This is a genomic window from Acidimicrobiia bacterium, from assembly GCA_035471805.1.
Taxonomy (GTDB): domain Bacteria; phylum Actinomycetota; class Acidimicrobiia; order Spongiisociales; family JAHEDJ01; genus JAHEDJ01.
The window spans coordinates 1-44,177 of sequence record DATIPS010000065.1; the positions used below are offsets into that span (position 1 = coordinate 1).

Consider the following 44,177-nt stretch of genomic DNA (forward strand, 5'->3'; position numbering starts at 1 on the left):
GAGCCACCTCACGAACGGCCAACACCAATACTCCCTGTGGTCAGAGTGAGGTCAACCGGCCCAGCAGCCGCTGAACCGGTCTCGGCAGCAGGCCGGCTGCGAAACCCGTTATCTGGCCTACGAGTTCCAGGACATCCTGACTTCCGTCCCAATACTCGAGGACGATTTCCGTTCCGGCCACTTCGATGATGTGGCGGACCGCGTAGGCAAGGAGGAGCACGTCGTCGGCCTGGCCGACCACCGGGATGAAGTCGGGGACGACGTCGATCGGCACTAGCAGGTATCCCAGGATCGCACCCAGGACGGCCTTGCTCTTCAAGGGAATCCGTTTGTCCCGCATCAACCGGTAGACCAGCTTGACCAGGTTCGGCAACGCCAGCGCCGCTTCCTTCATCCACATGCCGCGCAACGCCACCGGATGCCCGGAAGGGTCGAAGACGGCGTCGGGTCGGAGCGGTTCAGTCATCGATGCTCTCCAGAGCTTGAAGTCCTGCGCCTATTACAGCCGCATTCTGCTCGAAACGCGCAGGAACGATTTGTGTCGCCGGTCTGATCCGGCCGGCGTGCCGCTCCCGGGCGAACACTTCCCTCGCCGGATCGAGCAAAAGGTCTCCTGCCCGTGCCGGGCCTCCGCCGACGACGACGACCTCGGGATCGAGTACGGCAACCAGTTGTGCGATACCTCGGCCCAGCCACTCGCCGGCCCGCAGCCATACGGCGAGCGCATCTGCATCGCCCCCAATCGCAGCCCGCATGAGCAACTCACCCGCCGGTGCGGCATCGACCGCATCTCCGGTAGGCCCGACCCCGAAGATCCGGATCGCCTCCTGATCGAGAACCGAACCCGACACGAAGTTCTCCCAGCATCCGCGCCGTCCACAGGCACAGGGCGGACCGTCCGGATCGACGACCAGGTGTCCCAGTTCGCCGGCAAAGCCTCTCCCCCGGTAGACCGAACCGTCGATGATCAGACCACCGCCGATTCCGGTCCCGAGCATGATCACGAGGGCGTCGGCGTAACCGGCCGCAGCACCGATGCGGCTCTCGGCGAAGGCTGCCGCGTTGGCGTCGTTGTCGATAACCGCCGATCTGCCGGTCGTTCCGACGACCGCGGCGACGATCGGCGCGGGCCCGGCAACGTGGGGACCCCACACGTGCACTCCCGACACCCGGTCCACGTATCCGGCAGATCCAATGCCGACTGCTGCCACGTCGTCCGCCATCAGGTCTGCCGCTAGATATCCGCAGAGATCGGCGATCGTCGCAGCACCGTCGGGCGTCGGGATCTGCACCAGGCCCTCGATCCTGCCTTGTCGGTCGACGCGGGCCGCCTTGATAGTCGATCCACCGACGTCGATTCCGACCGCCCGGGAAGCCATCAGCCGGTGAAGGTGACCCGCAATACACCATCGGCCAGCTTGGCTCCGGCGATGCGGCGGCGCAGCAGAGAATCCGGGAGGACGAACGAACGGCGATACGGGCCGACCGTGATGTACAGTTCGCCGCCACGGCGAAGGACGTCGAGTTCCTCCTCGTCGGCGAAGGGCACGGCGAGTTCGATGACTACCTCCTCCCCGTCCTCGGACAGCTTGAACGGCGAGACGCCCTCGTAACCGGTGACAGGATCGGTGTCGCCGTACAACTCGGCGGCCAGTTCGCGAAGCCGGTCGACGCCCACCATCTCCTCGCCGAAGAGCCGCAACGGCAGGATGGAGACCTCGCGAAACGACTCCTCGATTTCTTCGAGGTGCCTCGCCTGGACTTCACGCCAGGCGTCGAAGTAGCTGTCGGTCACGGTCTCCGGGAGCACCCTGTTCACAACGACGGCATCCACTCCGTACCCGAACAGGCCGAGGTATGTATAGGTCCGTCTGGCCTCGCTCACGACCATCTTCTCGGGATTGACGACCAGCCGGGCAGACGTGACCTCGGGATCGGACAGAAGCGACTTGACCCCTTCCACGGCCAGGAACACACCCTCGGCGGCATCAAAGACATCCTCGCCGGGAACCGGCAGATTGGTCATCCTGGTCAAGACCGGACGGGCCGCTTTCATCAGACGTCGCTCGGTGGGCAACACCCGGTCGAAATACCAGGACAGGACCTCCGGCAGGCTCAGCAGACGAAGAGTCTCGGCAGTCGGCGCACAGTCGACGATGATCGTGTCGTAGCTCCCCGAATCGGCGTGGTCCTTCACCTGCAATAGCGAGAACAGCTCGTCCATGCCCGGAAACACGAGGAACTCCTCAGCTTCTATGCCCTTCACGCCTCCCCAGTCGAAGACCCGCTTGAGCTGCTGGTGAAGCTCACCCCAATGTTTCGACAACTGCAGCTGCGCGTCGATCTGCTGCACATCGAGTCCATCGAAGAGCGTGCTCGGCACATCGCCCAGCGGCACGCCGAACGCGTCGGCGAGGCTGTGGGCGGGGTCGGTCGATGTGACCAGCGTGCGATGGCCGAGCTCGGCTGCACGTAAACCAGTTGCGGCGGCGACCGTGGTCTTTCCGACTCCCCCCTTGCCGGTCACCAGGACGACGCGCATCAGCCCGTTTGGACTTCCTCGACGCGTTTCTTGAGTCCGCGCAGGGCGTTGCCGACCAGCTGCTTCTCTGCTTGACGGCGGAGGAAGCCGGGAAGCGGGAAGGAGTAGTCGACTTTGAGCGCATAGACCACTTCGGTGCAGCCGTCCTCGGAATCCTTCAAATCGTAAGAGCCTTCCATCTCCGTGATGTCGTCTCCGGGAACTGCCCTCCACGCCATCCTGTGCGGGGCGTCGCATTCGTAGTTGAGTTCGTACGAAATCACTTTGACCATCGCGTCGACCTCGAACCTGGCGGTGGCCGGAAGTCCATCATCGGTTTCTTCCATCACCACTACAGACCGCATTGCACTGATCCACTCGGGATAGGCAGGAAGATCGGCGAGTACTGCGAACACGGTTTCCGGGGAAGCCGATATCTCAATGCTTTGAACTGTTCCTTCTGCCATGACCGTTCCTTCTCGAATTGCACACAGGGTAGCGGCACAAGCCGGAGCTAATCGATAACAGTACCGGTCACTGCTTCGAACTCGAGTCCCATCTCAACGAGCTCGTCCGAGCGCGGATGTTCCGCCCGGAACCGGGAAAGACCTTGCTCGAGTTCATCGTCGTCGATCAACTGGAGGGTGCTGACGAACCGCGCCCGAAACGCTTCCTCCCATTCGCCGACCGTCCGCTCGACCGTCTCGACCGAGACTCGACTCCAGAGATCCTCGACGCCGAGCGACTCCAGGTGGGCTTTGACCTCGCCTACATCGGGGAATCGTTCGAGATCATGAGAATGCACGGAGGGAAACCAACGGCCGGCAAACGACGTAGCGAGATATTCCCTCGAGAAGGTCCATACCCACACCCGACCACCCGGCCGCACCACCCGGACCGCCTCCGACAATGCCGCCTCCCAGTCACCGTAGTGAAGAGAGAGATGGAAGTAGGCCATGCCGAACGAGGCGTCCGCGAACGGCAGAGCCTGCGAGAGACCGCCGACCACGGTCAAACCGCTCACGCGAGCTTTGGTACGCTGCGCGGGCGATGGGTCGACGAGCACCGGCAGGTGGCCTTCGCGTTGCATGACCGCAGCGTGTGCACCCGTCCCCCCGCCTATGTCGAGCACGCGCGTGCCGGTGTCGAGTCCGGCCAGTGCCAGACGGACGCGCTCTTCTCCCGCCGGGCGCATGGGCCGAAACCTATAGGTATCGGAGAGGTGGTCGAGGTCGATGTCAGCCGTGGCGAACCGCCCTTTTCGTTGCACGGAAGTAACCGACGTTGACACAGACAGTCCGGCCGACCCGCCACCGGGTCGCCTGAGGCTGGTGGATGTCGCCGAAGTAGTGGACGGCCGGTTGATGACGCTGCAAGTAACCGGTCACGGCATCCGAACCACCCTCGAGACGGCCGGTGACGACATCTCTCCGCAGAGCATTGATCGATGGTGGGACGTGCGTGCCTAGCACATCCACCGGACCCATATCTTCGAGGATGGCGGCCATCTCTTCTTCGCCTATCTCTCCGGCCGCATTGAGACCCGTCTTCGCCCCTCCCCCGACCATCCCCAACCGGACTCCGTCGATCTCCACCACCTCCCCGTTGAGATACCGGAAACCGTCGGGGAGATGGGATCGGAGCAAAGCGGGCACATCGACGTTGCCGTGAGTTACAAACCCGGTCCCGCCGCTCAGCGCCTCCTGCATCCGTGCATACTGACTCTGGATCTCCCGGCCGACACGAGCCCGTACCTCGTCCTCCCGCCCCGCCGAATACTCTCGCCACATCTTGCGTGAACCGGCGAAATCACCGAGTCGCCTGAACTGCATGGCGGCTTGGGCGAATTCTGCGCCGAACACCTCGGTGGCGATTCCGGCGCCGGTCCGGTAGTCGACGAAGTTGAGCAGATCTCCAAGGATTACAACCGGTTCCCCCATCCCGACTACCCGGGCAAGATCATCGAACGCCGCATGGACGTCGGCTATCACCAGCATTCAGCTGGTTTCCGGCTCGTCGCCGGGGTTGAATCGATAGGCATAGGTGCCGAATACCGCGGCCGCGATGATCGCAGCCGCAACGGAGGCAGCCATCGGCCATCCGCCGTAGGAAGCAGACAGGCCGCCGATCCCGAAGGCTGTCAGACCGGCGACTATTGCCCGCCCTCTCGCACCGAACCGCTCGTCCGGGTGAACGGGTCGACCGCCGTTCGCGTCGGAGAAGCCGCCCACCAGAATCCAGGCGACCAAACCGACGATACCGATCACGAGACTTATGCCGAAGGCTCCGTTCATGGAATCGGTTCCTCTCCCGTGATAGAAACTGCGGCGACGATGACGACGGCAAACACCATACCCATCACCACGGTGATGACTCGCGGGCGCAGCAGAACCGCATCGTCGTTGTCGGCCGCGAAACGGGTCGCATCGTAGATCGAGATCGCCCAGGCAACCACCCCGACCAACAGCAGGACCAGCCCGAGTGGGCGCCTGTTTCCGCTCATCATGAGCATGCCGAACGCCAGGGCACTCAGTGTCAACCCGGCCACGGCCAGACCGAGTCCCGCCTCCTTCATCTTGAAATGACCGCCGCCGGGCAGTAGACCCCACAAGGCTGCGGTCTTCGGTTCGACGGAAGGGCGCACCTCATCCTCCGCTCCGAACGTGCGGTAGATGGAGGTGTCACATGAGCGGCAAATGTCGGACGTCACTGCATTCTCGGTTCCGCAGGAAGCGCACGTCCAACCTCCGGCGACGGTGGCGGCGACCGGTTCCGAGGTCGGCGACGGGGAGGCCGGTGCCTGCCGCTCCGGTCTGCCGGGCGGAACGGGTGGTCGGGTCGGTCCCTTCGGTGCCGAAGGCGGAGCGACCGGTCCGGCGGCGGCCGGTTGCGGGCCGGCCGGCTGCTCGAACTGGTCCTCGGTAGGCCGGGCCGGGGAAGATGCCGACCCGAACCCATGGAAACACTGGCCGCACCACTCAGCGCCCCCCGGATTGGCAGCCCCGCAGGAGGGACACGTCACCCTGTCTGTCATATCGCCGTCAGGCTAACGCGCCCGGTCCGATCTCCCGACGATCATGCCGTTACTGCACCACCTTCGGCAGAGCCCACCAAACGGGCATATTTCGCGAGAGCACCGGTCGCATATCTCGGCTCCGGCGGTTTCCAACCTGCTCTTCGCGTGGCCAGCGTCGCCTCGTCGACCAGCAGATCGAGTCTCCGGGCGGGAAGGTCCACCCGGATGCGGTCCCCTTCTTCGACGAGAGCCAGCGCGCCGCCGCCGGCGGCTTCGGGGGCCACGTGACCGATGCACAGGCCCGTCGTCCCTCCCGAGAATCGTCCATCGGTGATGAGCAGGACGTCCTTGCCGAGACCGGCACCCTTGATGGCAGCCGTGATCTGCAGCATCTCTCGCATACCGGGCCCACCTTTCGGCCCCTCATAGCGGATGACGACCACGTCTCCGGGGTGCAGACCATGACTGAAGAGCGCTTCGAGTGCGCCCTGTTCATCGTCGAATACCCTTGCCGCACCCTCGAAAGTGTCCAGTTCGACACCGGCGATCTTGACGATCGCGCCCTCCTCGGCGAGCGAGCCCCGCAACACGGCAATCCCTCCTTCGACGGCCAGCGGTCGTCCGGTGGGTCTGATGACGTCCTGGCCCGTCGGGAACGAGACGCCGGCCAGGTTCTCGGCAACCGTCCGGCCCGTCACCGTCGGAAGATCGCCGTGCAGGAGGCCTTCGTCGAGCAGAGCTCGCATCACGACCGGTACCCCGCCGATGTGATCGAGATCCACCATGTGATAGGCACCGAACGGCTTGAGGTCTCCGATGTGCGGAGTGCGGCGACTGATCGTGTCGAAATCCTCCAGGGTCAGGTCGACTCCGGCTTCGAAGGCCATTGCCAGAAGGTGAAGAACCGCGTTGGTGGAGCCGCCGAGAGCCATCACGGTGGTGATCGCGTTCTCGAATGCCGGCCGGGTCATGATCTGCCGCGGACGCAGATTGTCGTTCAGGAGCCGCATGACGGCCTCACCCGATTGCACGGCAAAGGCCTCGAGCCGTGGGTCGGGGGCCGGAACGGTGGCGCTTCCGGGCAGCGACATGCCGATCGCCTCGCCGACGCTCGCCATCGTGTTGGCGGTGAACATCCCTGCGCACGATCCTTCTCCTGGGCAAGCAGATTGCTCGATGCCCAGCAACTCCTCTTTCGTGATGGTTCCTTCGTTGAAAGCACCGATCCCTTCGAAGACGTCGACAATCGAGATGTCTCTCCCGCGCCAGCGCCCGGGCAGGCTCGATCCTCCGTACAAGAAGACGCTCGGGAGATTGGTTCGGGCCGCCGCCATCAGCATCCCGGGAAGTGACTTGTCGCAACCGGCGATCGTCACCATCGCGTCGAATCTCTCGGCATGCATCACGAGCTCCACGGAGTCGGCGATCACCTCCCTGCTGACCAGAGATGCCCGCATCCCCTCGTGACCCATCGAGATGCCGTCTGAGACGGCGATGGTGGCAAACGTCAGCCCGACTCCGCCTGAGGAGCGCACGCCCTCTTTTGCCTTCGCCGCCAGGCGCGGGCCGGAGAGATTGCACGGGGTTACCTCGTTGCCCGCCGAGACGAGGCCGACCTGAGGTTTCCGGAAATCGTCTTCTTCGAGGCCGACGGCTCTGAGCATCGCCCGTGCCCCTGCTTTGGCCGGCCCGTCGGTCACATCCTGGGAGTGGATCTTGCGCGTCATGGGGGCATGGTACGCGTCTTGCCGTGACGAGCAACGCCGTCGGGGTCCGTAACGGCAGGCAGGGCGGATCCAGGTCCTAGGTTCTCTCGCCGCCGGTGACGGCCGCGAGAGCCGCATCGATCTCCTCGATGACCGCCGGATCGTGTTCCACGACCCTGCGCTCCGCCAGGAGAATCCGCCCTGCCTCACCCATCTCACCCAGCGCCCAGGCGGCATGGGACCGCAAGGTGGCCCGTCGATGATGCAGATAGCGCTCCAGCAACGGAAGATGTGCCGCCCTGCGCGAATTGCCGACCGCGATGAGGGCGTTGCGGCGGATGTAGTCGGGGTCGCGTTTGGGGATGAACCAATGCCCGGCCCTTTCCAGGAGTGCTTCATCATCCGCCGTCAAGACCGCGTTGAGATCCAGGCGGCCGTCCGGCTTCGTCTCTCCCAGAACCGCATGACCGGGCGGGCAGGCATCCAGACAATCGTCGCAACCGTAGATGCGGTCTCCCCACGGCCTGCGAAGCGCCCGCGGAACCACACCGGGAGTCTGCGCCCAGTACGCAATGCAGCGTGTGGCGTCCAGAACCCCGGGTTCTATCAATGCTCCCGTCGGACAGGCGGGAATACAGGCGACGCACTTCCCGCAGTCGCGTCGCATCGGGTCGGTCGGAGGAAGGATCGCATCGGTGACCACAGAACCGAGCAACAACCACGGCCCATGTTTGGGCGAAATGACCATCGTGCTCTTGCCCCACCAGCCGACTCCCGCCCGCACCGCAGCAGCACGGTCGATGAGGCGACTGTCGTCACTGAGGACCGCAGCCTGAAACCCTGCATCGAGCAGGACCCCTGCGATCGCCGAGAGCCCGGCCCGCAACGGGACGTAGTGATCATCGTTGGCGAACCGCGCCACCCGGCCGGTCGAACCGTCCGGCGGGCCGGGCGACCCTGCCTCAGGCACGTACGACTTCGCCGCAACGACCAGGGAGTTCGCCCAGGGGAAAGACCGTCGAACGTTCGACGAGATCTGCGGATCCCGGTAGGTGAATCCGAGCCGGCCCGAAAGGCCTGCGGCTTTTCGGTCGGTCAACGTGCGGGCTGCCGCCTCGAACGGGTCGGCGCCGGCCACACCAAATCCATCGAGACCCGCTTCCTCTGCTCGCGCCTTCAGACGCTCAACTAATCGCTCCACCTCCCCAGGCTACGGCCTCGTCCCTACCCGCTCGCCGCGGAAGGCTCCTCTTTTCGTGGAATGAGCCGGAGCCGGGGAACTAACCCCACCTCGGCCAGGTTGCCCAGCGCTTCGGTCTCCGCGTCGTTGAGTTCCACCGGCCCGGCGGCGAGCAGGAAGGTGACGACGCAGTCCGTGCAGGCATCTGTGTTCCGCATCGCACAGACGTCACAATCGATTCGCATGTCCTGGCCTCCTGTTCGGTCATTCCTTCTTCAAGGTACAAGGAGGGTGTGACAGAAAACGTCGCGAGTCGCGAGTCGCGAGTCGCGAGTCGCGAGTCGCGAGTCGCGAGTCGACGGGTTCTACGTTTTGGGTTTTGGCCTTTGGCGCCCGGCTGATTTCACGCCGCGGCCGTGCAGCAGCCCGAGCGTTTCCTCATGCAACAGACCGTTGCTCGTGACGACGTTGCCTCCCTCGAAGGTGGCCTCGCCCGAGAAATCGGTGAAGCGGCCGCCTGCTTCTTCCACGATCACCTGCAGAGCGGCCAGATCCCAGGCAGCCACGATGGGTTCGGCGGCAATGTCGACGGCTCCCTCCGCCACCAGCATGTGGGACCAGAAGTCGCCGAAGCCCCTGGTTCGCCAGCATCTCTCCGACAGGGCGAGGCCTCCTTCCCAGAAGCCGTGATCGGAGAAGTCGAGCAGGCTGTTCACCGACAGCTGCGCGTCCTCCAACCTGGTAACTCCGGACACGGTGATCGGGTCGCCGTTGAGGAAGGCGCCGTGGCCCCTGGCCGCCCACCAACGCCGGCCCAGGGCGGGCGCGGTGACTACCCCGACCTCGGTCCGCCCGAACCTGGTGAGGGCTATCAGGGTGGCGAAGACCGGGATTCCGCGCACGTAGTTCATGGTTGCGTCGATCGGATCGATTACCCAGAGCCACTCCCCCGCTCCGGAGACTCCAAACTCCTCACCCAGAATCTCGTGGTCGGGTCGCTCGGCCGAGATCCGCTTGCGCAACAACTCCTCGACCTGCCGATCCGCCTCCGAGACCGGGGTCAGGTCGGGCTTCGTGTCCACGACCAGATCCCGCGCCTTGAAACCGGCGAGCGTCACCCGATCGGCCGCATCGGCCAGCTTCTGGGCAAACTCGAGTTCCGCGAGGAGGTTCAAGTCAGCGACTCCGCATCCATCCGACCAGCGCGTCGCTCCACAGCGCGATCGCACCGTTCATCTCGGCCCGTTCGCGAACCTGTCTGTCCGTCGAGATGACGATCACGTCACCCGGCAGACCTGCGGACAAGCGAACGATCTCGTCGTCTGCACTGCGTACGAAACGGGTCTCGACCGGCCCCGGGATGTTCGCCTCCTCCTCGACAGAGTCGAAGACGAGGACCGTGGGAAGCGGACCCTTGGCCAGGCGTCGCAACCGGACCAGTCCATCTCTCACCTGCTCACGCAACTCGGGCGTCGAGAACCTGCTCTCGTCCAGCTGAAACGAAACGTTGTATCCGTCGACGACCAGGGTTACCGGTCGTTCCTGTTGCAACATCCAGCGGATCGCATCGGCCTGGTCCGGCCGTATGCCGTCCGGCACCTCGAGAGCGGCCGCCGCCTCCGCGACATATCCGGCCTCGATGGAGCTGGGTCGCATGGCCAGCATGACGTCGTCGAGCAGCTTGGCCATTTCCAACGGGTCGCCGGTACGCCACACGCGGGGGCCGGGATCGTCGGCACCTCCTCGTTCCATTCGCCGCGCCTTCAACAACATGGACTTCAGCGAGTCGATTCTGCCGTCCGCCTCCACGAGGTCGCTCCTGAGCCGGGCGATCTCCGCGGCGGAACTCTGCAGATCACGCTCGAGGTCGGCCGAAGGTCCTACCGCGGCAGCCCGGGCCGCCCCGGCCGCCGATCTAGCCTCCTTCACCCTCTTCTCGGTCTCGGTGCGCATTTCGGAGAGAGCAGCACGCGCCTTGCGCTCCTTCTCCTTGGCAGCGTCGAGGGCCGACTTCATTCGCTCGATGGTCTGTTCGAGGGCGGCGACCTCGGTCCCCATCTCCTTTTCCTCATGTTTGGCCAGCAAGGCGGCAAGCCGTTCCTCCCAGTTCTCCGGCCGGTGCAGAAAGAACCCGGCGGCAGCCAGGCGAACATCCTCGGAGTCCGGATCGGCCGCCACCAGCACATCGGTCACCTTGTCCCGAAACCAGTCGTTTTCGTCGAGTTCGGCGTAGAGGCTCCGGGCGTACGGCGGTGGCAGGCGCCTACCCGAGTCTCTGGCGACCTTGCGCACGGCGGCGGGAACCTCGTCGGGTTCGAGGTCGCGAAGGACGCGTCTGGCCGCCTCGAGGGTGGATTCGAGGAGGTTGAGGAGAGCCTTGGAAGCCTTCACGCCCATCAGAGTACTCAGCGAGTTTCACAGGCAGTGCTCCGGACGGCCCGCAGCACACGGAACCCGGAAAGCTCAGGGCCGGCGGCCCGCGCTGCAGTGAACACAAACCGAGGTCGCCGGGATTGCTTCGAGTCGCTCGACCGGAATCGCCCCACCGCATCCGTCACACTCGCCGTAGGTCCCCTCGGCGAGTTTCTCCAAGGCGCGATCGATGTCTGCGATCGACCGGGCGATGGACCGGGCAGTGGCCGTGGTGCTGATCCGCTCGACGGCCTCAGCGGTTCCGTCCCCTACGCGCTTCCCGAAGGAAACATTCGTCCCGGCTTCGGGAGGAGCCGTCAACGCGGCGAGCTCGCCGGCCAGCTCGGACCGTCGTAAACGCAACCGCTCGGCCGTCGATGATGGTTTCTCAGCAATACTGTGATTCCCCACGCGCACCAGTATTGCTGAGAAACCCCATATCGACGTCAAAGGCCGCCGCGGCAGCGACTGCCGCGCCATGATCCGGTCGATGACGCCCGGCCCAGACCACCACTCAGAATGAGGTTGACATCGGCTTCTCATTGCCGCATACTGCCGCCCCACATGTTCGCCACCGAGATTCTCGTACTTCAATAGGCACATACGTCACAACCACGACGTGTGTGCCCTCCGATGCCCTCCCAGCCGGAGGGTTTTTTATATCCCGATCGAAGGACCACGATGAGCACTATCAGCGGAGCCCAGGCAGTCATCAAGGCACTGGAACGTGAGGGCGTAGACATCGTGTTCGGCGTGCCGGGCGGGGCGATCCTTCCCGCCTACGACCCACTATTCGACAGTCCGATCCGGCACGTGCTCGCCCGTCATGAGCAAGGGGCAGGGCACATGGCCGAGGGTTACGCCTGGGCCACCGGGAAGATCGGCGTCTGCATCGCCACCTCTGGCCCTGCGGCGACCAACCTCGTCACGCCGCTGGCGAATGCGCTGATGGACTCGATCCCGATCGTCGCCATCACCGGCCAGGTGCCCACCTCCTCAGTCGGCAACGACGCCTTCCAGGAGGCCTACACCACCGGCATCACCATGAACGCAACGAAGCACAACTACTTCGTGACCAGCCCGGACGACATCCCGGACGTCATCCACGAGGCCTTCCATATCGCTGCGACCGGGCGGCCCGGACCCGTGTTGGTCGACCTCCCCAAGGACATCCTCACCGCCCACATGCAGTGGCACAAGCCGCCCAAGCTCGACCTACCCGGCTACAAGCCGACCGTTGAAGGGCACCCGCGGCGGATCAAAGAAGCCATAGACCTCATCGCAAAAGCGAAGCGCCCGGTCGTCTACGCGGGCGGAGGGATCATCAAAGCCGGCGCATCGGAAAAACTGCGGAAGTTCGCCGAACTGACGAACTCGCCGGTCGTGACGACTTTGATGGGCCTCGGAGGATTCCCGGGCAACCATGAGCTGTTCCTGGGCATGCCAGGAATGCACGGCACCTATGCCGCCACGACTGCAATCCAGAAGTCGGACCTTCTGATTGCCCTGGGAGTTCGCTTCGACGACCGGGTTACCGGCAATCCCGACTTCTTCGCTCCCCATGCCAGCGTCATTCACGTCGATGTCGACCCGGCCGAGATCGGAAAAGTCCGCGAGGCTGAGATTCCGATCGTGGGCGACGTCGGACGAGTTCTGGAACAGATGCTCGAGGCGTGGGGCGACACGAAGACGGCCGATCATGCGGAGTGGCTCGAGAAGGTCACCCGTTGGCGCAGCGACAACCCGGTTCGTTACGACCAGCAGTCGGACGGTCCGCTGAAACCCCAATACGTCATCGAAGAGCTGTACAAGCGCACGGGCGGCGATGCCATCGTCGTTTCCGGTGTCGGACAGCACCAGATGTGGACGGCACTGCACTGGAAGTTCGCCCGTCCGCGCGAATGGATCAACTCCGGCGGCCTGGGGACCATGGGTTTCGGAGTTCCCGCCGCCATCGGTGCAAAGGCCGGCATGCCGGACCGCACGGTTTACCTGATCGACGGCGACGGATCTTTCCAGATGACCCATCAGGAACTCGCAACGGCGTCCGAAGAGGGTTTCCCGATCAAGATCGCTCTCCTCAACAACGGTGTGCACGGAATGGTCCGCCAATGGCAAACGCTCTTCTACGGGAAGCGCTACTCCGGCAGCGTCCTCGGTCGCGATTCCGTGAACTTCCCGATGCTCGCCGAGGCCATGGGCTGCGTCGGCATCCGTGTTGAAACGCCGGAAGAGGTCGGCCCGGCCATCGAGAAATCGCTCTCGATCAACGATCGGCCGGTCCTGATCGAGTTCGTCGTCGACCCTGAGGAGATGGTGTTTCCGATGGTTCCGGCAGGCGGATCGAACGATCAGGTTCTGCTCAGCCTGGAGGATCTGACGTGACCAAGCACACGCTGTCGGTCCTCGTCGAGAACAAGGCAGGTGTCCTGGCTCGGGTCTCATCGCTGCTGGCCAGGCGAGGATTCAACATCCACTCACTAGCGGTCGGGCCGACTGCCGATGAATCCATCTCGCGGATGACGATCGTGGTCGATGCTCCCGAGCTCGAACAGGTCAAGAAGCAACTCCACAAGCTCATCAACGTGGTGAAGATCACCGAACTGGACCCGAAGACGGCCGTCGAAAGAGAGATCGCTCTGATTCGAGTATCCACCGACGGCCAGAAACGGAGCGACGTACTCGAGGTGGCGACACTGTTCGATGCCATCGCGGTCGACGTCGGCGTTTCCACGATCATGTTTCTGGTCGCCGGGGCGCCGGACAAGGTGAACGATTTCGTCGAGTTGGTGCGTCCCTACGGCATCGCCGATCTCGTCAAGTCGGGTCGTGTCGCTTTGGCGCGCGACCAGAAGAGCCGTAAGTTGCGGGCGAGCTAGGAGCGAGGACCAATGGCCACCATCTACTACAACGAGAATGCCGACCCGTCGATCATCAAAGGCCGCAAGGTCGCGATCATCGGATACGGAAGCCAGGGACACGCACACGCGTTGAACCTGCAGGAGTCCGGTGTCGATGTCGTCGTCGGGCTGCGGGAACGTTCGGCGCGCCGGGCCACGGCGGAAGCCGCAGGGCTGAAGGTGGCGACGCCGGCGGAGGCCACCGCAAGCGCCGACCTGATAATGATGCTGACACCCGATCAGACGATGGCAGATCTCTACGAGAACGAGGTCGCGCCCTACCTCGAGCCCGGCGATGCCCTCTTCTTCGCTCACGGCTTCAACATCCACTTCGGAGCGATCGTTCCACCCGAACACGTGGACGTGGCGATGGTCGCACCCAAGGGTCCCGGTCACCTCGTGCGTCGCACCTACACCGAGGGTTCGGGCGTTCCTTGTCTGCTGGCGGTGCACCAGGATTACACGGGGTCGGTGCACGACCTCGGCCTCTCGTATGCCTGGGGAATCGGCGGCGGGCGGGCCGGCGTGCTCGAGACCACTTTCAAAGAGGAAACGGAGACGGACCTGTTCGGTGAGCAGGTCATACTGTGCGGCGGCGTGTCCTCGCTCATCAAAGCGTCTTTCGAGACTCTGGTCGAGGCGGGTTACCAACCAGAGTCGGCTTACTTCGAGACCTTGCACGAACTGAAACTCATCGTCGACCTCCTCTATGAGGGCGGCCTCTCGTACATGCGTTTCTCGGTTTCCGACACTGCCGAATACGGGGATTACACCCGCGGTTCTCGTATCGTGACCGACGACACCAAAGCGGCCATGAAAGAGATACTCACCGAGATTCAGTCGGGCGCGTTCGCCCACGAGTGGCTGGCCCAGGCAAAAGAGGGCGCACCGTTCCTCCTGGAGCAACGCTCGAAGGGGCGGACCCATCAAATCGAAGAGGTCGGGAAGGATCTGCGCAGCATGATGCCTTTCCTCGACCCGAAGACTGCGGACGACGCATGATCTGCCCGGACTGCTGTGGATGGTGGCTGGCGCTTCAACGGCCGGGCGACCGCTAGGTCGGCCCGGCCCTCGACAGCGCACGTAGTCACGGATTGCGAACCCCGCCATCCGTTGTTCACCTCGAAAGGCCCCACCCGAATGTCCGACCAACTCATAATCTTCGATACGACCCTCCGCGATGGAGAACAAGCACCGGGAATCGCCCTCAACTCCGACGAGAAACTGGCGATAGCCCATCAACTGGCGAAACTGCGGGTCGATGTAATAGAGGCGGGCTTCGCCGCCGCTTCCGATGGAGACTTCGCAGCAGTCGCCAGAATCGCCAAGGAGGTGAAGGGACCCGTCATCGCCAGCCTCGCCCGGTGCGTTCCGAACGACATCGACCGCGCCTGGGACGCGGTACGTCACGCCGACCGCAACCGGATCCACGTCTTTCAGTCCACCTCACCGATCCATATGGAGCGAATGCTCCGCATGACCCCGGAAGAGGTCATGCAATCTGTCAAAGAAGGGGTGGCGAGGGCCCGTTCGTATACAGACAACGTCGAGTTCTCACCGCAGGACGCCACCCGGTCGGATCCGGATTTCATGCTGGCCGTGTGCAAAGCTGCGGTCGAAGCCGGCGCAACGACGCTCAATATCCCGGACACGGTCGGCTACGCAACGCCGAGTGAATACGTCGAGCTGCTCACCCGGGTATACGACGAGGTGCGGGGCGGCAACGAGGACGTGATCATCTCGACGCATTGCCACAACGACCTGGGACTGGCCGTTGCCAACTCGCTCTCTGCCATCTCAGCGGGCGCGAGGCAGATCGAGGGTGCCATCAACGGCATCGGAGAGAGGGCCGGCAACACGTCGACCGAAGAGGTCATCATGGCGATCAAGACCCGTGAAGATCAGTTCGGAGTCGAGATCGGCGCCGACACGAAGGAGATCGTCGAGACCTCCCGACTCGTTGCCCGCCTGACCGGCTACCCGGTTCAGTACAACAAGGCCGTTGTGGGCAGGAACGCCTTCGCACACGAGTCCGGCATTCATCAGCACGGCATGCTGCGCGATCGTGAAACCTACGAGATCATGGATCCCCAGGCGGTCGGTCACGTCAGCCAGATCGTCCTCGGCAAGCATTCCGGGCGGGCCGGATTCGCCGACGCCCTCCGGAAGATGGAGATCGTCCTGGAAGAGGAGGAGTTTGAACGTGCCTTCGAGCGTTTCAAGGAACTCGCCGACAGGAAGGGTGAAATCTCCGAGGAAGGCATCCGGGCCATCGTCGACTTCGCCGCCGCGCGCGACGAGGAGCTCGTCCACCTCGTCAGCATGCACGTCGCGGGTGGCAATGAAGTCACTCCCCAGGCCAGCATCAAGGTGGAGACCCGCGGCCTGACCCTCGAGTACGAAGCCGAGGGGGACGGAATGGTCCACGCCACCTTCGCGGCACTGCAAAAGGCGTTCGGAATCGACGCTCGCCTGGTCGACTACCGGGTCGTACCGGTGACGGGCGGGGCCGACGCCATGGCAGAGATCAACGTCGTGGTGCAAATGGGTGGCCGTGCCTACGCGGGTCGGTCCGTGGATACCGACGTGGTCGGCGGTTCGGCGCGGGCCTTCGTCAATGCGCTGAACAAGGCTGCGCAACAGGTGATAACGGAAACGGTCGGCGAGGCGGACGTATGAACAGCTATCGCCTGGCCGCGATTCCGGGCGATGGTGTTGGGACAGAGGTCACGGCGGAGGCGATAAAGGCGGTCCGGGCTGCCGGTGCCCGATTCGACTTCTCGGTCGATGTCACCTCCTACGACCTGGGCGGTGAACGCTACCTGCGCACCGGCGAAGTGCTGCCGGACGAGGTTGAAGCTGAACTGGCCGGATTCGACGCCATCCTGCTGGGAGCAGTCGGGACACCCGACGTGCCGCCCGGAGTCCTCGAACGAGGGCTGCTGCTCCGGCTTCGATTCGAGTTCGATCAGTACGTGAACATTCGCCCCGTCAAGCTCTACGAAGGTGCTCCGACTCCGATAGCCGGCCTCACACCGGATCGGTGTGACATGGTGATCTTTCGGGAAAACACCGAAGGACCGTACGTGGGTGCGGGCGGGTTCTCCCGCAGGGGGACTCCCCACGAGATCGCCAACCAGGAATCCGTGAACACCCGCTACGGGGTCGAGCGGATCGTGCGCCGTGCTTTCGATCGGGCCAGGCGTTCTCGACGGCACGTCACGCTCGCCCACAAGACCAACGTCCTCAACTATGCGGGCGATCTCTGGCAACGGACGTTCGATGAGGTCGCCGGGGACTACCCGGACGTGGCGACCGATTACGTCCACGTCGACGCCATGTGCCTCTATATGGTCACGCAACCGGAGCGCTTCGACGTGGTGGTAACGGACAACCTGTTCGGAGATATCGTGACCGACCTCGGCGCGGCGATTCAGGGGGGAATGGGCCTGGCCGCCAGCGGAAACGTCAACCCGGAAAAGGACTACCCATCCATGTTCGAGCCCGTTCACGGCTCCGCACCGGACATAGCAGGCCGGGGTTGGGCCAACCCGGTGGCCGCCGTCCTGTCGGCGGCCTTGTGCCTTGACCACCTCGGCGAGAGTGAGGCTGCCACAGCCGTCGAACGTGCCGCCGCCTCAGTGTTGCCGGGATTGAGGACCATGGGTGGCCCCGACATGGGGGCGACGACGGCCGAGATCGGCGATCGGATAAGGGCGACGATCGAGTCCTAGAAGTTTTCTCGGCAATACTGATGCGCGTGCACAACAACAGCATTGCTGAGAAATGGTCCCTCTGTTTTCTCGGCAATACTGTGGCGCCCCACGCGCATCAGTATTGCTGAGAAAGCCCTAGTCGATGGGGAACTCGAGCTGACTGCGGGGCTCTTCCTCGGGGGAGGTCACCCAATCCGGGAGCTCGATGGGCGGGCGCCGTCTCGAGCGTGACGGCTGGGACGATTCGGTCACCGGCCGTCCGCCCGCTCTACGACTTATCCAACGGGCCAGTCGTCCTCCCCCGGCCGCTTCGAGTGGCTGGCGGATCGCCTGCGGAGCCTGGGCCAGGAGTTCCGGCGCTTGCTGCATCAACACGGGAGCCGACTGAACCCAGCGGGAACCGACAAGAGCCACATACATGACGGTGCCGGTCAGCGCCGAAATACCGATCGCAGCGAAGAACACCATCGCACGAGGCATATCGAGACCGTAGAAGTCGCGCAGATCACCCCACACCAACGTAAGGCCGAACAGAGAAGCCATGCTCCAGATCAGCCACTTGCGCCCGGCCGTCAACGGCCGGCACACGACGGCGAGTGCGAACAACCCGACCGCAACTAGAACGAAGGTGGCCATCGTCCGCGACTCATCGAGTTCCACCTCTTCGATCTGGGCGAGGCCGTACGCCCCAAACGTCGACAACGCCGCCACCGCGCCCACCGGGACCGCGAAGCGCATCACCCGGCCCACGAACCCGCGTGTCGCCCGGCGCGCCGTCGGCTCGAGCGCCAGGAAGAAGCCCGGGATCCCGATCGTGATCGATCCCACCAGGGTCAAGTGTCGTGGCAGGAACGGGAACGGCAACACTGCGATCGCCACTGCTATCGCAAGCAAGACGGCGTAGACCGTCTTCGTCACGAAGAGGTTGGCAACCCGTTCGATGTTGGCAATCACCCGCCTACCCTCGGCGACTACATCAGGCAGCGAGGCGAAAGACGAGTCGAGCAGCACCACCTGCGCGACGGCACGGGACGCACCGGAACCATTGCCCATCGCCACGCCTATGTCGGCTTCCTTCAGAGCGAGCACGTCGTTGACGCCGTCGCCGGTCATGGCGACCGTGTGCCCTCGCTTCTGAAGCGCCCTGACCATTGCACGCTTCTGGTGGGGCTGCACCCGACCGAACACCGTACCCCGCTCCATCACCTCGGCGAGCCGATTCGGATCCTTCGGAAGCTCCCGGGCGTCGACCACGTTCCAGGGGTTCGGTACTCCAACCTGAGCAGCAATGGCAGCCACCGTCGCCGGGTGGTCTCCCGAAATCACCTTGATGGCAACGTCCTGACGGGCGAAGTAGTCGAGTGTCTCAGCCGCATCCGGGCGTACGCGATCTCCGAGAACCACCAGCGCGGCAGGCTTCAGATTCACGGGAAGAGAACTCCCGACCAGTGGGTCGGTCGTCCCGGCCAGAGCGAGCACCCTCTTGCCGCCGGCTGCATGACGATCGGCGGAATGAAGCACGTCCGTGTCTGTCCCGGCGACGACCTCGGGTGCACCGAGTACCCAGGTACCGTGACCGGCGAACGACACCGCGCTCCACTTGCGATCGGAAGAGAACGGGGCAGCGTGCAGTACCGACCAGTCGGGTACCGCCGAGTATTGGGTGCCGACGGCTCGCATGGTTGCGTTTGGCGTCGTGTCGGCCGCTCCGACCGCGGCCAGTACCGCGGCGACATCGACCGCCGGGTCCAGCACTTCCACGTCGAGAACCCGCAGATGACCTTCGGTCAGGGTTCCCGTCTTGTCGAGGCACACCGTATCGACCCGGGCGAGACCCTCGACGGCGGGTAGCTCCTGCACCAGGACGTTCCGTCGCCCCAGGCGGACCACTGCCACCGCGAACGCCATCGAGGTGAGCAGGACCAGTCCCTGAGGAACCATCGCGACCAATCCGGCCACCGTGCCCTGTGCAGCCCCGCGGATTCCCTCGTCGACGCTGATCTGGCTCCAGATGAGCAGAACCCCTGTCGGAACCAGCGCCCAGCTCACCGCCAGCAGGATCCAGTCGATCCCGGTTCGCAGTTCCGACCGCGTGATCGAGAACTGTTTCGCCTCGATCGCCAGCTTCGCCGCGTAGGCATCGGCACCCACCCTGGTCGCCTTGAAGAGGCCGGAGCCGGCAACTACGAAACTGCCCGATCGGCAGGCGTCGCCTTCCCCCTTGTGAATCGGATCGGATTCGCCGGTGAGCAGCGATTCGTTGATCTCGAGCCCTTGCGCGTCGACGACCTCTCCGTCGACGACTACCTGATCTCCCGGGCTGAGACTCAGGAGATCGTCGAGCACGATTTCACCTACGGCGACCTCGACCCTCTTCCCGTCGCGGATGGCGACGGTCTTGGGTGCGCTCAGGAGTGCCAGGCGGTCCAGAGTTCTCTTCGCCCGCAGCTCCTGGATGATCCCGATGGCGGCGTTGATGACCATCACTGCCCCGAACAGCGCATCCTGGATCGGTGCGGCGATGAGGATTATCACCAGCAGCACACTGAGAATGAGATTGAAACGGGTGAGTATGTTGTCCCGCAGGATCGCTTTCGTCGTGCGGCTCGGCCCCTCCGGCACGACGTTGCGCTTTCCGGCCGCGACTCGTTCCGCTACCTCGCGGGCAGTCAGACCGGTGAGCGAATCTCGCCGCGGCGCTTCGGGAACCATGCTGTGAGGCTACCCCGCCGGCACCCCCATTCCTGCCACCGGCGGGATGGCCGCCGGCGGCGCGGGGTTACGCCCGAAACGGTCGGGGTCACTTGGGTAGGCGGGGTGGAGCCTTCTTGGGCCGTTCTCCGAAGTCGGGAACGGCCGGCTGCTGATCCTCGATGATCTTCAGGAGTTCGGCGACACCGCGCTCGAGTTGGGGGTCCCGCCCGGTTGCGTAGTCCTTCGGTGTGATCACGACCTCGATGTCGGGATCGGTCCCGTAGTTCTCCATATTCCATCCAACGTCCGCGAACCAGTTCGAGAACTCCGGCTGCGTGGTGATGGTTCCGTCGACAAGGGACTGCTGCGGCCAGATACCGATGACGCCTCCCCAGGTGCGGGTGCCGATCAGTGGCCCCAGGCCGTGCATCTTGAACGCATGCGAGAAGATGTCACCGTCCGAGCCGGCGTACTCGTTGGTGAGAGCCACCATCGGTCCGGCCGGTGCATCGTTGGGAATCGGGTACGGCTCGGTCCACCTGGTCACGCGGTAGCCGATCCGTCGCCGCAGAAGCTTCTCCAGGAGCAAATGCGACACATTGCCGCCTCGGTTGAACCGGACGTCGATCACGAGTCCGTCGTGATCGACTTCGGATGTCCAGGATCGGTGGAACTCGGCGAACCCGTTGGCGCCCATATCGGGCAGATGGATGTAGCCGGCACGGCCGCCGGATGCTTCGAGAACGCTCTGCCGGTTCGCCTCGACCCAATCGCGGTAGCGGAGCGCCGTCTCGGATTCGAGGGCGCGTACCGTCACCTGCCTGGGCTTGCTTCGACCGCGCCGCACGACCAGGCGAACCGGCCGGCCGGCCCGGTCGACGAGTGCCTCCGACGGAGTCAGTTCCTTGCCAAGTTCCTTTCCCTCTATCGAGACGATCCGATCACCCGCCGCTATGCCGATACCCGGCGCGCCGAGGGGCGACGAAGCCCGCTCTTCCCAGGAATCTCCCCGCGGAATGGCCGCGACTCGCCATATACCGGTGGTCGTCCGCTCGAGGTCTGCGCCGAGGTGACCGAGCGAGTATTGCGGTTCCGGTCGGTAGTCGCCGCCGAGCTCGTAGGCGTGCGACGTCCCCAGCTCGCCCTGCATCTCCCACATGAGATCCGAGAACTCGGCCCGGCTCGCCACACGCTCGACCAGAGGCAGGTATCGCTCGTAGATTTCCTCCCAATCGACGGCCGACATGTCCGGCGTCCAGAAGTGCTCGCGCTGGAGGCGCCACGCCTCGCGAAACATCTGGGCCCATTCGCGGCCGGGATCGACTTCCAGACGGACCCTGTCCAGTTCGAGCCATCCGGATTCGCGCCCCGGTTTGTCGTTCTTGGAGCTCTCCTCCTTGAACGCCACCGGCACCACCCGAATCCGTTTGCCGGCTCGAACCCCCAGAACCTTGCCGTCCATCGAAACGCCGACTGCGGTCACACCCTCGGAAACGGCCTCCACCTTGTTCTGTTGGAAGTCGTAGGACTCCAATCGCCCGACCACAACCGCCTCCGCCATCGGCTGCTGGCCGAGACTGCCGGTGATCTGAGTCGACAGGAAGAAGGCGCGGCCCTGCGCGCCGACGATGCGCGAGTATGAGCCTTCGGGAACCGGATAAGCGACGACCCGATCTTCGATACCTTCGAAGTCGATCTCGACGGGATCGGGACCGTCGCTCTCGTCGCCGTTACCCCCGCCGGGCCGTGAGGCGGTTCCACCCGGGGGGCGGGGTGTGCGGGTTGCGGCGCTGAACGGCGAAACCGTTTCACCGGCGAGCGGGATCAAGTAGGGGCGGGTTCCTTTCGGGAACCCGTAGTCGTGGAAGTGCGTGTCCGGGACCGGATCGAACACACGCCGCCCGATGAAGTGCAGGTAGCGGCCTTCGGGGTCGAATGAAGGGCCGACATCCACGAAGTCGGGACGCGTGATCCGGTGCGTCCGGCGCGTCTGCGTGTCGTATAGGTGGAGGGCGATCGTCCGCCGGGAAACGGCAGCCGAGAAGGCGATCCAGCGACCGTCCGGCGACCAGTCGGTCCCCTGGATCCAGAAGTGCGGACTGCGGTGGATGACGGTGGACCGACCCGAGCCCAGGTCAACCAGGATGACCTCGAAACGATGGTTGGTCAGGACGACGCGATCTGCTCCTGCCGGTGCCGGATCGAGGGTCCGGGGTCTTCCGATGTCACCGCCGATCGTCCGCAAGACGTTGCCGCCGGCGGCATCGAAGATCGTTAGTCCTTCCTCGCCGGATGCGTCAGAGACGGCAACGATTCGCTCACCGTCCGGAAGCCACGCCGCCAGGCGGGAACGAGCCGATGACACCTCTCCGTGGCGAAGCGGCGCACCCTCCCACAGATCCATCGAGATCGCTCCCCCGCGTGCGACCAGCGCAACGGCCTGGCCCTTCGGGTGGAGATCGAAGGACTCGATGAACCGCCCGGGAGAAATGAACCGCCGGTTTCGCTGGGGCCGGCTGCTCGGCACTCGTACGTCCAGTTTGGCCGATGCCGAACCGTCGAACAGGTACAAGTCGGCGCCGGCGTGGTAGACGATGTTCTTGCCGTCCGTGGCCGGGAACCTGGCGTAGAAGTCCTCGTGGTGCGTGTGGCGCTCGAGGTTGCGCCCGGTCGGCGTGCACGAGTAGATGTTGCCGGTTCCTTCATGGTCGGACAGGAAGTAGATGCGGCGGCCGATCCACATCGGGTCGGCCGTGTTCCCGTCGAGGTCGATGAGAGGTGCGTAGTCACCGGATCCCTTCCGGTCGATCCAGAGCGTTCCCGTCCGGCCACCCCGGTAACGCTTCCAGCGGGCCGGATCGAACGAGTTCCTGCCGATAACGACTCCCGGACCGCCCGGCTGATGAGATATCGCTCTGGCGGGACCGACCTTGATCGCGACCGGTGGCCCGCCGTCCAGGGGAACCTCGTACAGGGACTGTCTCTGGGCGAACGGTTGGTGCCAGTCGGTGGCCACGATCACGCTGGTTCCGTCGGGTTTCCATCCCACCACGTGGGTGAGGGCCCCGAAGTAGGTCAGACGACGGGCGGGACCACCGGCGGAGGACATGATGTGAGCCTCGAGATGACCCTCGTCCCGGCTGGAGAACGCGATCGTTGATCCATCCGGCGAGAAACGCGGGTAGGCGACCAGGCCGGGGTTGGCGGTCAGACGATGGGCCCGGCCTCCGTCGACTCCGACCGACCAGAGGTCGTCCTCCGCCACGAAGACGATCGTGTCGCCGCTGATCGACGGATGCAGGTAGTAGCCGAGTTCGCCCAACGGGACCCCTTCTTTGGAGAACGACCATCGTAGCGACGCGACGGTGCCCGGACCGAAGCCCGGGCACCATTCCAGGTCTGTTTTCGCGCGACATTCGGTACCTATAGGTTCGGAATGTCGCGCGAAAACGGGTTCTTAGGCGTCTATGAAGCCGTTCTCGACCAGGAAGTCACGTGCGATATCCGCCGCGTCCAGCTGTTCGATGTCGAACTGCCGGTTCATTTCTGTCAGGTCGGCCGTTGAGATCGCTGCGCTGATCCTGTCGACCAGGTCCCTGAGATCCGAGCCGTAGGCGTCGGCAATCTCGTCACTCAGAACCGGAACCACGTTGTCGGCCGCCAGCATGCTCCGGTCGTCTTCGAGCAGCACCCACCCCTTGTCGGCAATGATGCCCGACGTCGAGAAGAGCAGAGCAACGTCGATCTCGTCGGCTTCGAACGCCTGCACGGTGATGGCGCCCGCATCGAGTGGCGTGAAGTTTCCGCTCAGATCCAACCCGTAAGCGCTTTGCAGGCCGGGAATGCAGAACGGATTGGTCTCACAGTCCGGTGGGCCGCCCAGAACGAGATCGGCACCTTTCGAGGCGAGGTCGCTCAGCGTCGTGATCCCGAGGGATTCGCTGGTCTCTGGTTTGATCACGAAAGCGTTCGTGTCGATGGCCGGAGAAGGATCAAACGCCTGAAGGCCTCGCTCGGACAAGTACTCCCGCAGCTTCTCCGTCGTGGCTTCAGCGTCGCCGGTCGCCTCACCGGCGAAACCGTTCAGAAACTCGAGCATTGAAGCCGCGTATTCGGGCGTGAAGTTGATGTCTTCGCTTTCAAATGAGGCCAAGACGATGTCTCGATATCCACCGAGTGGCTGAACCGCAACATCGTATCCCTCTGCCTCGAGGGCCTGTGCATACAGCGAAGCAAGGATGGCGGACTCTCCGAAATCCTGCGCTCCTACCTTGATCTGCGGGCCGTCGATCGGCCCTCCGTCGTTGCCGTCACCCGATCCGCACGCACTCAGAATCAGCGCTAGCGCGATCGCCCCGACGGCAACCCTGCGGACGTTCCGCATGGGTTTCTCCCTTCATCATGGACCCGCCGAACAGCGGTCCTCATACCCTAGGGGGATGCTGCGATTACTCCTATATCACCCGTGCGCACCGAGCTCGACACCGGAGAGGTCCCGTGCGGAAACACCTCGCGGCAGAACCCAGCGCTCCGCCGCGGCGAAGGCCTGATCCGTGAAGAGTGACAAGGCGGCAACGAGCAGCGCCCCGGCAAACACCGACACGTCATCACCCTGCGCGAAGCCGTCGATCACATACCGACCGAGACCGCCCCAGCCGACCACCGCTCCCAGTGTGGCGGTGGCGACCACCTGGACGGCCGAAACCCGGATAGCAGTCCAGATGACCGGCATGCCCAGCGGGAGCTCCGTTTGAGTCAATACCTCGAGATCGGTCATCCCCATGCCGACGGAAGCCTCTACGGCCGCCGGCGACACCTCCCGCACAGCCGTGTAGCCGTTGGTGAAGATAGGAGGAATCGCCAGGGCGACCAATGCGACGAACGTCGGCCATGAGCTGATCCCCAGGCCGAGCCGCAGAGCGATCGGGAATGCGAGCGCGACGATCCCGAAAGAAGGAACCGCCCGCCCGATGTTGGCCAGCGAGATGGCCAGGTACGCTCCGCGCCCGTGATGGCCGAGCCACACGGCGACCGGAAGCGCCAGGATCACCGCCACGGCGACTGCAAAAGCCGAAATCCGTATGTGGTCGAAGGTTCTGACCAGGATGCCGTCCTGCCCCGACCAGGAATCCACGGATGTGAAGAAACCGATCAGGTCATTGAAGAAGCTCACGACGTCGCCTGTTTCCGTGTCCACGGCGCCGACCTGCGCTCCAGGCGAACCAGCAAGTAGTCGAGCAGCATCGCAAGGAGAATCGATAGGACCGTCCCCACCAGGATCTCCGTCGCGAAGTTGCGACCAAGTCCCCGCTTGATGAAGACCCCGTATCCTCCCTGTCCGATCAGGCTGGTGACCGTGACGAGTCCGACCGTCGTCACCGAGGCGATCCGGAGGCCGGCGACGATAACCGGAACGGCCAGCGGCACTTGGATCTCCCAGAGGATCCGCCTGTCCGTGTATCCCATCCCGAGCGCCGCTTCACGAACGGAGGCGGGTGTGCCGTCGATTCCGGCGACGATGTTCCTGATCAGGATGAGCAGCGTGTAGGAGACGAGGCCGATCTCTGCGGTGAGGATCGAAAGTCCGGTGAACGGCACCAGGAAGGCGAAGAGCGCAATGGAGGGAATGGTGTAGAACACTCCGGCTACCCACGTGATCGGAGTGAGTGAAGCCCGGTAGCGGAGCGCCACCACCGAAAGCAACAGCGAAAGGCCGAAGCCCGCCACGAGGGCGACACCGGTGAGCGTCAAATGCTCGAGCGTCCGCTGCCATATCTCGTCCAGATGGCTCCAAACCCAGGACCAGCGAACGAAGGGCTGATCGGTCACCGGCGAATCTCACGGTTGATCTGATCTGCCGTGATCATCCCCATGTACGCATCACCGTCGAACACCGCCGCAACCTGGGTCCTCGTCGTCACGATCGCGTTGAGGGCTTCCTTCAGCGTTCCAGAGAGATCGATCCTGGTTCGGAACGGTCGCAGCGGTCCGTCATCGACCAGAACGCGACCGGCGAGGTCGGCTTCCGAAACCCAGCCATCGATCCGGCTCCCCTCGCCTACGGCCACCCAGTCGATCCCGTATTCGGACAGAACGGTTCGGGCCGCGTCCACCGCAGTTCGCGGCAATACGACCGGTCCTCGATCCAGCTCGACATCGGCGATCTGAATCAGGGAGAGGCGCTTGATGCCGCGGTCGCTGCCGAGGAACTGGGCTACGAACTCGCCGGCCGGGTCCCGCAGAAGCTCGTCCGGCGGCCCGTACTGCTCGAGCACCCCGCCGACGTTGAGGATCGCCACCCGATCACCCAGGCGGATAGCCTCATCTATGTCGTGGGTCACGAAGACGATCGTCTTCTTGACCCGGTCCTGCAGCCGGAGCAACTCTTCTTGCAGTCTCGTGCGGACAATTGGGTCGACCGCGCCGAACGGTTCGTCCATCAACAACACGGGCGGGTCGGCGGCGAGCGCCCGGGCAACTCCGACACGCTGCTGCTGACCACCGGACAACTCGGCGGGGTAACGGTCGGCCATCTCTACCTCCAGGCCGACCAACCCGATGAGCTCTGCAACGCGGTCTTCGATGCGAGCCTTGTCCCATCCGAGGAGTTTGGGAACGGTCGCGATGTTCTGACCGATCGTGCGATGCGGAAAGAGCCCGGTCTGCTGGATGACATAGCCGATCTGGCGCCGGAGGATGTGAGGTTCGGTTCCCGCTGCGTCCATGCCGGCCACCCGGATCGACCCGGAGGTTGGTTCGATTATCCGGTTGATCATCTTGAGCGTCGTGGTCTTGCCGCACCCCGACGGGCCGACGAGAACAACGATCTCACCTTCCGGGATTTCGAGAGATAGGCCGGCAACCGCGGGGACTTCCGAACCGGGGAAGAACTTGGACACGTTCTCGAGGCGGATCATCGGTTCGGACATGATTCACGAGGATAGGGGTTCGTCGGGAGCCGGGGGCTCAACGCCCAGCGCTCACGACCCCCCGCTCCACACTTCCAGAACGTCCGGCACCTCCGCCAGCGACCGCACCTCTGCATCCGGCACGATCCCGGTCGTATTCGGGGCACCGGAACGATTGAGCCATATCGAATGCATTCCCGCTCTCCGGGCGCCGGCGATGTCGTCGCGCAGAGAGTCCCCGACGTATGCGGAATCTTCGGCAGGGACACCGGTGCGGTCCAGGAGAACCCGGAAGATGCCGGGGTCGGGTTTGGCCACGCCCTCGGTTGCGGAATAGAGGATCGAGTCGAAGTAACGATCCAATCCAAGCTGGGCCGGATCCGTGTTGCCGTTCGAGAGCAGGGCGATCCGATACCGGCCGTACACGGCGTCGAGGGCCGGCACCACGTCCTCGAATGCCCGCAATCGCTGCGCCTTGATCGCGAAGAACATCGCGTTGAGGCGGGCCGCCAGCGCGGCATCCGTGATGCCGATCTCTTCCAGCGTGCGCTCGAAGGCGGCATAGCGAACAACCGCCAGGTCGGCGACCCGGCCCTCCAGTTCGGCTGCGACCCGATCGCGGATTGCAATCATCCTCTCCACCGTGAGGGCGGCGGTCGACGGTCCCGGATGGTTGGTCCACAGATCTTCGAGCGTGCTCCGCAGAGCCGAACGCATCGCCGCGTCGAAGTCCCAGAGGGTGTTGTCGCCGTCGAATGCCACGAGTCGGATCATGGCGTCGATTCTGCCCGGCGAAGGGGACCTCAGCGAACCGAGGGAGCGGCCGATAGGTCGCCGAGCCCGACGTCCCATAGCCGATCGGCCAGTCTGAACGCTGCAACCACCAGGGGCGCGGCGGAGGGTCCCGCCGGAGTCTTCTCAGGATCCGGCGTGAACCGCACCAGGCCGCCCTGCTCACCGGGGCCCAGGTGAAGTGAGGCGACCGTTTCGTCCTCCTCACCTGAAACCTCGAACCGGCCGTCCCCGGTCCCTGCAAGCAGAACGGTCTCGGTGCTCGAAGCCTTCTTCTCGACGCCGGTCCAGCCGCCGCCGCCGCGTTTCCCGTCTGCGGATTCGAGGACGAGTCTCTCGAACTCGTCCGCCCGATAGTCCAGTTGCTCACCCTCGATCAGTGCCCGGTTGATCGATCCCATACCCAGTTGGGGCAGACCGGTCAGCAGGGTCCCGATACCCGCCCCGGCGCGCGTGTTGAGCTCGGTGGGAAGGAAACCGGATTCGGTCATTACACCGTCCACCGTGAAAGCTCCTCGATAGCCGACCCTGGCGCGGAGATGTTCCCCGACCCTTCGTGCCACGGACCGCATGGCTTCTCGATCACGGTCTTCCGGGTCCCAGAAGGAGGCAACGCCGCAGTACTTCAGCTTCTTGGGGAACCGGCGGAGGGTCATGATTTCGCATGGGCGCAGCGCAGCCACCCCTTCCGGGAACACGATCCCGTGAATGCTGCACGGGATCCCTTCCAGGAACGGCATTATGCGCACCCGATCGCAGTGACGACCGAAGAACCGGAGCGGCTCGGACAGGTCGCCGTCGCGCTCGATCCACCTCGTGTACTCTGCTCCACCGTTGAATCCGTCCCTGGCGTCGCCGGCCAGGACAACCCCTGCGCCTCGGTCGAACCCGGGCGTCGCTCGCTCTATCGCCAGGCGGTCAACCGGAATGATCGAGGACGGCGCTCTTTCGACCCCGGCGGCGTCCCAGATTTCGTCGGCGACGAGCTTGTCTTCGAGCGCCAGCCATTCCGGGCGACGCCAGCCGTAGACGAAACGGCCCGCGATCGAATCCTGGTAGAAGAAAGGCCCGGCCAGCATCACAGCTTCACGTTGCGGATCCCACTCGTCGAGCGCCCGAACGATCTCGGGCGGAGGATGATGCAGGAGATTCTCCGTGAGACGAAACGAGCCGATTATCGAGTCGGACTCGGTATTCATGATGAACCATCGGGCGTCCTCGGCGGAGGGCAGAGCACCGGAGCCCAATCCGGAGGCCAGGATGAAGAGCTCCTGGGCGCCGAGATCCCTGAAAGTCTTGACGGCCGGCGTGAAGGCGGCGAGCGGAGCCCCGGCGAGGATCAGTTTGCGCCCTTCGAACTGATAACGGGTCAGTTCCCGGAAGTACTCGACGTCCATGGCGAAAGGCTAGATCCCCCACCCTGCCGCTTGTGGCGGTTTCGCGGCATCCACCCGCTCAGGGTCCGACCACACCGACCAGGAACCCGTCGTCGTCGATGACCGGGACGGGAGCCCCTCCGAGCACCTCGCCGACCTCGCCGATCTCGTCGACCGGCGTATCGACCTTGACGGCCACCGGATCTTCCATGATGGATCCCACCTGAATCCCATGCCCAACGAGCAGCAGGGCCGATCGTCGGACCATACCCACCAGCTTGCCGTTGTCGGCGACTGGTAGAACGGAATACTCGAGCAGTCGGAGTGCATCGCCGGATCCAAGCATCGGACTCAGGTAGGCATCGGGTTCACGCAGCAGGTGAAATGCACGCTGTGGAGCCGAGCGGACGACCACCGTCCCTGCCGGGGCACGGGTCTGTAGTTTGCGCCCCGGACCGAAGAACTGCCTTTGCAGCCACGACCCTCCCGGCGCGCCCGCAATGAGGAGCGTTCCCTTGTCGAGTTCGTCCACGAGGTCGGCCGGCTGTTCGGTCTGAACCAGCCTGCTGAGCATGCCGTCGGCGAGTGCACTCAGGGCATCGAGGCTCGATTGGGCGGCGGCCCGATCGTCATCCGGCCCGTAGGCGGAGAGCAGCTCTGCCGGAACGTCGAGTCTTTCACCGAGCTGGCGGGCCACCGCCGCGGCCAGGTCGGAGTGAGGTCCGCCGGCGACTGCCGCGACGATCGAAGTGGTGGCTTCGAGGTTCAGCTCGTTGGGGACCGCAACCGAGACGAGATCGAACGAAGTCATCTTCTTGGTTACCAGCAGGTCGGACCGCTCCGCCCGGCAGATGTCCTCGAGTTTGCCCTCGACTCGCATACTGTCCGGATCCAGGGCCGCCGCGAGTTCTCCACATCCCTTGCCGCGCGTCCAAATCACGGACTGCAATGCGAACCGGTGTGGCGACTGCTCGGGTAGGGCGACCATGCGGGAGCCAGTTTGGGGGTGAAGTGGCGGAAACGCAAGCCCGCCTTCGCAAGTCCGAAAACGCGGCAAACTTGGGAATCGCGTCCAGATTCCGTACATTCTCTTCTCGCAATGATTATTGGCATACCCAAGACCACAGGGGCCGGTGAGCATCGGGTTTCTATGACACCCGATGTGGTCGCCCGCCTCACGAAAGAAAACCACGAGGTAGTTGTGGAATCCGGAGCCGGTACGGCTGCCGGATTCGTCGACGATTCCTACGTGGCCGTAGGAGCATCGATCGGTGACGCCGCCCGGGCCTGGTCGGCGGACGTCGTGTGTTGCGTGGAGTATCCGTCAGATCAAGGGCTGGCAAACCTGAGGTCGGGTGCGGTGCTGCTCGGAATGCTCCAACCCCTCGACGCACCGACCCGTCTGACCGCCCTCGCCGAAACGGGGGTTACCTCGATGGCGTTCGAAATCGTGCCCCGCACGACGAGAGCGCAATCGATGGACGTTCTGTCCTCGCAGGCGACGGTTGCCGGCTACCAGGCGGTCCTCCTGGCTGCGGAGAAACTGGACAAGTTCTTCCCGATGCTGACCACCGCAGCCGGAACCATCGCTCCTGCGAAGGTGCTCATCCTGGGTGCAGGGGTGGCAGGGCTCATGTCCATTGCCACCGCACGGAGACTCGGAGCCGTCGTCTCGGCATTCGATGTCAGAGCAGAGGCGGCCGAGCAGGTCGAGTCCCTCGGCGCCAGGTTCGTCAGCATCGACATGGAACAGCAGGACTCTTCTGCCACCGGCGGCTACGCCAAGGAGGTCGCCGAAGACACTCAGGCGAAGATCCTCGCCGGACTGGCCAAGCCGGTTGCTGAAGCCGATGTCGTGATCTCGACCGCGCAGATTCCCGGACGACCGGCGCCTCTGCTGATTACCCGGCAGATGGTCGAGGCAATGCGCCCCGGCGCAATCGTCGTCGATCTGGCTGCACCGACGGGAGGCAACTGCGAGTTGACTCAAGCCGGCACCACGGTCGTCCATTCGAACGTCTCGATCATCGGACCGACGAACCTGCCGAGCATGGCCGCCGGCGATGCTTCGAGGATGTACGGGCGCAACGCCCTGGCGCTCATGAAACTGTTCCTGAGCGAAGACGGAGTGGACGTCAATTTCGAAGATGACATCATCGAAGGATCGGTCGTAACACATGGTGGGGCGGTGGTGCACCCCCGTGTGAAAGCTCTACTGGACGGAGGAGGTAACTGATGGAACTAGTGATCTCTATCACCGTGTTCGTCCTCGCCGCCTTCGTCGGCTTCGAGGTCATCACGAAGGTGCCGCCGACGCTGCACACCCCGCTGATGTCGGGGTCGAATGCGATCTCCGGCGTCACGATCATCGGCGCATTGATCGTCGCCGGAGAGGCCGAGAGCAACCTGGGTGAGGTACTCGCGTTTCTGGCGGTGACTATGGCCATGATCAACGTGATCGGCGGCTTCATGGTCACCGATCGCATGCTCGAGATGTTCAAGAAGAAGGAGCGCTGATGAGCCGGGAGATTTCAGCACTCATCTACCTCCTGGCGGCTGCGCTGTTCATATACGGTTTGAAGCGCTTGTCCTCGCCCAAGACGGCCCGGTCGGGCAACCAGCTGGCGGCGTCGGGTATGGCGGTTGCCATCGTGGTGACCTTGACCAACAGCGGGATCAGCGCATGGACGATCATCGCCGGCATCGTCGTCGGAAGCGGTATCGGGGCCTATCTGGCCAGGTCGGTCGAGATGACCGGCATGCCCGAACTCGTGGCCGCATTCAACGGCTTCGGTGGCGGCGCCTCGGTGATGGTGGCTTCGGCCGAGTTCTTCCAGAACCCGGATCCCGCAGTCCAGACGGTCGTCACCATCGCTTTGTCGGTCGTCATAGGTGCAATAACCTTCTCCGGCAGCTTCATTGCGTGGGGCAAGCTGAACGGCAAGCTCCCCGGGCAACCGTTCGGTTATCCGGCCCAGAAACTTATCGACCCCCTGATCATTGCGGTCATCGTCGTGTTGAGCGTCCTCCTGGTGCTCGATAGCGGCGGTTCGATCGTGCTGTGGGTCTTGCTGGGCCTGGGACTGGTGCTGGGTGTCACCCGCGTCATCCCGATCGGCGGAGCAGACATGCCGGTGGTCATCTCCCTGTTGAACGCCTTCTCAGGTGTGGCCGCCTCCATGGCCGGGTTCGTGATCAACGAGAACGCGCTGATCATCTCCGGTGCCCTGGTGGGGGCTTCGGGTCTGATCCTCACCAACATCATGGTGAAGGCGATGAACCGGTCGCTCGCCCATGTGCTCTTCGCAGCCTTCGGCGGGGCGGACTCGACGGGACAAGGCGGCACGACCAGTGACAAGCCGGTCAAGTCGGCTTCGGCCGAGGATGTCGCGATCACGATGGGCTACGCACAATCGGTCATAGTCGTGCCCGGCTACGGTCTCGCTGTGGCGCAGGCTCAGCATGTGCTGCGCGAACTCGCCGATCTTCTCGAGGCGAAGGGTGTGGACGTCCGGTATGCGATCCACCCCGTGGCCGGCCGCATGCCCGGCCACATGAACGTGCTGCTGGCAGAGGCGGATGTGTCCTACGACAAGCTGTTCGCTCTCGAGGACATCAACGGCGATTTCCCACGGACGGACGTAGCCCTGATTGTGGGGGCCAACGACGTCGTCAACCCGGCCGCCCGTGAGGATGCGACCTCACCGATCTACGGCATGCCGATACTCGACGTGGACTTCGCCACCACTTCGGTGGTTATCAAGCGGAGCCTCTCCCCCGGCTTCGCCGGTATAGACAATCCGCTGTTCTACAACGAGAACAACCTGATGCTCTTCGGCGACGCCAAGGGCGCCATCCAGGAGTTGATCGCAGCAGTCAAGGAAATGTAGGACCGTCGACGGTCGATTGGTAAGAGGCGGGCCTGTCGGGCCCGCCTCTTCTATCCAGTAGGAATTTTCTCAGCAATACTGATGCGCGTGGAGAACCACAGTATTGCTGAGAAACCTGGGTGATTATGGAATTCAACGAGATCCTCAAGAAACGTCGGATGGTCCGCAACTACACCGACGAGCCGGTCGAAACGGCCGCAATCGAGCGGATCATCCAGGCCGGACGGCGGGCTCCCAGTGCCGGGTTCACCCAGGGACAGTCGTTCGTAGTCGTGACCGATGGCGAGATCCGGGAAAAGATCGCCGGGTTGGCCGGCGAGACCTCCTATGTGGAGGCCGGGTTCGACCCTTGGATCTCGAAAGCGCCAGTCCATGTGATCGTCTGCGTCAACGAGCACGACTATCACCGCCGCTATCGCGAAGCCGACAAGGCGCCGGCCGGCGACATGGTCTGGCCGGTCCCCTACTGGTGGGTCGACGCCGGCGCCTCGATGATGCTGGTTCTCCTGGCGGCCATCGAAGAAGGCCTGGCGGCAGGGTTCCTGGGCGTGCATTCGATCCCGGACCTGAAGGAGCTGCTCTCCATCCCCGACGAGGTTGAACCTATCGGCGTGATCACCATCGGTCACCCTGCACCGGACCGCAAGTCGGGTTCCCTCACGCGGGGTTGGAGATCAGACGCCGACATCAAACACTGGCAGCGCTGGAACTCAGCCGGCGAAGGCGAGTAGAACTAGGCCGCCCGCTATCAACGCGGCGGCCCGCAGGCGGCGGGCGCCGAGCGGTTCCTTGAGAATCAGCCAGCCGCCGAGCGCGCCGAACACCACCGAGGTCTCGCGTACCGCAGCGACCAGACCGAGCGGTGCCGAGCGCGCCGCGATCAGGACCAGGCCGTAGGCGCCGGCCGATGCAATCCCTGCGAACACGTACCTCCACCGCTCGGTTCGGACCGCCGCGCCGAGCCGCTGCCAACCGCGCCTCCCCACGACTATCGGGGTGAACAGGATTGCCCCCATCACGAACACGGTGACCGTGTAGGCGAAGCTCTCGTCCAGCGATCGGACCGCAGCACCGTCGATGCTCGTATATGTTGCGATGAAAACGGCCGTCAGCAGTGCCCACCAGGAGCCGCGCCCAACCTTGCGCAGGCCGACCATCAGCACCCCCGCCGTAAGCAACAGGATGGCTCCCAGGCCGACCGTGCCCGGCCGGTCGTCGAGGAACAGGAAGGCCACCAGCGTGATGACCAGCGGCGCCGCCCCCCTGGCCACCGGGTAGACGACCGACAGGTCGGCCCGTTCGTATGCCGCCACCAGCGCCAGGCTGTAGGCGACGTGGACGATTCCGGAAACGGCGAAATACGGCCAGGCGCTCCAGGGGATTCCGACCGTCAGCAGGAACGGGAGGAAGACCAGCGCACCGAAGAACACTTGAGCCCATCCGGCCACCAGACGATCGCTGCTCGCCTTGACCAGCAGATTCCAGGAGGCGTGCAACAGCGCCGCGCCGAGCACGAGTGAGAATGCGGTCCAGCCGATGGTCGCTCCTTTCCTTGCGGATTGTACGACCGCGCACCAGCCTGATCGCCCTGCCGCAGGCACGTCGGAGCTAGCCTGGCACCTGCTCGAAGAGGAGAGCGATGAGTTCTGACCCATCCCAGATTGCGTCGATTCGTCTAGCGGTGACCACCTCGCTCATCGAAGGAGACGCAGGCGGCGCCTTTCACCTGGTCCGCGACCTCCTCGCCCAAGGTGTTCCTTTCGACGTCGTTCTGTTCGATGTCGTCGCGGCCGCCCACGCCGACTTCGGGAGGAGATGGCAAGACGGCGACTACCGGATAGCCGACGAGCACGCGGCAACCGGGACGGTCGAGACCGTGGTCGCACTGCTGGCCGGATCGTTTGACCTGCCCGACGACGGCGACCCCATCGTCGTCGCCGCCGCAGAGGGCGACCACCACTCGCTGCCGGCCAGACTCGCCTCCGCCCATTTGCTGGCCCTCGGGTATCGGGTCCGCTACCTGGGGTCCAACATGGATGCCGCCGATCTCGCCGCCTTTCTCGGGGATGATCCACCGGCGGCTCTGATCCTTTCCTGCGCGATGTCGACACTCCTTCCCGGCGCCCGGGCGAGTGTTCGCGCCGCGCACCGCGCCGGTGTCCCGGTGCTGAGCGGCGGGCCCGGTTTCGGCCCCAACGGTGTCTGGGCCTATTCCGTCGGCGCCGACGCCTGGGTTGCCTCGCCCCGTGAGATCGACGACGTGCTGCGATCCTGGGAGCCCGACATAGAGGTTGCCGAGCAGCTGGTGCAGCCGGAACATCCGGAGTCGGCGTCGATCGACAAACACCGCGAGGACATACTGGCGGCCGCCGTCGGCACCCTGGACTGGCCCGGCCGGAGGATCCGCAGCGAACTCGCCCTGCTGCTGCAGGCCGTCGAAGCGGCACTGCTGGTCGACGATCCGTCTCTCGTGTCGGGCTTCACGGCGTGGCAGTCGTCTCTGCTGTCGTCCCACGGATATGCCGCACAGGTCCCGGCAGATCTGCGGCGCGCACTGGCCGCCGGATTGGCCGCGGTGGCTCCGGGTGCCGCCGGTCTGCTCGACGGCTAGGCGGGGGACGGGGCAATCACCACCCATCTACGATGCTCGCGGTGAGCGACGCTGTCTACGTACGAGACGGGGAGTGGTTCGTTCCCACTCGCTTGGCGGGGGGACCGTGGTCCGCCGATGCACAGCACGGTGGTCCGCCCAGCGCTCTGCTGGCCGGAGCCATCGAACGCGTCGAACCGGCGGGGATGTTCGTATCTCGAGTCACCGTCGAACTTCTCAGACCGGTGCAAATGGTCCCGCACCGAATCGAGGTCGAGGTGCTGCGACAGGGCAAGCGGGTCCAACTGATCGGCGCCCGCCTCTCGTCTGCGGACGGTGAGGTCGCCAGAGCGACGGCGCTGCGTATCCGCACCGACGACGCCATCGACCCCGGCCCGTCGATTCACTCAACCGGTCCGCCCGCCCCGCCGTCGACCGGCATCGAACGCCCGTTCTTCGAGGGATTCCGGCACTTCTTCGCCGATGCCATCGAGGTCCGCTATCTGGCCGGCGGTGCGGATCTCCCCGGACCGGCAACGGCCTGGATCCGGCTGTCCGCTCCTCTCGTCGAGGGAGAGGAACCGAGCCCTTTGCAGCGGGTGGTCGTGGCCGCCGACACGGGCAACGGGATCAGCTCCGAACTGGGCTTCCAGGAGCACGTCTTCATCAACCCGGACCTCACGGTGTACCTGCATCGTGAACTGGTCGGCGAATGGGTTCTCCTGGATGCCGTTACGGACATCTCGGCCGGTACCGGCCTTGCCCAGTCCGCCCTCTCCGACGAACAGGGGTCGATCGGCCGCTCGCTGCAGGCGCTGTACGTCGACCGCCGCTGACCTCCTTCGAGCAACCGTCGGCTGATCGGGCCGCGTAAGCTGCCTCTGTGCACATTTCCGCAGTCGAGCTTCGCCTTCTCACCGCCGAACTCGTGGACCCTTTCAATACTTCGTACGGTTCGATCCTCTCGCGCAATCCGATCATCGTGCGGGTCTTCGGCGACGGTCACGAAGGATGGTCGGAATGTCCGGCCGACGTCGCTCCTTCGGCAGACCGCAATCCTGTCGGGGTTGCATGGAGTGCTCTCGAATACCGGATCGCCGGACAGGTGATCGGCCTCGACATCGATCACCCGCTCTCACTCAGCCTGGACCCGTCGGTTCCCCGGCCGGTCCGCGCTGCGATGGAGATGGCCGTGTGGGACCTGCACGCTCGCTCTCTCGGGCTCCCGCTGTGGCATGTGCTCGGTGGCGAAGACCGTCCGATTCCTTCCGGCGTGGTGGTCGGGATCCCCGAAACGGTCCCGGCACTGCTGGCTACCGTCGCCGATCGGGTCGAACAGGGCTATCAGCGGGTGAAGTTGAAGATCAAACCGGGCTGGGACGCCGTTCCGATAGAGGCGGTCCGTTCCCGGTGGCCGGGTCTGGCTGTTTCGGCCGACGCCAACGGCGCATACACGCCGGCGGATGAAGAGTCGTTGAGGGAGATGGACACGCTCGAACTCCAGTACCTGGAACAGCCTTTCGCGGCTCCGGACATCGAGGAGAGTGCGCGTTTCGCAGGGACGGTCACCACTCCCATCTGCCTCGATGAGTCCCTCCCCGATCGAGCGAGCGTTCACCGGGCCCTGACGCGTCACCCGGACTTCGTCATCAATGCCAAGCCGTCCCGCCTGGGCGGCCACGGCGAGACTGTTGCCGTCCACCGACTGGCGCGCGATGTTGGTGCCGATCTCTGGTGCGGCGGCTATCTGGAAACCGGGATCGGCCGTGCGCACCTGGTGGCCGTGGCGACGCTTCCGGGGTTCACCCTCCCGGCAGATATCTCTGCATCGGCGAGGTACTGGAAGCGTGACCTGGTCCGACCGGAGTGGACACTCAGGGACGGTTCCCTGATTCCCACCGGGGCGCCGGGAATCGGCGTCGAGGTCGACACCGAGTACCTGGACCACCTCACCACTCGCAGGATTCTGCTGGAGGTGTAACGAATCCTCGCCTCCTGAGACTTAGATACGGGAGGCTAGGAAAACAATGGACCCGTACAACCATCTCCGCTCATATGGAGAAGCGCTCATCGACAGTGTCGATCCGGCGCGTGCCGAGGCCGTGGCCGTTCGTGCCCTTGCGGCCCCCTCGGCGGGTCTTTCTTTGCGCAGGCGTCTGGTCGCCGTCGCGGCCGCCGGTGCCACGTTCATCACCGGCAACCTCGGTGTGGCATTTGCCGCCGATTCCGCGGTTCCCGGCGACCTGCTCTACGGCCTGGACCGGGCTTACGAACAGCTCTCCGAGCTCATCGGATTGTCCGGCGATCATTCGGAGGAACGTCTGGAAGAAGCGCTCCTGCTTGCCGCGGCCGGCAACACGGCAGGTGCGTTGGACGCGGTGATCGAGTCGATGGCAGAGCTGCGTGACCGTGGGAACCTCGAGGCTCCCGGCCTGGAGACGGCACTGGACGCCGTCGCGGAGGCGCGTGATCGCAAGAACGCCGAAGTGGACGCAGAGACCGCCAGCGCTCACGCCGAGAAGGTGGTCTCCATCGCCCATCAGATTGCCGCGGCGGCTCACAGCGAGAACTACAACCTGAACGAAACCCGGGAAAGCATCAGTGCCCTCATCGAGGAACTGAAGCTTGCAGCCTGGGAAAGAGGCCGGGGCAACGCATTCGGACGTGACAAGGACAAAGGTCAAGGGCAGCCGCCCGTCGACCTTGGCAACGGCGGGGATCGAGGGAACTCAGGGGAGGCACCCAAGCCTTGATCCGAGTCGGGCGGGTCGCAGCGCCCGACTCACCTTGGGGAAGAGTACGATCCCTGCCCGTTGCCGAAACGTCGGATGCAACTTCACAGATCTGGCAGCATAAGCCCGGTGACTCAGGGTCCTCCCAAGAATCCATGGCCGCCCGACTCCGACACGATCGAACGCTGCCGGGCTGGCGAGCGTGATTCCATCGCATTGGTGATTCGTACCGGGTTCCCCCGGTTGATCGCTTTTTTCATCGGTGCGGGCGTTCCTCCGGGCGATGCAGATGATCTGGCCGCCGACACGTGCGAGGGACTGGTCAAGAACATCTCGAAGCTGCGTGAGGTCGGAGCGTTTGAGGCATGGTTCTGGGCCATTGCCAGAGCAAAGCTGCGAACGTGGATCCGGAAGCGCCGGCGGCCGGGCAGGTTCGAACCGGTCAACGCCCCGGGCAACACTCCGGCCGAGCGCATCGTGGAAATCGAGGAGCATGCCGGAATCCGGCTGGCTCTGGGACTCCTTGCTGCCAAGGACCGCGAGCTGCTGTGGCTCAGGGAGGTCGAGGGCCTGTCCTATGAAGAGATCGGGGGCCGCCTCCGCACTGCGGCCGGCACCGTTCGGGTCGCCTGCCATCGTGCCAGGAAGCGCCTGGAGGTTGCCTACGAACAGATCGCCGGCGACCTCGAAGAGCCCGGCTAACGTCGCATCGTGGCCGAACCGATCTCATCTCTGCAGAACCCGCGGATCAAGGGGCTCGTGCGTTTGAGAAATCGCCGGGAGCGTGATCAGACCGGCCGGTTCCTGATCGAGGGATACCGGGAACTGCGCCGGGCCGCCGATCGACGGGTTGCCCTGGAAACACTGTTCGTTTGTGACGATCTCTTCCTGGGCGGCAACGAGCCTCGCCTCATCGATGATGCTCGTGCTCTGGGTACGGAAGTCGTCGAGGTCGGCTCCGAAGCCTTCGCCAAGGTCAGCTACCGCGACCGCCCGGAGGGCCTGATCGCAGTGGCGAAGCAGTTCGAAACCGGCCTGGCGGCGCTCGCACCCGCCGACGATCCGCTGTATCTGGTCGTCGAGTCGATCGAGAAACCGGGCAACCTCGGGACGATGCTGCGCACCGCCGATGCCGCCGGAGTGGCAGCCGTTGTCGTCACCGACGCCACGACCGACCCTTTCAATCCCAACGTGGTCCGTGCCTCTCTCGGTTGTCTCTTCACCGTCCCGCTGGCGATCTCCTCCACCGCAGAGGCCTTGGCCTGGCTGGCGGAGTCCGGGGTCCGCACGGTGGCGACCACACCCGACACGCAGACTCTTCTCTGGAACGCCGACCTGACCGGACCCGTGGCCATCGTGGTCGGCAGCGAACAGTACGGGCTGAGTTCGGAGTGGCTGGACGGCGCCGATGAACGAGTGCGGATCCCCATGAGCGGTGCCGCCGACAGCCTCAACGCGGCGATGGCCGCCGGGGTGGCGCTCTTCGAAGCGGTCCGCCAGCGAAGCCGCTGACACCCCCGCACAACGGGCAAAGCACCGATCCCCAAGAGCAGATTCATCCAACGCAACCGAATTCTCCCCCCACACAGTGGAGGGAGCGCCGAGTCCTCCAGGCAAGACAACCAACCGAATTCTCCCCCCACGCAGTGGGGGGAGTGCCGAGTCTTCGAGGCGAGGGGGGCAACCCGGCCCCACACAGTGGAGGGAGCACCGAGTCTTCGAGGCGAGGGGGGCAACCCGGCCCCACACAGTGGCGGGAGCACCGAGTCTTCGAGGCGAGGGGGACAACCAGGCCCACCCGCAGTCACCATTGCCCCGCAGGTGACGGCCACGCGGATGAGGATCGCTTCCTACTCGTCCAGTTCCTCGATGGCGTCGGATCGGTCGCACCAGCGGCAGATCACTTTGATGACTTTCCTCTCGAGGATCTCCTCGTCTTCCACGTTCAGGTCTCCACCGAGTGAGTAGTGGTGGAAACGGCGCCGGGTGACGGTGTCTGTGACGTCGAAGCGCGTCTTGTTGCCGCACCCCCAGCACCGGTATCGAGCGATCTCAGTCATCAGCAGGAGTGTAGGGACGCGAGGACCTCCTCTGTCTCGCCATCCTTGACATCGAACACCTGTTCGATGTAGTTTCAGGTGTCCGGCAGAGGGTGAGGACGGCGATGACGCTGGCGGTACAACGGACGTTCGACGAACTCGGTGCTCCGCTGTTCAACGTGCCGTTCTGTGTGCTCGATCTGGAGACCACCGGCGGTTCACCCGCCGACTGCGAGATCACCGAGATCGGAGCCGTGATGTATCGGGGCGGCGATCTGGTCGGCACATTCCAGACTCTCGTCAATCCCGGCAGTGAGATCCCTCCGTTCATAACGATCCTGACCGGGATCACGCAAGCGATGGTTGTCGAGGCGCCCCGGATCGAGGAGGCGCTCCCCACCTTCCTCGAGTTCATCGGCGATGCGGTGATCGTGGGCCACAACGTCCGGTTCGACCTGAGTTTCCTGAATGCTGCGTCCCTCCGCCTGGGCTACGGCAAACTGCCGAATCGTTCGGTGGACACGGCGGCGCTGGCCAGGCGCCTGATACGCAACGAGGTTCGCAATCTCAAGCTGCAGACGCTCGCCGCTTATTTCCGCTCCCCCACCACCCCGAATCACCGTGCTTTGGAAGACGCCCGTGCCACGGCTCATGTGCTCCATTCACTTCTGGAACGGGCGGCCGGTCTGGGCGTCACGGCACTCGAGGATCTGCTGCAGTTGCCGACGGCGCGCGGCTCGACCCATTACGAGAAGATCCGCCTGGCCGATGATCTACCCCGCCGCCCCGGTGTGTACTTCTTCAAGGACCGCCGGGATGCCGTCTTCTACGTCGGCAAGGCCAAGAACCTCCGCACCCGGGTTCGCTCGTATTTCTACGGTGACACCCGCCGCACGATCGCCAACATGCTGAGGGAACTCGAGGAGGTCGACTATCTGGTGTGCGAGACCGAACTCGAAGCCGAGGTCACCGAGTTGCGACTCATTCACGCCCACCGCCCCCGCTACAACCGGCGTTCCAAGCCGCCCAAGTCGTCACACTGGGTGAAGCTGACCGACGAGCGATTTCCCCGCCTCTCGATCGTGCGGACGGTGAAGGAGAACGGCCTCCTCTATCTGGGCCCGTTCCGGAGCCGCCGGGGGGCGGAGATCGTCGTCAACGCGTTGTGGGACGCCACCAGCATCCGCCGCTGTTCGGGTCGGCCCGGCAGCAGGCAGGGAGCCTGTGCCCCGGCCCAGCTCGGCGTGGCGCTGTGCCCGTGCAACGGAACCCTCGATGAAGGTCTTTACGCCGAGGTCGTCGAACTCCTCCGCAACGGCGTCGACCGGAACCCGGCGCTGCTGCTGGAGCCTCTCGAGGCGCGGATGAACGAGCACTCCGCCGCCCAGCGGTTCGAAGAGGCCGGCTGGCTGCGCGACCGGCACCGCTCCCTGGCCAGAGCCATAAACCGGCGGCATGCATGGCGGGCCCTGGCCGGGGCCGGGGTGATGATGCTGGAGGACGACAACGGTGACGGGGCGATGATCGAACAAGGCCGTCTGGTCTCCGCCTGGTCTGCCGTTCAGCGGCCGCTGGTGCCTGCACCTGCAGAGCCGGCCGCTCCGCCGCCCGAGGTGCCTCCCTCCGTGGCGGATGCCGAGGAGGCCCACCTCGTCTGGCAGTGGCTGCAGCGGCCGGGCATGCGGCTCATCGACGCGTCGGGCAGCCTGGCTCTGCCCGCCCGTCCCGTTGTCGAGTTGTAGTGGGGCTTACTTGCTCGAGCACGCCCCGCTCGGGAAGTTGCCCAGGTCGCCCGCCAGATGGATGAACTGCTTGCGGACCGAATCGTTGCCCTTCATCGCTCCGATCTCGGATGGGGTGTACTTCTGGAACAAAGCCGTTGCCTCAGTGAAAGCACTCTGCACGCCGGCCGGAGCAGTCGCTCCGTTGGCCATGTTCAGCTTCGTAGCGATGTACTGCCTGGCGAGGATGTAGTAGGCGTTGCCTCCCTTGGAGTTGGTTCCAATGACGGTGGCATATGACTGGCCGCTCAGGAAGAATGTCGTGTTGGTTCCGACCGTTGTCCAGGCCGCCTCGTCGAGATGGTTCTTCCAGAAACCGTGTCCGTAGGTGCAGCCACGATTGTCGACGACCGGGGGTTTCTGATCACAGGCGATTCTGACGGAGATCCGGTGGGAGTCCTGAACGGTGGCTCCGGTGTCCTCTCCGACTAGGCGGACGGTGTTCACGTACACGTAGTCACCGCAACGATCGCCGTAGAAGATCCGCGCAGTGTGGGTGAACGAACGCGATGTCCCAGCCGCGAACCTGCCCAGGAACACATCATCGGTCGAGATGCCCGGCGTGCCGTTGTCGTCGTAGACGTTCACGTAGTCGTCGAGGTCCTGCGACCCGACCCCGGTGAAGTCGACGGCGGCCGTACCCGTGAACCTGGTGCCGATCCTGTCGAGGATTGCGGTGGCGGTGTTGGTGCGCGCGTCGCCGTTCGGCAGCGAGGCGTGGTAGGTGCAGGTCTTCGATCCCTTGGCAGGAACGGTCACGTCGAGACCATCACCATCACAGTTGACGGTGGCGGCCACGTCGGACACGCCCGACCGGCTGAGCACGTCGGTTACGTCGACGACCGCCGCCATCGGCGCCGGGTTGGTAATGGTGATCACACCGTCGACGAACCATCCGTCGATCGTGCGGCGGGTGTTGTTGACCGTGATCGTGAAGCCGACGTCTTTGCGCTCGCCCTTGTCGAGCTCGAGGCTGGTGACGGTCGAGGTCTTGTCGATGGTCCAGACGTGCCGATCACCGATACTCTCGACGGCCGTCTTCTTGACCCCCAGCTTGTAGCAATCGATGTCGACGGTCTCGGTGGCTGAAGTTCCGGTCTGGACGATCGTGGCCGTGTTGGTGATGGTGCGGCTGCCTTCCAGCCCGTCCCAGCGGACCCCGGCGCAACTCTCGGTCTCCGAGTAGGGGAACGTTCTCGGCGACTCGGCGACCGTGGCAGTTCCGAGACGACCGGCGTGGTTCGTGTCCGAAACGGAGATCGTCTCGTTGACTTCGTCAGGCGTTCCGAAGACCGCCCCGTCGACCGTCTCCACCGTCGACGCATCGCCGAGCGTCACGGTGACGGTATTGCGCCGGGTCGTGGCGTCGGGAGCGGGAGTCGTGTAATCGCAACCAAGGACTCGGCCGGCCGGAATAGCGATCGGAAGCGCCCGTTCGCAGTTAAAGGCCACAGATCCGACTCCCGCGACATCGACGGCAACCGCCGAGACTGTGACGGCCCCCGCCCCGTTGTTGGTGATGGCTATGTCGCCTTTGATCTCGTAGACGTTCCTCTCGCCGGTGTTGGTAACGACGATCTCGTAACTGACGACACCGGTGGCACCGTCGAATAGGTCGAGATGATCAGGCGTGGCCGTCTTGGCGATTCGCCACAAGTAGGTCTTCGTGGCGTCTGCAGTGATCGTGTTGACGACACCAACGTCGGCGGACTGAAGCTCCACCTGCTGCAACACGACCGGCCCGGGTGTGGCCGGGCGGGCGGCCTGCTGTGCAGGGAGATCCGCGGCCGGTGCGACACCGGCCAGCAGGCCGAAGACGATCACCACCCCCACGAACACCGTCAGACGCCGGACCGACCCTCGCCTGCGTAGAGCTGATGATATGAACCGTCGCGAAATCGCCATGATGCCCCCAGGTCTTCTC

General features: G+C 64.4%; 42 protein-coding genes. 16 read left to right on the forward strand and 26 right to left on the reverse strand.

Translation table 11 applies throughout. The annotated features are described in order from the left end of the window. Positions 1-40 precede the first annotated feature (40 nt). The 14 genes from VLT15_13440 to VLT15_13505 all read right to left on the reverse strand — a co-directional run bounded on the left by VLT15_13440 (position 41) and on the right by VLT15_13505 (position 11,378). On the reverse strand, positions 41-466 hold the full coding sequence (locus tag VLT15_13440) for a YkvA family protein (GenBank protein ID HSR46215.1): 426 nt from the start codon (positions 464-466) through the stop codon (positions 41-43). Beyond that, complete coding sequence (locus tag VLT15_13445) at positions 459-1,379, reverse strand: ROK family protein (GenBank protein ID HSR46216.1); 921 nt, start codon at positions 1,377-1,379, stop codon at positions 459-461. Before VLT15_13445 ends, VLT15_13440 begins: the two co-directional genes overlap by 8 nt. Beyond that, a complete protein-coding gene (locus VLT15_13450) occupies positions 1,379-2,542 on the reverse strand; it encodes an ArsA family ATPase (GenBank protein HSR46217.1) in 1,164 nt (387 codons plus the stop codon). Before VLT15_13450 ends, VLT15_13445 begins: the two co-directional genes overlap by 1 nt. Then, the gene (locus VLT15_13455; GenBank protein ID HSR46218.1) at positions 2,542-2,988 is read right to left on the reverse strand and encodes an SRPBCC family protein; all 447 of its coding nucleotides are present in this window, start codon (positions 2,986-2,988) and stop codon (positions 2,542-2,544) included. The genes VLT15_13450 and VLT15_13455 overlap by 1 nt, the downstream gene beginning before the upstream one ends. Before the next feature lie 47 nt (positions 2,989-3,035). Further along, complete coding sequence (locus VLT15_13460) at positions 3,036-3,716, reverse strand: class I SAM-dependent methyltransferase (GenBank protein ID HSR46219.1); 681 nt, start codon at positions 3,714-3,716, stop codon at positions 3,036-3,038. A gap of 43 nt (positions 3,717-3,759) precedes the next feature. Next, entirely contained in the window at positions 3,760-4,518 is a 759-nt protein-coding gene (locus VLT15_13465) for a metallophosphoesterase (protein HSR46220.1), read from the reverse strand. Continuing rightward, the gene (locus tag VLT15_13470; protein HSR46221.1) at positions 4,519-4,815 is read right to left on the reverse strand and encodes a hypothetical protein; all 297 of its coding nucleotides are present in this window, start codon (positions 4,813-4,815) and stop codon (positions 4,519-4,521) included. After that, positions 4,812-5,231: a hypothetical protein gene (locus tag VLT15_13475; GenBank protein ID HSR46222.1), complete on the reverse strand. Its 420-nt coding sequence runs from the start codon at positions 5,229-5,231 to the stop codon at positions 4,812-4,814. Before VLT15_13475 ends, VLT15_13470 begins: the two co-directional genes overlap by 4 nt. A 365-nt stretch (positions 5,232-5,596) precedes the next feature. Further along, positions 5,597-7,264, reverse strand: coding sequence for a dihydroxy-acid dehydratase (ilvD, locus tag VLT15_13480; protein HSR46223.1), 1,668 nt, complete (start codon positions 7,262-7,264; stop codon positions 5,597-5,599). A 76-nt stretch (positions 7,265-7,340) separates the two neighbouring features. Further along, positions 7,341-8,444 (reverse strand): tRNA epoxyqueuosine(34) reductase QueG, encoded by a 1,104-nt coding sequence (gene queG, locus VLT15_13485; GenBank protein ID HSR46224.1) that lies wholly within the window; start codon positions 8,442-8,444, stop codon positions 7,341-7,343. 23 nt (positions 8,445-8,467) lie between these two features. After that, a complete protein-coding gene (locus VLT15_13490) occupies positions 8,468-8,668 on the reverse strand; it encodes a hypothetical protein (GenBank protein ID HSR46225.1) in 201 nt (66 codons plus the stop codon). A gap of 120 nt (positions 8,669-8,788) precedes the next feature. Then, positions 8,789-9,598, reverse strand: a complete 810-nt coding sequence (locus VLT15_13495; GenBank protein HSR46226.1) for an inositol monophosphatase family protein — start codon at positions 9,596-9,598, stop codon at positions 8,789-8,791. 1 nt (position 9,599) lies between these two features. Further along, on the reverse strand, positions 9,600-10,814 hold the full coding sequence (locus VLT15_13500) for a hypothetical protein (GenBank protein HSR46227.1): 1,215 nt from the start codon (positions 10,812-10,814) through the stop codon (positions 9,600-9,602). A gap of 72 nt (positions 10,815-10,886) precedes the next feature. Then, the gene (locus VLT15_13505) at positions 10,887-11,378 is read right to left on the reverse strand and encodes a TraR/DksA C4-type zinc finger protein (protein ID HSR46228.1); all 492 of its coding nucleotides are present in this window, start codon (positions 11,376-11,378) and stop codon (positions 10,887-10,889) included. Between the two features lie 138 nt (positions 11,379-11,516). Here VLT15_13505 and ilvB point away from each other — a divergent pair, with 138 nt between their 5' ends. The 5 genes from ilvB to VLT15_13530 all read left to right on the forward strand — a co-directional run bounded on the left by ilvB (position 11,517) and on the right by VLT15_13530 (position 17,469). Further along, positions 11,517-13,220 (forward strand): biosynthetic-type acetolactate synthase large subunit, encoded by a 1,704-nt coding sequence (ilvB, locus tag VLT15_13510; GenBank protein ID HSR46229.1) that lies wholly within the window; start codon positions 11,517-11,519, stop codon positions 13,218-13,220. Further along, positions 13,217-13,714, forward strand: coding sequence for an acetolactate synthase small subunit (gene ilvN / locus VLT15_13515; protein HSR46230.1), 498 nt, complete (start codon positions 13,217-13,219; stop codon positions 13,712-13,714). The genes ilvB and ilvN overlap by 4 nt, the downstream gene beginning before the upstream one ends. 12 nt (positions 13,715-13,726) lie before the next feature. Next, positions 13,727-14,737, forward strand: a complete 1,011-nt coding sequence (ilvC, locus tag VLT15_13520; GenBank protein HSR46231.1) for a ketol-acid reductoisomerase — start codon at positions 13,727-13,729, stop codon at positions 14,735-14,737. 138 nt (positions 14,738-14,875) lie between these two features. Next, positions 14,876-16,414: a 2-isopropylmalate synthase gene (locus tag VLT15_13525; GenBank protein ID HSR46232.1), complete on the forward strand. Its 1,539-nt coding sequence runs from the start codon at positions 14,876-14,878 to the stop codon at positions 16,412-16,414. Further along, the gene (locus VLT15_13530) at positions 16,411-17,469 is read left to right on the forward strand and encodes a 3-isopropylmalate dehydrogenase (GenBank protein HSR46233.1); all 1,059 of its coding nucleotides are present in this window, start codon (positions 16,411-16,413) and stop codon (positions 17,467-17,469) included. The genes VLT15_13525 and VLT15_13530 overlap by 4 nt, the downstream gene beginning before the upstream one ends. Positions 17,470-17,586: 117 nt before the next feature. Here the strand turns inward: VLT15_13530 and VLT15_13535 are convergent, their stop codons facing one another. The 9 genes from VLT15_13535 to VLT15_13575 all read right to left on the reverse strand — a co-directional run bounded on the left by VLT15_13535 (position 17,587) and on the right by VLT15_13575 (position 30,209). Beyond that, positions 17,587-20,163 (reverse strand): cation-translocating P-type ATPase, encoded by a 2,577-nt coding sequence (locus tag VLT15_13535; protein HSR46234.1) that lies wholly within the window; start codon positions 20,161-20,163, stop codon positions 17,587-17,589. An 88-nt stretch (positions 20,164-20,251) separates the two neighbouring features. Continuing rightward, positions 20,252-23,467, reverse strand: coding sequence for a S41 family peptidase (locus VLT15_13540; protein ID HSR46235.1), 3,216 nt, complete (start codon positions 23,465-23,467; stop codon positions 20,252-20,254). A gap of 135 nt (positions 23,468-23,602) precedes the next feature. Continuing rightward, complete coding sequence (locus VLT15_13545) at positions 23,603-24,529, reverse strand: ABC transporter substrate-binding protein (GenBank protein ID HSR46236.1); 927 nt, start codon at positions 24,527-24,529, stop codon at positions 23,603-23,605. 75 nt (positions 24,530-24,604) lie between these two features. Next, on the reverse strand, positions 24,605-25,342 hold the full coding sequence (locus VLT15_13550) for an ABC transporter permease (GenBank protein ID HSR46237.1): 738 nt from the start codon (positions 25,340-25,342) through the stop codon (positions 24,605-24,607). Continuing rightward, entirely contained in the window at positions 25,315-25,974 is a 660-nt protein-coding gene (locus tag VLT15_13555) for an ABC transporter permease (GenBank protein HSR46238.1), read from the reverse strand. Before VLT15_13555 ends, VLT15_13550 begins: the two co-directional genes overlap by 28 nt. After that, positions 25,971-27,074 carry an ATP-binding cassette domain-containing protein gene (locus VLT15_13560; GenBank protein HSR46239.1) on the reverse strand — a complete coding sequence of 368 codons (1,104 nt, stop codon included), beginning with the start codon at positions 27,072-27,074 and terminating at the stop codon, positions 25,971-25,973. Before VLT15_13560 ends, VLT15_13555 begins: the two co-directional genes overlap by 4 nt. Positions 27,075-27,125: 51 nt before the next feature. Continuing rightward, positions 27,126-27,827, reverse strand: a complete 702-nt coding sequence (locus VLT15_13565; GenBank protein HSR46240.1) for an HAD family hydrolase — start codon at positions 27,825-27,827, stop codon at positions 27,126-27,128. Positions 27,828-27,856: 29 nt separating this feature from the next. Further along, positions 27,857-29,242 (reverse strand): hypothetical protein, encoded by a 1,386-nt coding sequence (locus VLT15_13570; protein HSR46241.1) that lies wholly within the window; start codon positions 29,240-29,242, stop codon positions 27,857-27,859. A gap of 58 nt (positions 29,243-29,300) precedes the next feature. Beyond that, positions 29,301-30,209 carry a CBS domain-containing protein gene (locus VLT15_13575; protein ID HSR46242.1) on the reverse strand — a complete coding sequence of 303 codons (909 nt, stop codon included), beginning with the start codon at positions 30,207-30,209 and terminating at the stop codon, positions 29,301-29,303. Positions 30,210-30,320: 111 nt separating this feature from the next. Between VLT15_13575 and VLT15_13580 the strand changes: the two genes are divergently transcribed. The 4 genes from VLT15_13580 (at position 30,321) to VLT15_13595 (ending at position 33,842) form a co-directional block, all read left to right on the forward strand. Continuing rightward, positions 30,321-31,457, forward strand: a complete 1,137-nt coding sequence (locus VLT15_13580; GenBank protein HSR46243.1) for a Re/Si-specific NAD(P)(+) transhydrogenase subunit alpha — start codon at positions 30,321-30,323, stop codon at positions 31,455-31,457. Further along, positions 31,454-31,738 carry an NAD(P) transhydrogenase subunit alpha gene (locus VLT15_13585; protein ID HSR46244.1) on the forward strand — a complete coding sequence of 95 codons (285 nt, stop codon included), beginning with the start codon at positions 31,454-31,456 and terminating at the stop codon, positions 31,736-31,738. Before VLT15_13580 ends, VLT15_13585 begins: the two co-directional genes overlap by 4 nt. Then, the gene (locus VLT15_13590) at positions 31,738-33,111 is read left to right on the forward strand and encodes an NAD(P)(+) transhydrogenase (Re/Si-specific) subunit beta (GenBank protein HSR46245.1); all 1,374 of its coding nucleotides are present in this window, start codon (positions 31,738-31,740) and stop codon (positions 33,109-33,111) included. The genes VLT15_13585 and VLT15_13590 overlap by 1 nt, the downstream gene beginning before the upstream one ends. 125 nt (positions 33,112-33,236) lie before the next feature. Beyond that, complete coding sequence (locus VLT15_13595) at positions 33,237-33,842, forward strand: nitroreductase family protein (GenBank protein ID HSR46246.1); 606 nt, start codon at positions 33,237-33,239, stop codon at positions 33,840-33,842. On the opposite strand, the gene VLT15_13600 is transcribed toward VLT15_13595, so the two are convergent. Continuing rightward, positions 33,822-34,625: a DMT family transporter gene (locus tag VLT15_13600; GenBank protein HSR46247.1), complete on the reverse strand. Its 804-nt coding sequence runs from the start codon at positions 34,623-34,625 to the stop codon at positions 33,822-33,824. The genes VLT15_13595 and VLT15_13600 overlap by 21 nt on opposite strands. A 125-nt stretch (positions 34,626-34,750) precedes the next feature. Between VLT15_13600 and VLT15_13605 the strand changes: the two genes are divergently transcribed. The 6 genes from VLT15_13605 (at position 34,751) to VLT15_13630 (ending at position 39,945) form a co-directional block, all read left to right on the forward strand. Then, positions 34,751-35,722 carry a cobalamin-dependent protein gene (locus VLT15_13605; protein HSR46248.1) on the forward strand — a complete coding sequence of 324 codons (972 nt, stop codon included), beginning with the start codon at positions 34,751-34,753 and terminating at the stop codon, positions 35,720-35,722. 32 nt (positions 35,723-35,754) lie between these two features. Beyond that, complete coding sequence (locus VLT15_13610) at positions 35,755-36,537, forward strand: thioesterase family protein (protein ID HSR46249.1); 783 nt, start codon at positions 35,755-35,757, stop codon at positions 36,535-36,537. Positions 36,538-36,584: 47 nt separating this feature from the next. Further along, complete coding sequence (gene menC, locus VLT15_13615; protein ID HSR46250.1) at positions 36,585-37,682, forward strand: o-succinylbenzoate synthase; 1,098 nt, start codon at positions 36,585-36,587, stop codon at positions 37,680-37,682. Positions 37,683-37,728: 46 nt separating this feature from the next. After that, positions 37,729-38,454, forward strand: coding sequence for a hypothetical protein (locus tag VLT15_13620; GenBank protein HSR46251.1), 726 nt, complete (start codon positions 37,729-37,731; stop codon positions 38,452-38,454). Positions 38,455-38,562: 108 nt separating this feature from the next. Beyond that, entirely contained in the window at positions 38,563-39,135 is a 573-nt protein-coding gene (locus VLT15_13625; protein HSR46252.1) for a sigma-70 family RNA polymerase sigma factor, read from the forward strand. A gap of 9 nt (positions 39,136-39,144) precedes the next feature. Further along, positions 39,145-39,945, forward strand: a complete 801-nt coding sequence (locus VLT15_13630; GenBank protein ID HSR46253.1) for an RNA methyltransferase — start codon at positions 39,145-39,147, stop codon at positions 39,943-39,945. Between the two features lie 338 nt (positions 39,946-40,283). On the opposite strand, the gene VLT15_13635 is transcribed toward VLT15_13630, so the two are convergent. Then, a complete protein-coding gene (locus VLT15_13635) occupies positions 40,284-40,493 on the reverse strand; it encodes a hypothetical protein (protein HSR46254.1) in 210 nt (69 codons plus the stop codon). Positions 40,494-40,585: 92 nt separating this feature from the next. Between VLT15_13635 and VLT15_13640 the strand changes: the two genes are divergently transcribed. Beyond that, positions 40,586-42,214 carry a DEDD exonuclease domain-containing protein gene (locus tag VLT15_13640; protein ID HSR46255.1) on the forward strand — a complete coding sequence of 543 codons (1,629 nt, stop codon included), beginning with the start codon at positions 40,586-40,588 and terminating at the stop codon, positions 42,212-42,214. A 6-nt stretch (positions 42,215-42,220) separates the two neighbouring features. On the opposite strand, the gene VLT15_13645 is transcribed toward VLT15_13640, so the two are convergent. Next, positions 42,221-44,177, reverse strand: a 1,957-nt coding sequence (locus VLT15_13645; GenBank protein ID HSR46256.1) for a hypothetical protein, incomplete at its 5' end; no start/stop codon positions are given.

Excerpts from the sequence above, each read along its gene's own strand:
- VLT15_13440 (HSR46215.1), bottom strand. The coding sequence starts at position 466 with ATGACTGAACCGCTCCGACCCGACGCCGTCTTCGACCCTTCCGGGCAT.
- VLT15_13445 (HSR46216.1), bottom strand. The coding sequence starts at position 1,379 with ATGGCTTCCCGGGCGGTCGGAATCGACGTCGGTGGATCGACTATCAAG.
- VLT15_13450 (HSR46217.1), bottom strand. The coding sequence starts at position 2,542 with ATGCGCGTCGTCCTGGTGACCGGCAAGGGGGGAGTCGGAAAGACCACG.
- VLT15_13455 (HSR46218.1), bottom strand. The coding sequence starts at position 2,988 with ATGGCAGAAGGAACAGTTCAAAGCATTGAGATATCGGCTTCCCCGGAA.
- VLT15_13460 (HSR46219.1), bottom strand. The coding sequence starts at position 3,716 with ATGCGCCCGGCGGGAGAAGAGCGCGTCCGTCTGGCACTGGCCGGACTC.
- VLT15_13465 (HSR46220.1), bottom strand. The coding sequence starts at position 4,518 with ATGCTGGTGATAGCCGACGTCCATGCGGCGTTCGATGATCTTGCCCGG.
- VLT15_13470 (HSR46221.1), bottom strand. The coding sequence starts at position 4,815 with ATGAACGGAGCCTTCGGCATAAGTCTCGTGATCGGTATCGTCGGTTTG.
- ilvD (HSR46223.1), bottom strand. The coding sequence starts at position 7,264 with ATGACGCGCAAGATCCACTCCCAGGATGTGACCGACGGGCCGGCCAAA.
- VLT15_13490 (HSR46225.1), bottom strand. The coding sequence starts at position 8,668 with ATGCGAATCGATTGTGACGTCTGTGCGATGCGGAACACAGATGCCTGC.
- VLT15_13505 (HSR46228.1), bottom strand. The coding sequence starts at position 11,378 with ATGAGAAGCCGATGTCAACCTCATTCTGAGTGGTGGTCTGGGCCGGGC.
- ilvB (HSR46229.1), top strand. The coding sequence starts at position 11,517 with ATGAGCACTATCAGCGGAGCCCAGGCAGTCATCAAGGCACTGGAACGT.
- ilvC (HSR46231.1), top strand. The coding sequence starts at position 13,727 with ATGGCCACCATCTACTACAACGAGAATGCCGACCCGTCGATCATCAAA.
- VLT15_13525 (HSR46232.1), top strand. The coding sequence starts at position 14,876 with ATGTCCGACCAACTCATAATCTTCGATACGACCCTCCGCGATGGAGAA.
- VLT15_13530 (HSR46233.1), top strand. The coding sequence starts at position 16,411 with ATGAACAGCTATCGCCTGGCCGCGATTCCGGGCGATGGTGTTGGGACA.
- VLT15_13535 (HSR46234.1), bottom strand. The coding sequence starts at position 20,163 with ATGGTTCCCGAAGCGCCGCGGCGAGATTCGCTCACCGGTCTGACTGCC.
- VLT15_13545 (HSR46236.1), bottom strand. The coding sequence starts at position 24,529 with ATGCGGAACGTCCGCAGGGTTGCCGTCGGGGCGATCGCGCTAGCGCTG.
- VLT15_13560 (HSR46239.1), bottom strand. The coding sequence starts at position 27,074 with ATGTCCGAACCGATGATCCGCCTCGAGAACGTGTCCAAGTTCTTCCCC.
- VLT15_13565 (HSR46240.1), bottom strand. The coding sequence starts at position 27,827 with ATGATCCGACTCGTGGCATTCGACGGCGACAACACCCTCTGGGACTTC.
- VLT15_13570 (HSR46241.1), bottom strand. The coding sequence starts at position 29,242 with ATGGACGTCGAGTACTTCCGGGAACTGACCCGTTATCAGTTCGAAGGG.
- VLT15_13575 (HSR46242.1), bottom strand. The coding sequence starts at position 30,209 with ATGGTCGCCCTACCCGAGCAGTCGCCACACCGGTTCGCATTGCAGTCC.
- VLT15_13580 (HSR46243.1), top strand. The coding sequence starts at position 30,321 with ATGATTATTGGCATACCCAAGACCACAGGGGCCGGTGAGCATCGGGTT.
- VLT15_13590 (HSR46245.1), top strand. The coding sequence starts at position 31,738 with ATGAGCCGGGAGATTTCAGCACTCATCTACCTCCTGGCGGCTGCGCTG.
- VLT15_13595 (HSR46246.1), top strand. The coding sequence starts at position 33,237 with ATGGAATTCAACGAGATCCTCAAGAAACGTCGGATGGTCCGCAACTAC.
- VLT15_13605 (HSR46248.1), top strand. The coding sequence starts at position 34,751 with ATGAGTTCTGACCCATCCCAGATTGCGTCGATTCGTCTAGCGGTGACC.
- VLT15_13610 (HSR46249.1), top strand. The coding sequence starts at position 35,755 with ATGCTCGCGGTGAGCGACGCTGTCTACGTACGAGACGGGGAGTGGTTC.
- VLT15_13620 (HSR46251.1), top strand. The coding sequence starts at position 37,729 with ATGGACCCGTACAACCATCTCCGCTCATATGGAGAAGCGCTCATCGAC.
- VLT15_13635 (HSR46254.1), bottom strand. The coding sequence starts at position 40,493 with ATGACTGAGATCGCTCGATACCGGTGCTGGGGGTGCGGCAACAAGACG.